At 62.6% G+C, this 57,671-nt stretch carries 45 protein-coding genes (2 of these 45 running past the window's edge); 20 read left to right on the top strand and 25 right to left on the bottom strand.

What is annotated here, in order from left to right; all coding sequences use genetic code 11:
- Together IB238_RS10425 and IB238_RS10420 are read right to left on the bottom strand one after the other, a co-directional pair.
- On the bottom strand, positions 1 to 751 hold the 5' portion of the coding sequence (locus IB238_RS10425; protein WP_192245943.1) for a GntR family transcriptional regulator. 14 nt of this gene lie to the left of the window's left edge; only the first 751 of its 765 coding nucleotides appear in the window; it begins with the start codon at positions 749 to 751; its stop codon lies beyond the left edge, outside the window.
- Positions 748 to 1,638, bottom strand: a complete 891-nt coding sequence (locus tag IB238_RS10420) for an N-acetylglucosamine kinase (protein ID WP_192245940.1) — start codon at positions 1,636 to 1,638, stop codon at positions 748 to 750. Before IB238_RS10420 ends, IB238_RS10425 begins: the two co-directional genes overlap by 4 nt.
- Before the next feature lie 198 nt (positions 1,639 to 1,836).
- On the opposite strand from IB238_RS10420, the gene IB238_RS10415 reads away from it, so the two are divergent.
- The 9 genes from IB238_RS10415 to IB238_RS10375 all read left to right on the top strand — a co-directional run bounded on the left by IB238_RS10415 (position 1,837) and on the right by IB238_RS10375 (position 13,630).
- Complete coding sequence (locus IB238_RS10415; protein WP_192245935.1) at positions 1,837 to 2,730, top strand: N-acetylmuramic acid 6-phosphate etherase; 894 nt, start codon at positions 1,837 to 1,839, stop codon at positions 2,728 to 2,730.
- Between the two features lie 40 nt (positions 2,731 to 2,770).
- Entirely contained in the window at positions 2,771 to 4,030 is a 1,260-nt protein-coding gene (locus tag IB238_RS10410) for an ABC transporter substrate-binding protein (protein WP_192245933.1), read from the top strand.
- 378 nt (positions 4,031 to 4,408) lie between these two features.
- On the top strand, positions 4,409 to 5,359 hold the full coding sequence (locus IB238_RS10405; RefSeq protein ID WP_192245931.1) for a sugar ABC transporter permease: 951 nt from the start codon (positions 4,409 to 4,411) through the stop codon (positions 5,357 to 5,359).
- Between the two features lie 12 nt (positions 5,360 to 5,371).
- Positions 5,372 to 6,211, top strand: coding sequence for a carbohydrate ABC transporter permease (locus IB238_RS10400; protein ID WP_192245929.1), 840 nt, complete (start codon positions 5,372 to 5,374; stop codon positions 6,209 to 6,211).
- Positions 6,208 to 7,272 carry a Gfo/Idh/MocA family oxidoreductase gene (locus tag IB238_RS10395; RefSeq protein ID WP_192245927.1) on the top strand — a complete coding sequence of 355 codons (1,065 nt, stop codon included), beginning with the start codon at positions 6,208 to 6,210 and terminating at the stop codon, positions 7,270 to 7,272. The genes IB238_RS10400 and IB238_RS10395 overlap by 4 nt, the downstream gene beginning before the upstream one ends.
- A 13-nt stretch (positions 7,273 to 7,285) precedes the next feature.
- On the top strand, positions 7,286 to 8,287 hold the full coding sequence (locus IB238_RS10390; protein ID WP_192245925.1) for an ABC transporter ATP-binding protein: 1,002 nt from the start codon (positions 7,286 to 7,288) through the stop codon (positions 8,285 to 8,287).
- Positions 8,288 to 8,480: 193 nt separating this feature from the next.
- Complete coding sequence (locus IB238_RS10385; protein WP_348648251.1) at positions 8,481 to 9,719, top strand: efflux RND transporter periplasmic adaptor subunit; 1,239 nt, start codon at positions 8,481 to 8,483, stop codon at positions 9,717 to 9,719.
- A gap of 11 nt (positions 9,720 to 9,730) precedes the next feature.
- On the top strand, positions 9,731 to 12,880 hold the full coding sequence (locus tag IB238_RS10380; RefSeq protein ID WP_192245921.1) for an efflux RND transporter permease subunit: 3,150 nt from the start codon (positions 9,731 to 9,733) through the stop codon (positions 12,878 to 12,880).
- Positions 12,881 to 13,006: 126 nt separating this feature from the next.
- Complete coding sequence (locus IB238_RS10375) at positions 13,007 to 13,630, top strand: TetR family transcriptional regulator (protein ID WP_192245919.1); 624 nt, start codon at positions 13,007 to 13,009, stop codon at positions 13,628 to 13,630.
- Positions 13,631 to 13,727: 97 nt separating this feature from the next.
- Here the strand turns inward: IB238_RS10375 and IB238_RS10370 are convergent, their stop codons facing one another.
- From IB238_RS10370 to IB238_RS10355, 4 genes are read right to left on the bottom strand one after another with little or no spacing between them, the layout of a single operon-like run.
- Positions 13,728 to 13,961: a hypothetical protein gene (locus IB238_RS10370; protein WP_246723524.1), complete on the bottom strand. Its 234-nt coding sequence runs from the start codon at positions 13,959 to 13,961 to the stop codon at positions 13,728 to 13,730.
- A 42-nt stretch (positions 13,962 to 14,003) separates the two neighbouring features.
- Complete coding sequence (locus IB238_RS10365; protein WP_192245916.1) at positions 14,004 to 15,242, bottom strand: aminomethyltransferase family protein; 1,239 nt, start codon at positions 15,240 to 15,242, stop codon at positions 14,004 to 14,006.
- Positions 15,239 to 16,831 carry an NAD(P)/FAD-dependent oxidoreductase gene (locus IB238_RS10360; protein ID WP_192245914.1) on the bottom strand — a complete coding sequence of 531 codons (1,593 nt, stop codon included), beginning with the start codon at positions 16,829 to 16,831 and terminating at the stop codon, positions 15,239 to 15,241. The genes IB238_RS10365 and IB238_RS10360 overlap by 4 nt, the downstream gene beginning before the upstream one ends.
- Positions 16,818 to 18,437 carry an NAD(P)/FAD-dependent oxidoreductase gene (locus IB238_RS10355; protein WP_192245912.1) on the bottom strand — a complete coding sequence of 540 codons (1,620 nt, stop codon included), beginning with the start codon at positions 18,435 to 18,437 and terminating at the stop codon, positions 16,818 to 16,820. Before IB238_RS10355 ends, IB238_RS10360 begins: the two co-directional genes overlap by 14 nt.
- Positions 18,438 to 18,599: 162 nt before the next feature.
- Here IB238_RS10355 and IB238_RS10350 point away from each other — a divergent pair, with 162 nt between their 5' ends.
- Genes IB238_RS10350 through IB238_RS10340 form a run of 3 tightly spaced genes read left to right on the top strand, consistent with a single transcriptional unit; the run spans position 18,600 to position 21,210 of the window.
- Complete coding sequence (locus tag IB238_RS10350) at positions 18,600 to 19,406, top strand: methyltransferase domain-containing protein (protein ID WP_348648225.1); 807 nt, start codon at positions 18,600 to 18,602, stop codon at positions 19,404 to 19,406.
- A 23-nt stretch (positions 19,407 to 19,429) separates the two neighbouring features.
- Positions 19,430 to 20,107, top strand: coding sequence for a TetR family transcriptional regulator C-terminal domain-containing protein (locus tag IB238_RS10345; protein ID WP_192245908.1), 678 nt, complete (start codon positions 19,430 to 19,432; stop codon positions 20,105 to 20,107).
- A gap of 20 nt (positions 20,108 to 20,127) precedes the next feature.
- Entirely contained in the window at positions 20,128 to 21,210 is a 1,083-nt protein-coding gene (locus tag IB238_RS10340) for an extracellular solute-binding protein (protein ID WP_192245906.1), read from the top strand.
- A 129-nt stretch (positions 21,211 to 21,339) separates the two neighbouring features.
- On the opposite strand, the gene IB238_RS10335 is transcribed toward IB238_RS10340, so the two are convergent.
- From IB238_RS10335 to IB238_RS10325, 3 genes are read right to left on the bottom strand one after another with little or no spacing between them, the layout of a single operon-like run.
- Positions 21,340 to 22,434 carry an ABC transporter ATP-binding protein gene (locus IB238_RS10335; RefSeq protein ID WP_192247651.1) on the bottom strand — a complete coding sequence of 365 codons (1,095 nt, stop codon included), beginning with the start codon at positions 22,432 to 22,434 and terminating at the stop codon, positions 21,340 to 21,342.
- A gap of 26 nt (positions 22,435 to 22,460) precedes the next feature.
- Positions 22,461 to 23,273 carry an ABC transporter permease gene (locus IB238_RS10330; RefSeq protein ID WP_192245904.1) on the bottom strand — a complete coding sequence of 271 codons (813 nt, stop codon included), beginning with the start codon at positions 23,271 to 23,273 and terminating at the stop codon, positions 22,461 to 22,463.
- Complete coding sequence (locus IB238_RS10325) at positions 23,273 to 24,097, bottom strand: ABC transporter permease (protein ID WP_246723523.1); 825 nt, start codon at positions 24,095 to 24,097, stop codon at positions 23,273 to 23,275. The genes IB238_RS10330 and IB238_RS10325 overlap by 1 nt, the downstream gene beginning before the upstream one ends.
- A gap of 323 nt (positions 24,098 to 24,420) precedes the next feature.
- On the opposite strand from IB238_RS10325, the gene IB238_RS10320 reads away from it, so the two are divergent.
- Positions 24,421 to 25,839 carry an aminotransferase gene (locus IB238_RS10320; protein ID WP_192245900.1) on the top strand — a complete coding sequence of 473 codons (1,419 nt, stop codon included), beginning with the start codon at positions 24,421 to 24,423 and terminating at the stop codon, positions 25,837 to 25,839.
- A gap of 280 nt (positions 25,840 to 26,119) precedes the next feature.
- Here the strand turns inward: IB238_RS10320 and IB238_RS10315 are convergent, their stop codons facing one another.
- The 8 genes from IB238_RS10315 to IB238_RS10280 all read right to left on the bottom strand — a co-directional run bounded on the left by IB238_RS10315 (position 26,120) and on the right by IB238_RS10280 (position 35,551).
- On the bottom strand, positions 26,120 to 27,310 hold the full coding sequence (locus IB238_RS10315; RefSeq protein ID WP_192245898.1) for an aromatic ring-hydroxylating dioxygenase subunit alpha: 1,191 nt from the start codon (positions 27,308 to 27,310) through the stop codon (positions 26,120 to 26,122).
- 209 nt (positions 27,311 to 27,519) lie between these two features.
- The gene (locus IB238_RS10310) at positions 27,520 to 28,314 is read right to left on the bottom strand and encodes a DUF1194 domain-containing protein (protein WP_192245896.1); all 795 of its coding nucleotides are present in this window, start codon (positions 28,312 to 28,314) and stop codon (positions 27,520 to 27,522) included.
- Positions 28,315 to 28,662: 348 nt separating this feature from the next.
- Complete coding sequence (locus IB238_RS10305; RefSeq protein ID WP_192245894.1) at positions 28,663 to 29,427, bottom strand: SDR family oxidoreductase; 765 nt, start codon at positions 29,425 to 29,427, stop codon at positions 28,663 to 28,665.
- Between the two features lie 72 nt (positions 29,428 to 29,499).
- Positions 29,500 to 30,060, bottom strand: coding sequence for an SRPBCC family protein (locus IB238_RS10300; RefSeq protein ID WP_192245892.1), 561 nt, complete (start codon positions 30,058 to 30,060; stop codon positions 29,500 to 29,502).
- On the bottom strand, positions 30,057 to 30,440 hold the full coding sequence (locus IB238_RS10295) for a metalloregulator ArsR/SmtB family transcription factor (RefSeq protein ID WP_192245890.1): 384 nt from the start codon (positions 30,438 to 30,440) through the stop codon (positions 30,057 to 30,059). The genes IB238_RS10300 and IB238_RS10295 overlap by 4 nt, the downstream gene beginning before the upstream one ends.
- A gap of 142 nt (positions 30,441 to 30,582) precedes the next feature.
- Positions 30,583 to 31,263 carry a redoxin family protein gene (locus tag IB238_RS10290; RefSeq protein WP_192245888.1) on the bottom strand — a complete coding sequence of 227 codons (681 nt, stop codon included), beginning with the start codon at positions 31,261 to 31,263 and terminating at the stop codon, positions 30,583 to 30,585.
- 16 nt (positions 31,264 to 31,279) lie between these two features.
- Entirely contained in the window at positions 31,280 to 34,564 is a 3,285-nt protein-coding gene (locus IB238_RS10285) for an adenylate/guanylate cyclase domain-containing protein (protein WP_192245886.1), read from the bottom strand.
- 138 nt (positions 34,565 to 34,702) lie between these two features.
- On the bottom strand, positions 34,703 to 35,551 hold the full coding sequence (locus tag IB238_RS10280; RefSeq protein WP_192245884.1) for a LysR family transcriptional regulator: 849 nt from the start codon (positions 35,549 to 35,551) through the stop codon (positions 34,703 to 34,705).
- 129 nt (positions 35,552 to 35,680) lie between these two features.
- Here IB238_RS10280 and IB238_RS10275 point away from each other — a divergent pair, with 129 nt between their 5' ends.
- The 4 genes from IB238_RS10275 to IB238_RS10260 are packed head-to-tail and all read left to right on the top strand — an operon-like array spanning position 35,681 to position 42,948.
- Entirely contained in the window at positions 35,681 to 38,131 is a 2,451-nt protein-coding gene (locus tag IB238_RS10275) for an FAD-dependent oxidoreductase (protein WP_192245882.1), read from the top strand.
- Positions 38,128 to 40,575: an FAD-dependent oxidoreductase gene (locus IB238_RS10270; RefSeq protein ID WP_192245880.1), complete on the top strand. Its 2,448-nt coding sequence runs from the start codon at positions 38,128 to 38,130 to the stop codon at positions 40,573 to 40,575. The genes IB238_RS10275 and IB238_RS10270 overlap by 4 nt, the downstream gene beginning before the upstream one ends.
- Positions 40,572 to 41,417 (top strand): isocitrate lyase/phosphoenolpyruvate mutase family protein, encoded by an 846-nt coding sequence (locus IB238_RS10265; RefSeq protein ID WP_192245877.1) that lies wholly within the window; start codon positions 40,572 to 40,574, stop codon positions 41,415 to 41,417. The genes IB238_RS10270 and IB238_RS10265 overlap by 4 nt, the downstream gene beginning before the upstream one ends.
- Positions 41,410 to 42,948 carry a trimethylamine methyltransferase family protein gene (locus IB238_RS10260; protein ID WP_192245876.1) on the top strand — a complete coding sequence of 513 codons (1,539 nt, stop codon included), beginning with the start codon at positions 41,410 to 41,412 and terminating at the stop codon, positions 42,946 to 42,948. Before IB238_RS10265 ends, IB238_RS10260 begins: the two co-directional genes overlap by 8 nt.
- A 51-nt stretch (positions 42,949 to 42,999) precedes the next feature.
- On the opposite strand, the gene IB238_RS10255 is transcribed toward IB238_RS10260, so the two are convergent.
- Positions 43,000 to 43,506: a hypothetical protein gene (locus IB238_RS10255; protein WP_192245874.1), complete on the bottom strand. Its 507-nt coding sequence runs from the start codon at positions 43,504 to 43,506 to the stop codon at positions 43,000 to 43,002.
- A gap of 326 nt (positions 43,507 to 43,832) precedes the next feature.
- Between IB238_RS10255 and IB238_RS10250 the strand changes: the two genes are divergently transcribed.
- Positions 43,833 to 44,540 (top strand): hypothetical protein, encoded by a 708-nt coding sequence (locus tag IB238_RS10250; RefSeq protein WP_192245872.1) that lies wholly within the window; start codon positions 43,833 to 43,835, stop codon positions 44,538 to 44,540.
- Positions 44,541 to 44,662: 122 nt separating this feature from the next.
- Here the strand turns inward: IB238_RS10250 and IB238_RS10245 are convergent, their stop codons facing one another.
- The 7 genes from IB238_RS10245 to IB238_RS10215 form a co-directional block, all read right to left on the bottom strand.
- Positions 44,663 to 46,090 carry a gamma-aminobutyraldehyde dehydrogenase gene (locus IB238_RS10245; RefSeq protein ID WP_192245870.1) on the bottom strand — a complete coding sequence of 476 codons (1,428 nt, stop codon included), beginning with the start codon at positions 46,088 to 46,090 and terminating at the stop codon, positions 44,663 to 44,665.
- A gap of 29 nt (positions 46,091 to 46,119) precedes the next feature.
- Positions 46,120 to 46,932, bottom strand: coding sequence for an ABC transporter permease (locus IB238_RS10240; RefSeq protein WP_192245868.1), 813 nt, complete (start codon positions 46,930 to 46,932; stop codon positions 46,120 to 46,122).
- Positions 46,922 to 47,872: an ABC transporter permease gene (locus tag IB238_RS10235; RefSeq protein ID WP_192245866.1), complete on the bottom strand. Its 951-nt coding sequence runs from the start codon at positions 47,870 to 47,872 to the stop codon at positions 46,922 to 46,924. Before IB238_RS10235 ends, IB238_RS10240 begins: the two co-directional genes overlap by 11 nt.
- On the bottom strand, positions 47,869 to 48,867 hold the full coding sequence (locus IB238_RS10230) for an ABC transporter ATP-binding protein (RefSeq protein WP_192245864.1): 999 nt from the start codon (positions 48,865 to 48,867) through the stop codon (positions 47,869 to 47,871). The genes IB238_RS10235 and IB238_RS10230 overlap by 4 nt, the downstream gene beginning before the upstream one ends.
- Before the next feature lie 327 nt (positions 48,868 to 49,194).
- The gene (locus tag IB238_RS10225) at positions 49,195 to 50,355 is read right to left on the bottom strand and encodes an ABC transporter substrate-binding protein (protein ID WP_192245862.1); all 1,161 of its coding nucleotides are present in this window, start codon (positions 50,353 to 50,355) and stop codon (positions 49,195 to 49,197) included.
- Positions 50,356 to 50,538: 183 nt separating this feature from the next.
- Positions 50,539 to 52,944: an arylsulfatase gene (locus tag IB238_RS10220; protein ID WP_192245860.1), complete on the bottom strand. Its 2,406-nt coding sequence runs from the start codon at positions 52,942 to 52,944 to the stop codon at positions 50,539 to 50,541.
- 180 nt (positions 52,945 to 53,124) lie between these two features.
- Entirely contained in the window at positions 53,125 to 54,033 is a 909-nt protein-coding gene (locus IB238_RS10215; protein WP_192245858.1) for a LysR family transcriptional regulator, read from the bottom strand.
- 147 nt (positions 54,034 to 54,180) lie between these two features.
- Here IB238_RS10215 and IB238_RS10210 point away from each other — a divergent pair, with 147 nt between their 5' ends.
- Both IB238_RS10210 and IB238_RS10205 read left to right on the top strand, forming a co-directional pair.
- Positions 54,181 to 56,790 carry an AMP-binding protein gene (locus tag IB238_RS10210; RefSeq protein ID WP_192245856.1) on the top strand — a complete coding sequence of 870 codons (2,610 nt, stop codon included), beginning with the start codon at positions 54,181 to 54,183 and terminating at the stop codon, positions 56,788 to 56,790.
- Between the two features lie 43 nt (positions 56,791 to 56,833).
- Positions 56,834 to 57,671, top strand: the 5' portion of a protein-coding gene (locus IB238_RS10205; protein WP_192245854.1) for an alpha/beta hydrolase. 107 nt of this gene lie beyond the right edge of the window; 838 of the gene's 945 nt are visible here — the first part of the coding sequence; the start codon lies at positions 56,834 to 56,836; the stop codon falls past the right edge of the window.

Raw genomic sequence — 57,671 nt, 5'->3', positions numbered from 1 at the left:
GCGTCAACTCCGCCACGAAATCGTAGGCATCGCCGCGGTAGAGCGAGCGGGTGAATTCGACCACCTTGCCCGAGGCAAGATAGGAAACGCGTTCGATCGACAGTCCTGCCACCCCAGCGGTCACGCCAAGCAATGCCGCGTCCGGTTCCTTGATATTGTAGGCTGAAATGCGCTGAACGGCACGTACTGGACGAAAGCCGCGCTGGTCGAGAGCAGCGTAGAGCGAGCCGGTCACCTGCGCAGGATCGGGCAGGAACTCGGACGAAATGCAGGCGCGCTCGATCGCGAGCGGCATGTCGTCGGCGATGCGCAGACGCCCAAGCCGGGCGACGAGCGCATCGGCGGGAAGCCCGAGGATCATCATCTCGTCGGGCGAAGGGTGGAACAGGCCGCGATCGAGCCACTGCGCGCGTGTCGTAAGACCGCGGCGTGCCATATCCTCGGTAAACGACGTAAGGCGCGACAGCGATTGCTGCACCTTGGAGACTGGCTTGACGACGAAGGTGCCCGAGCCGTGCCGGCGCACGAGCAGGCCGTCCTTGACGAGATCGTCGACGGCCTTGCGCACCGTCACCCGGCTGATGTTGGCATAGTCGGCCAGATCGCGCTCCGGCGGCAGTGCGTCGCCGTGATTGAGCTTGCCGGAGTTGATCGCCTCTTCCAGCGTCTGGCGGAGCTTGAGGTACAGCGGGCCGGAACCGCCGGCCTGCAGGCGCTCCGGCGACAGGATGGAGGCGAGAAGGCCGGTCATGCAGTCGCACCTCCGGTCCGATCGCGGTACCTGTTGGCGGCGAGCGCTACCGCACCTGTCAGCGCATCGGCCTGCGGTTCGACGAGGATCGCCCTGTGCCGCGGCTCGAGCCAGGCCGGGTAAAGCGGCGCCAGTCCGCCGAGCAGGCACAACCGCTCAGGGCCACCGATCTTTGTGATGGCGTCGAGTGCCTCGTTGACCGACTTGGCCGCCGTTTCAATCAATGCCAGCGCGCCCGGATCGTTCTGTTCGGCATATTGGAAGACCAGTGGCGCATAACGGCCAAAATCCCCGGGCTTGGAGAGGCGGGCGAATTCGACCATGGCGGTCGGGTCGTTCTTGAATTCGGTGAGAACGGCGTCCGTGACGGCGGAGCGCGGGTGGATGCCGTCATGCGCAAGCAGCGCCTCCTGCAGGAGCGCGTGGCCGAGCCGCGCGCCACCGCCGAGATCGCCGATCATGAACCCCCAGCCGCCGATATAATGGATCATGCCGGCCTTGCGGGCCATGAAGATGGTGCCGGTGCCGAGGATTGCCACCGAGCCTTCCGCATCGCCGATTGCGCCCTGCAGCGCAATGAGGCCATCGGAGTCGATGTCGGTGTGACGGAAGGGCAGGCGTTCGCGCACATACTGGGTGAGGTTGCCGACATTGGTTCCGGCCAGGCCGAGAAAGGCGGATGCGCTTGCGACTGCTTCCTTGGGAATGCCAGCATTGTGGAAAGCCGTCTCGGCAGCTTCCGTGATGCTGTTTATGGCGTTGTTCGGATCAGTCAGGATATTGGCGGCGCCGCTCTTTCCCCGACCCAGGATGCTGCCTTGCGGGTCCGCGACCGCTGCGCGGCAGCTTGTGCCGCCGCCATCTATGCCGATGATGAAGTCTGCCATGGGGAACCTCCGGGAAAGACAATACCAAAAAAATACCATTAACCAAGGGGGAAACTCACTGTTGTCCGATTTGAAATGTCAATTTATTGAAATTGATAGACAAATTTGTGTAGCGCGACTTTTCTGTCGTCAAAAGTTAATTTCCTATAGACAATTGGTATTTTTTTGGCATTAATTTGCCCCAAGGGAGAACAATCAATGGCAGCAGGCAGAACCGAAGCCAGGCATGAGCAGGCCGAAGGGCTGGACGAACGCAGTCCTGTCGAGGTGCTAGCGGTCCTGTCGTCCGCCCAGCAGGCCGCCGCGGCTGTCGTTGATGCGGCCATTCCCGATATTGCCGAGGCGGCGAAACTTGCGACCGATGCGCTGCGCTCTGGTGGTCGGCTGATCTATGTCGGCGCCGGCAGTTCCGGCCTCATGGCCATGGCGGACGCGCTCGAACTTCCCGGAACCTACGGCATCGCCCGTGACCGCATCGTGATCTTGCTTGCCGGCGGGGCGGCAAGCCTTGAGGATCTCGCAGGTGGCTACGAGGACGACGAAGCGCTTGCGGTTTCCGATGCGGAAATGGCCGGGATCGGCAAGGGCGACTGCGTGATCTGCGTGACCGCCAGCGGCTCGACGCCCTATGCCATCGCTATTGCCGACTACGCCCGCGAGCGCGAAGCCCAGGTGATCGCGCTCGCCAACAATCCGGGCGCCCCGCTTTTTGCCTATGCCGACATTTCGATCCTGCTGCAGACGCCGCCTGAGGTGATCGCCGGCTCCACCCGCATGGGTGCGGGCACAGCGCAGAAGATTGCCTTCAATATGCTGTCAACGCTTGTCGGTATTCAGCTTGGCCATGTGCATGACGGCTACATGGTCAATCTCAAGGCGGACAATATTAAACTCAGAGGGCGCGCCAGCCGCATCGTTGCCGGCATTTCGGGTGTCGACTTGGACGAGGCGGAGCGGCTGCTCGAGCAATCCGACGGCTCGGTCAAGGCGGCGGTTTTGATCGCAGCCGGTGCCGCGGATGCGTCCGCGGCAAAGGCCACACTTGACAATTCCGGGCAAAGCCTACGGCGTGCCCTGAAAAGTCTACGATAACGGGAACCGCGCCACCGTGCGCACAAAAGGGGAGAATGTTATGACTCGTAACGTAATCAAGGGATTGCTACTTGCCACGAGCATCCTCGGCGCCGCCGGGATCGCTCAGGCGCAGGACGTCACATTGACGATCGAAAGCTGGCGCAATGACGACCTGCCGATCTGGAAGGACAAGATCATCCCAGCCTTCGAGGCAAAGAACCCGGGCATCAAGGTAACCTTCGCGCCGACCGCGCCGACCGAATACAACGCCGCGCTGAACGCCAAGCTTGACGCCGGTTCTGCAGGCGATCTGATCACCTGCCGCCCGTTCGACGTCTCGCTCGAACAGTTCAACAAGGGCCACCTTGCCGACCTGACGGGACTTGCTGGCATGGAGAACTTCTCCGACGTTGCCAAGTCCGCCTGGACCACCGACGACGGCAAGGCCACTTTCTGCGTGCCGATGGCGTCGGTCATCCACGGCTTCATCTACAACAAGGACGCCTTCGACCAGCTCGGCATCTCCGTTCCTGCGACCGAAGCCGAATTCTTCGCCGCCCTCGACAAGATCAAGGCCGACGGCAACTACATCCCGATGGCGATGGGCACGAAGGACCTGTGGGAAGCCGCAACCATGGGCTACCAGAACATCGGCCCGAACTACTGGAAAGGCGAGGAAGGCCGCTTGGCGCTGATCAAGGGCGAGCAGAAGCTGACCGATCCGCAGTGGGTCGAGCCGTTCGCAACGCTTGCCAAGTGGAAGGACTATCTCGGCGACGGTTTCGAGGCCCAGACCTATCCGGACAGCCAGAACCTCTTCACGCTCGGCCGCGCCGCCATCTATCCGGCCGGCTCGTGGGAGATCGGTCTGTTCAACACGCAGGCCCAGTTCAAGATGGGCGCCTTCCCGCCGCCAGTTAAGAACGCCGGCGACACCTGCTACATCTCGGACCACAACGACATCGGGATTGGTCTGAATGCCAAGAGCGCGAATGCGGAAGCAGCGAAGAAGTTCCTCTCCTTCGTCGCCTCGCCGGAATTTGCCGACATGTACGCCAACTCGCTTCCGGGCTTCTTCAGCCTGAATTCGACGGCGGTGAAGATGACCGATCCGCTCGCGCAGGAGTTCGTCTCCTGGCGCGAGAAGTGCAAGCCGACGATCCGCTCGACCTACCAGATCCTGGCGCGCGGCACGCCCAGCCTTGAAAACGAGACCTGGACGGAATCGGCCAACGTCATCAACGGCACCGATACGCCGGAAGTGGCCGCCGAGAAGCTGCAGAAGGGTCTCGACAGCTGGTACAAGCCGGCGAAATAAGGCGCTTGCCCTCCCCTTGGGGGGGGAGGGTCGGCCCGAAGGGCCGGGGCGGGGTACTGCCGCGTTGCGACAGTGGTCACTCCCACCCGCGCGTTCCGCGCGACCTCCCCCTCAGGGGGGAGGTGGACCGGACGGTGAGCGGCGCGGCAAATCCCTTCTCCCCGCATGTGGGGAGAAGGTGCCGGCAGGCGGATGAGGGGCTCTTTGCGCCTCTGTTGATCGCGGTCCGAGGTCCGCGCCATCTCCTGAAATTCGTGTAAGCTGATCTTCATTTCGCCGGGGCAATCCGGCAGGCAATCATGCGGCGGGACCGGCCGTGTGACGCCTCCGTCACCGCGGAAAACAGTCGAACCATCGGTCGAACGAACGGGCAAGGCCATGACGGACGCCACATTATCTCGGGACGAATTGGAAGTCGTACGGCGCCCGCGGCGCTGGCACATCGGCGTGTTCCTGCTGCCGGCGCTGGTCGTCTATTCGGCCGTGATGATCCTGCCGCTGTTCGAGACGCTGCGGCTGTCCTTCTACAATACGATCGACGGCCAATACACCTTCGTCGGCCTCGACAACTTCCGCACACTGTTCGGCGATGCACGCTGGGCCTCCGACTTCTGGAACGCGCTCAAGAACAACTTCATCTTCTTCGCCATCCACATGCTCGTGCAGAACCCGATCGGGATTGCGCTTGCGGCGCTGCTGTCGCTGCCGAAGCTGCGCGGCGCAGCCTTCTATCGCACCGCCATCTTCCTGCCGACGCTCTTGTCCTTCGTGATCGTCGGCTTCATCTGGAAGCTGATCCTCTCGCCGATCTGGGGTGTCTCGCCCTACCTGATGGACCTCGTTGGACTGAAGTGGATGTTCGCACCCTGGCTCGGCAAGCCGGGCACGGCGCTGATCGCCGTATCTCTGATCTCGGTCTGGCAATATATCGGCATCCCGATGATGCTGATCTATGCCGCACTTCTGAACATCCCCGAAGAAGTGATCGAGGCAGCCGAATGCGACGGTATCACCGGCTGGGCGCAGTTCTTCAAGATCAAATTGCCGCTGATCTTGCCGGCGATCGGCATCATTTCGATCCTCACCTTCGTCGGTAACTTCAACGCCTTTGACCTGGTCTACACCGTGCAGGGCGCGCTTGCCGGGCCGGACGGATCGACGGACATCCTCGGCACACTGCTCTACCGCACCTTCTTCGGCTTCCAATTGCAGCTTGGCGACCGCTCGATGGGGGCGACGATCGCAACGGTGATGTTCCTGATCATCCTCGCCGGCGTCTCGCTCTACCTTTTCGTCATCCAGCGGCGCATCCGCCGCTACCAGTTCTGACCGGAGGCGACCATGTCCAAGGCACGCACCTCGTTCGGCCGCATCGCTCTCGTCCACATCGCGCTGATCTCATACACCGTGATCGCGATTTTTCCGGTGTTCCTGACGCTCATCAACTCGTTCAAGAACCGCAACGCGATCTTTCGCAACCCCATGCAGCTTCCGACCCCCGAGACGTTCGACCTCGTGGGCTATGCCACGGTGCTCGGGCAGGGGGATTTTGCGACCTATTTCCAGAACAGCCTGATTGTCACTGTCGTCTCGATCTTCCTGGTGCTGCTGTTCGGCGCGATGGCCGCATTTGCGCTGTCTGAGTATCGTTTTCGCGGCAATACGCTGATGGGGCTGTACCTGGCGCTCGGCATCATGATCCCGATCCGTCTCGGTACGGTGGCGATCCTGCAGGGGATGGTGGCGACCGGGCTCGTCAACACGCTGACGGCGCTGATCCTCGTCTACACCGCGCAGGGGCTGCCGCTTGCGGTGTTCATCCTGTCCGAGTTCATGCGTACGGTTTCCGACGACCTGAAGAATGCCGGGCGCATCGACGGCCTCTCGGAATACTCGATCTTTTTCCGGCTCGTCCTGCCGCTCGTGCGTCCCGCGATGGCGACGGTCGCCGTCTTCACAATGATCCCGATATGGAACGATCTGTGGTTCCCGCTGATCCTCGCGCCCAGCGAGGCGACGAAGACCGTCACGCTCGGCTCGCAGATTTTCATCGGCCAGTTCGTCACCAACTGGAATGCGGTGCTCGCGGCCCTTTCTCTGGCGATCCTGCCGGTTCTTGTCCTCTATCTTGCATTTTCGCGGCAGCTCATCCGCGGCATTACCTCAGGAGCAGTGAAATGACCTCTTCTTCCGCCCCGATCCGTGTTCTTTCCGCGGGCCTCGGCAACATGGGCCGCAGTCATGCGCTGGCCTACCACGAGAACCCGGGTTTCGAGATCGTCGGCCTCGTCAACCGCTCGAAGGTAGACCTGCCGGATGCGTTGAAGGGATATGAGATCCTGCCCTCTTTCACCGAAGCGCTGAAGGAGCTGAAGCCGGAACTCTGCTCGATCAACACCTATTCCGACAGCCACGCGGAATACGCGCTCGCGGCGATGGAGGCGGGCGCGCATGTTTTCGTCGAGAAGCCTCTGGCGACGACGGTTGCCGATGCCGAGCGCGTCGTTGCCTGCGCCAAGGCAAATGGCCGCAAACTGGTGATCGGCTACATCCTGCGTCACCATCCCTCCTGGATGCGTCTGATCGCCGAAGCCCGCAAGCTCGGGGGGCCCTACGTGTTCCGCATGAACCTGAACCAGCAATCGAGCGGGCCGACCTGGGCGACGCATAAGCAGCTCATGCAGACGACGCCGCCGATCGTCGATTGCGGCGTGCATTATGTTGACGTGATGTGCCAGATCACCGATGCCAAGCCGGTGGAGGTGCGCGGCATGGGGCTACGCCTCTCCGAGGAGATCGCATCGGACATGTACAACTACGGCCACCTGCAGGTGCTGTTCGACGACGGCTCGCTTGGGTGGTACGAGGCCGGCTGGGGACCGATGATTTCGGAAACTGCCTTTTTCGTGAAGGACGTCATGTCGCCCAAGGGCTCGGTCTCGATCGTCATGGACCCGAACGCAAAATCCGACGACATCGATACCCACACCAAGACCTCCGTTATCCGTCTGCATAATGCCGAGACAGGACCGAACGGACGGTTCCTAACGGCAGACGAGGATTTGAAGATGGCGGGTGAGCCCGGGCATCAGGAGCTCTGCGATTTCGAGCAGGCCTATGTGCTGAAGGCAATTCGTGAGGACATCGACCTGTCGCGTCACATGGAGGACGCAGTGCAGTCGCTGCGCATCTGCCTTGCCGCTGACGAAAGTGTGCGCACCGGCAAGCCGGTCAAGCTGTAAGAAGGAAACATCGATGGGTTCTCTGCAACTGAAATCCGTGCGCAAGTCCTTCGGCCCGGTCGACGTCCTCAAGGGCATCGACCTCGAGGTGAAGGACGGCGAGTTTGTCATTTTCGTCGGACCTTCGGGCTGTGGGAAATCCACGCTCCTGCGCATCATCGCGGGGCTTGAGGATTCGACCTCTGGCAACATCCTGATCGACGGCGCGGAAGTCAGCGCCGTGCCTCCGGCCAAGCGGGGTATCGCCATGGTTTTCCAGTCCTATGCGCTCTATCCGCACCTGACGGTCAAGGACAACATGGGGCTTGGCCTGAAGCAGGCCGGCGCACCGAAGACGCAGATCGAGGAACGCACCAAGAAGGCCTCCGCGATGCTCTCGCTCGATAAACTTCTTGAACGCCGCCCGGCCGAGCTTTCCGGCGGTCAGCGTCAGCGCGTGGCGATCGGACGCGCGATCGTGCGCGAGCCCAAGCTCTTCCTGTTCGACGAGCCGCTGTCGAACCTAGATGCGGCGCTGCGCGTCAATACCCGTCTTGAAATCGCCCGCCTGCACCGCGAGCTGAAGGCAACGATGATCTACGTCACCCACGACCAGGTCGAGGCGATGACGCTGGCGGACAAGATCGTCGTCCTCGACGCCGGCGTGATCCAGCAGGTCGGCTCGCCGATGGAACTCTACAACCGCCCCGCAAATCTATTCGTCGCCGGATTCATCGGCTCGCCGGCCACGAACTTTATCGACGCGGATCGGCTCGACCAGAAGGGCGCCAAGACGATCGGGATCCGTCCGGAGCACATCACACTTTCGCGAGAAGGCGGTGAATGGATGGGCAGAATCGTCCATGTCGAACACCTCGGCGCCGACACGATTGTCTATCTGGACAGCGAAAAAGCCGGTCTTCTGACAGCCCGGCTTTTCGGCGAACATCACTACGAACCCGACGATATTGTCTATGCGACGCCGAACGCTGATCAGCTGCATCGCTTCGATGCGGATGGCCGGGCGATACGGTGAGGCCCCTCATCACAATTCCGTGATTACGGTGGTTGTGCAGCGCAATAGTCCATTGCGCTTTCGCAAGACCTAACATACATGGCTGTTTGTATAAATGCGATGCGGGGAGCGAGCGGCTTTCCGCATTGAGTCTTTTCAAGGCCTTCCGGCCTGGACTTGCACCTTTTTCGGGGCCGCGGCCCCATTCTTGCTCGTGGAAAAACCGATGCGGATCATCAGACCGATAGCAATTGCGACAATGGGAAGCCTGTTCCTCCTGGCTGGTTGCCAGAAGGATGAGGAAAAGAACGCCGGTGCTCCGGCCATGCCTCCGGCGCAGGTGGCGGTCATCACCACGAAAACGGAAGAAGCGCCGATCACCAATGAATTGCCGGGCCGCATCGCTGCAACCCGCACGGCCGAAGTTCGTCCGCGCGTTTCCGGTATCGTCGTCGAGCGCGTGTTCCAGCAGGGCTCGATCGTGAAGGAAGGCGATGTGCTCTATCGGATCGACCCGATGCCATTCCAGGTGCTGGTCGACAGTGCCGAGGGCACGCTGCGCCGCGCAAAGGCCGTTCAGTTGCAGGCCAAGCAGGCGTCTGATCGCCAGGAGCAGTTGAAGAAATCGAACGTTGCTTCCGCCCAGCAGTTTGACGACGCCGTCGCACAGCTCGCGCAGGCAGATGCCGATGTGGCGATCGCGGAGGCAGGGCTGGCCACCGCCAAGCTCAATCTGCAGTACTCCAGCGTGACAGCGCCGATCACCGGCCGTATCGGCCGCGCCATGATCACCGAGGGTGCGCTTGTCAGCGCCAATGGTGCCGAGGCCTTGGCAACCATCCAGCAGCTTGACCCTGTCTATGCCGACTTCACCCAGTCGGCCACCGACCTTATCCGCCTGCGCAAGGCGCTCGAGGACGGCGACCTGATGAGCGACGAGAACTCCGCGGACGTGAAGCTTCTCTTCGATGACGGCACGGCCTACGCGCAGCCCGGCAAGCTCCTCTTCTCGGAAGCCGCCGTGGATGCGACCACTGGCCAGGTGACGTTGCGCGGGGAGTTCCCGAATCCGAACAACGACTTGCTGCCCGGTATGTATGTTCGAGTTGAAATCCAGCAGGGTATCGAGAAGAACGCCATCCTCGTTCCGCAGCAGGCGGTCCTGCGCGACGGTGCCGGCCTGGCGCAGGTCTATGTCGTCACCGCCGAGAACACGATCGAGCTTCGTCGCATCACGGTCGGTCGCGCCGTTGGCCAGCGGTGGGTCGTCACAAGCGGCCTTCAGACCGGCGAAAAGGTTGTCGTCGAGGGCTTCCAGAAGGCACGCCCCGGCAGCGCGGTCGCTCCGTCGGACTGGAAGCCGGCCGCAAATGCGCCGGCTTCGGCCGATGAAACGGCCAAGGCCGAGCCCGAAGGCGATGCGAAGGCCAAGCCGGCCGCCGCAGCGAATTGAGGTCCTGAACAATGCCACGTTTCTTTATCGACAGGCCGATCTTCGCCTGGGTCGTCGCCATTTTCATCATGATTGCGGGGTTGATCACGATTCCGATGCTGCCGGTTGCGCAGTATCCGAACGTGGCGCCACCGCAGATCTCCATCTCGACGAGCTACCCCGGCGCCTCGCCGGAAGACATGTATCAGAGCGTGACCCGACCGATCGAGGAAGAGCTGAACGGCGTTCCCGGGCTGCTCTACTTTGAATCCACTTCCGAATCCTCGGGTCGCATCTCGATCAACGTGACTTTTTCGCCGGGCACCGACATCGGCGAGGCGCAGGTTGAAGTGCAAAACCGCATTGCTCGCGTCGAGCCCCGCCTGCCGCGGTCGGTGACGCAGCAGGGCATGCGCGTAGAGCAGGCCGGCACCGGCTTCCTCATGGTGGTCGCGCTGAACTCCGACGATGGCAACACCGACGCCGTCGGTCTCGGCGACTATTTGAGCCGCAACGTGCTCGGCGAAATCCGGCGCGTGCCGGGCGTCGGCAGCGCCACGCTCTTCGCAACTCAGCGCTCGATGCGCATTTGGGTGGATCCGGACAAGATGGTCGGCCTGAACCTCACCGTCGACGATATCACCAACGCCATCTCCGCACAGAACGCCCAAGTTTCTGCCGGCAGCATCGGTGCACAGCCGAATCCGATCAACCAGCAGATCTCGGCAACCGTGCTCGTGCGCGGGCAGCTCGCTTCGACCGAACAGTTTGGCTCCATCGTCTTGCGTGCCAATCCGGACGGGTCGTCGGTGCGCCTGCGCGACGTCGCACGCATCGAGGTCGGCGGCGAAAGCTACAACTTCTCAACGCGCCTCAACGGCAAGCCGACCGCCGCCGTCGGCGTACAGCTCTCGCCGACGGGCAACGCCATGTCCACCTCGGAAGGCATCCGGGAGAAGATGGAGGAACTGTCAGAGTTCTTCCCGGCCGGTATCAGCTACGAGATCCCGTATGACACGACGCCCTTCGTCGAAGTGTCGATCGAGAAGGTTATCCATACGCTGATCGAAGCCATCGGCCTCGTCTTCCTGGTGATGTTCCTGTTCCTGCAGAACATTCGCTACACGATCATCCCGACACTGGTCGTTCCGGTGGCGCTGCTCGGCACCTGTGCGGTCATGTTTGCTGCGGGCTTCTCGATCAACGTGCTGACCATGTTCGCGATGGTGCTGGCGATCGGTATCCTCGTGGACGACGCGATTGTGGTCGTCGAGAACGTCGAGCGTATCATGGCTGAGGAGGGGCTTTCGCCGAAGGAGGCTACCCGCAAGGCCATGGGGCAGATTTCCGGTGCCATTATCGGTATCACGCTGGTGCTGACGGCCGTGTTCGTGCCTATGGCCTTCTTCCCCGGTGCGGTTGGTATCATCTATCAGCAGTTCAGTCTGACGATGGTGGTGTCGATCCTCTTCTCGGGTTTCCTCGCGCTTTCGTTGACGCCGGCGCTCTGCGCCACCTTCCTGAAGCCGATTGGGCATGGCCACCACCAGAAGCGGGGCTTCTTTGGCTGGTTCAACCGCACCTTCGACAGGACTGCGAACAGCTACTCGAACATGGTCGGCGGCGTCGTCAAGCGCTCCGGCCGAATGATGGTCGTCTACCTCGCGCTGCTGGTCGGTCTTGGATATGCCTATGTCCAGCTGCCGACGTCGTTCCTGCCGAATGAGGACCAGGGCTACCTGCTCGTCGACATGCAGGCGCCCGCCGAAGCGAGCGCAAGCCGCACTGCCGATGTCATCGAACAGGTCGAGCAGATTTTCATGAAGGAGAAAGCAGTGGAGCGCGTCGTTGCCATTTCCGGCTACAGTTTCTCCGGTTCCGGCCAGAATGCGGGCCTTGCTTTCGTGACCTTGAAGGACTGGTCCGAACGTGGGCCGGAAGATTCTGCGGAGGCGATTGCGCAAAGAGCCAACGGCCAGATTTTCGGCGGCATCAAGGATGCCATGGCATTCTCGCTCTCGCCGCCGCCGATCCAGGGGCTTGGTAACTCCAGCGGCTTCACCTTCCGCTTGCAGGATCGTGGCGGTGTCGGACAGGCGGCGCTTACCGCCGCGCGCGACCAGTTGATGGCCGCCGCCCAGCAAAGCCCTGTGGTAACCGGCCTACGCGTCGAAGGCATGCCCGACGCCGCGCAGGTCAACCTGATCATCGATCGTGAGAAGGCCAATACGTTTGGCGTGACCTTTGCCGACATCAATTCGACGATCTCGGCGAACCTTGGTTCGGCCTATGTCAACGACTTCCCAAATTCCGGCCGCATGCAGCGCGTGACGGTGCAGGCGGATGCGGAAAAGCGCATGCAGACAGCCGACCTTCTGAACCTCAACGTTCGCAATGCGAGCGGTGGCATGGTGCCGCTGTCCTCCTTCGCTTCGGTGGAGTGGATTCGCGGTCCGCAGCAGATCGTCGGCTACAACGGCTATCCGTCCGTCCGTATCACTGGACAGGCTGCGCCTGGATACTCGTCGGGTGACGCGATCGCCGAGATGGAACGGCTTGCGAAGGAACTGCCAAGTGGTTTCGGCTACGAATGGACCGGCCAGTCGCTACAGGAAATCCAGTCGGGCTCGCAGGCGCCGGCGCTGATCGCGCTCTCGATCCTGTTCGTCTTCCTGCTGCTGGCGGCGCTGTACGAAAGCTGGTCGATCCCGCTGTCGGTCATGCTCGTCGTGCCGCTGGGGGTGATCGGTTCGGTGCTCGCGGTGATGCTGCGCGGCATGGAGAACGACGTGTACTTCATGGTCGGCCTCATCGCGATCATCGGCCTGTCGGCCAAGAACGCCATCCTGATCATCGAGTTTGCCAAGGATCTTCGCGCCGAAGGCAAGCCGCTGTTCGAGGCGACGATCGAGGCTGCGCGCCTGCGCTTCCGCCCCATCCTGATGACCTCGCTGGCGTTCACTCTGGGCGTGCTGCCGATGGCGATTGCTTCCGGGGCAAGTGCGGCGAGCCAGAACGCAATCGGCACCGGTGTCATGGGGGGGATGATCTCGGCCACGCTGCTTGCGATCGTCTTCGTGCCGGCCTTCTTCGTGTCCATCATGAAGCTGTTCGGGCGGAAACAGAAGACGGTCGACCGGGCGGCGGACACCGCGCCGGCCGCCGCCGAGGCCGCCGAGTAAGTCACGAATGCCCGCCCCACATGGCGGGCATTCCTTTATTGCGTGCTCGATGCGTACGAGGGCGCAGCACGTTGATCTGCGCATGATCTTCTCCGAATATCGGGTCATGCGCTTGAGGGAATTGGAATGCGAAGGACTAAAGCCGAAGCGGAAGCAACGCGCAAACAGCTCCTATGCGCGGCCGAGCGGGTCTTTTTCGTCAAAGGCGTTTCCACGGCGACGATGGAAGAGGTGGCAAAAGCTGCCGGTGTGACTCGCGGCGCCATCTATTGGCACTTCGCCAACAAGACCGACCTGTTCATGGAGCTCTACAAGTCCGTGCCGCTGCCGCAGGAGGACATGGTCGCGGGCGAACTCGCAAGCGAGGACGCGGACGTTCTGTCCGTCGTGGAGCGGGTGGCCGGCGAGTGGCTGGACACGCTGGCCCGCGACGAACAGCGCCAGCGAATCCTGTCGATCCTGCTTCGCTGCGACTACATCGGCGAACTGGCGGCGGTGCTGGAGAAGCAGCAGCAGGTGGACGACGAGCATATGTTCTCACTCGAGAGCGCATTTGCACGCGCCGCTGGTAAGGGCCAGCTCAATCCCTGCTGGTCTCCTAAGACGGCCTCATCTGCGTTGCGCTGGATGATGAAGGGGCTCTGCAGCGAGTGGCTGCTCTTCGGTCGCCGCTTTGACCTCGCAAGGGAAGGTCGGGAGGGGTTGCGGCGCATGATCGAGAGCCTCAGGCCGGCCAAGGGTGCTCCTTAAGGAGTGAAATCAGACAAGTCCGCCGAGGGCTGCCGCAAATTGGTGCGGGCGAGGAGGCATCGCAAACGTCTGGTATCTGCCAACGCCTATCCTGCGGCTAGTCCGCTTTCATCCGGGCAATCCACTCTGCGCCTATTTTCCAACGCCTTAGCACGGAAAGTGAATCTTCTGAATCAAGCCTGGAGCAGATGCGGTAGACCTCCAGCACCTCTGCACCCATCTCGCCTTTCTGAAAGAAGAACATTGCCGCCGCGTAGCGGGTGCGGCCCGACCATTCGATGCCGGTCGGGGTTCGGATCAAGTTCCAGTTGTGCCGGGTCGCCTCGTCCATGCGCATTCTCAAGTGTCTGTTTTTACCGGTGCGTAAGCGGACTCAGCGTCGCGCTGGAGGCGTTTCGGTGCGGCGCGCCAGCTTGACGAACGGGCGGGGGACGATCTTCGCGCGCTTCATCATTTTCTGGTAACGCAACTCCCGCATGGCATAGATCTCCACCCAGAGATCGTTGACGAATTTCGTCCCATAGGGGCGGTCGAGGCTGGCGATGGCGATGTTGCGCTTGGCCGTCGGCGACCAGATCGCGGCTGTGACAAGGCCTGCCTCGTGCTTTTTTCGATGATAGACGATCGCGTGTTCGGCGGGAATATTCCCTTCGATTTCAAGGCCTACCAGGACTTGTTTCAGAGTTTGATTCCGTCGAGCCTCCAGGATCGCCTTGCGCCCGGTAAAATGCGGCTTCTCCGGATCGACCAGCCAGTCGAGGCCAATCTCGTCGGGCATGCGGACGCGGTCGGAGCGCAAGGCTGTTTCGGCGGTCGTAAAGTCGGCATTGGCGACGATGAAGCCCGCTTCGATGCGCGTGCGGTTGAGGGCGGCATAGCCGATGGCGCGGATGCCGTGCTCGGTGCCGGCACGCCAGAGCCGATCCCAAAGCGACAGGGCGGCGGCACGCGGCACGAACAGTTCGTAACCGAGGTCCCCGGTGAAGCCTGTTCGTGAAATGATCACGGTTCCGGCGTCATGGGCGAAGGTTCCGATATCGAACGGCTTGAGTCTTTCCACGCCGGCGAAGCCGGCTTCCGCCAGGATCGCATAGCTGGTCGGGCCCTGCAGTGCGACCCCAGCGACCTCTTCGGTTTCCTCGCAGATTTCGACGGAAAAGCCGATCGCGCTGTCGAGCAGCCAGGGCAGGTGGCGCTCCTGGCAACAGAGGCGGAATTCCTGCTCGCCGAGCCGGAACAGCGTGCCGTCGTCCAGCACATGACCATGGTCGTCACACCAGGCGGTGTAGTGGACCCGATTGACACCCAGCTTGCGTACGTCACGCAGAGTCAGGCGATTGACGTAGCGTTCGGTGTCTGGGCCGGCGATGCGGTATTTCACCATGGGCGAGATATCAAAGAGCGCCGCCGTGGAACGGATTGCGAAGTACTCGAGTTCCTCGTCGAAAAGTGAATGCGGGGCCTTGTAGCCCGCCCAGTTGTACCAGTCGTTCACCTCGTCTAGCGCGGCCAGCCGCGGATGGAACGGCGTTTCCAGGCGTGGTGTGAGGATGTGCCTGCGTGCGGCCTGGCGCGCTTCGGCGACATTCAGGGGCTGGGTCAGGGCGTTCATCGTCTGGCTCCTGAAAGAATGTGACGCGCGGCGTTCCATCCGGCAAGTCCGGAGATTCCGCCACCGGGGTGGGCGCCGGCGCTGGCCAGATACAGGCCGTCAATCGGCGTTGTGTAGCCGGAGGCAGCACTTGTCGGGCGGTTGATCAGCAGTTGGTCGGCCTGCAGTTCGCCATGGTGCCAATGCCCTCCCGGCATATGGTACTCGGCCTCGATATCGGCGGGTGTGCTCAGTTCGGCAGCAACGATCGTCTGGCCGATGCCTGGCGCGTGGCGTTCGAGAACATCGAGAACGATCTTCAGAAATACGGGCTTGCCTGCGTCCCAACCCATTTTCAGCTTGTACGGCGCGTACTGGATCAGTGCAGAAAGTGTGCAGGCGCCTTCGGGTGCCAGCGTTTGGTTGGCAAGGCTCGGCAGCACGATCTCCATGACCGGATCCGGCGAGAACTCACCGTATTTTGCCGGATTGAAGGCCGTTTCCACGTGCTCCATGGAGCGCGCGATGACGATGCGGCCATGATGGTCGCGGCCGGTGAGGCCGGTGAAACTCGGCATGCGCTCGAGCGCAAGATCGAGCTTTGCGACGTTGCCGGCCGTGCGGATATGGCTGATCGAGCGGACGAAGCCGGCATCGCTTTCCGCGGGGTCGACCAGTTGGAGAAACGTCGTTTTCGGATGAATGGCAGAGACGACGATGCGTGCTGTGATCTCTGCACCATCTTCCAGCACCACGCCGCATGCCCTGCCGCGATCGGCGAGAATGCGGCCGACGCGCGTGCGGCATCGGACGGTGACGCCTGCACTCTCCGCCGCTTTCAGGAAGGCTGGGGCGACGGCTGGCATGCCGCCTTCGGGAATGAACTGGCCGCCGGCCTTGCCGTTCACTTCTCCGGTCAGGCGATAATACAGGCCGAGCAGCGAAGTCGGCGAACGCGGGCCGAGCTGAATGCCGAGCGTGGCGTCGAAGGCGAGCACACCCTTCAGCCGATCGTCTTCAAGATATTCGTCGGCGACGTCGGCGACGTTCATCAGGAGCATGCGGAGAAAATCGCGGCCCTCGGCGCGCCCCTTGCGCATCAGGCCGAAACCGGCCGCGGCAAGTGTCGAGATGTCGCCCATGCCGATCGCACCGAACTGTGGCGGCGGTCGGCGCAGGAAACGCTTGAGAATGCCGGCCTGGAAAACAAGTTTGTCTCGCAACCTGCCGAAGGCTTCGGCGTCCGCTGGTGACACTCCGTCGATCGTCTCACCATAGACGCCGCGGAGCACCGCCGGCTCGTCTGCACCATCGAGAACGGCCGTCGGCATGGCCGGCCCAGATTTCGCTGCGAGTGACAGGCCGAGGTCGCGCGCGACCTCGGGATCCAGCCGATTGACCAGATGCGCGAGGCCGGCGGAGCGGAACCCGGGTGCGAACTCGCGGCCGCGCAGCGATCCGCCCGGGGCGTTGGCGGCCTCCAGTACAAGGACCTTGTGTCCGCTCTTGCCGAGCTTGGCCGCCGCAGCGAGCCCATTGTGGCCGGCGCCGATGACGATCGCGTCGAAGTCGTAAGCGGCGATCTTTGCGGGCGCATCAAATGACGTCATGGGCCTTGCTCATCTGTTCGGGGCTGCGCTTCAGGTCGCGAAGGATTTCTATGGCGGCGTTGCGTCCCGGTGCCCCCATGACGCCACCACCGGGATGGGTGGAGGAGCCGCACATGTAGAGCCCGGCGATCGGGCTGCGGTACTGGGCATAGCCGGGCACCGGCCGATTGAAGAGCAATTGATCGAACGTCAGTTCGCCTTGGAAGATGTTGCCCTCGGTGAGTCCCACTTCGTTTTCCAGTTCCCGCGGGGTGCGGACCTCCATGTGGACGATGCGGTCGCGGAAGCCGGGAGAATAGTCGGCGATCTGGCTGACAACGGTTTCGGCGAAGGCATCGCGGTCGGCGTCGGTCCACTCCCGCCTTTCGATCTTCGGCGGGCAGTACTGCACGAAGCAACTCATGAAGTGCTTGCCCGGCGAGGTCATCGTCGGGTCGAGCGTCGTCGGGATCATCGTGTCCAGCATGGGGTCTGCCGACCACCGCCCGGCCTTCCAGTCGTCATAGGCGCGTTCCATTCGCTCGATCGAGTCTGTGAAGTGCAGGTCGCCGCGGATGCACGAGGAGCCGTTCGGTAGCGCCGGGAACTCCGGCAGGCTGTCGAGCGCAATGTTCACCTTGCCGGAGGAACCCCGTATCTTGAAATGCTTCACACGGTGGACGAAACGTTCCGGCAAATCCGCCTCGTCGACGAGCTTGAGGAACGTGCGCTTCACGTCGGCATTCGAGACGACGAGATTTGCGCGAACCTCTTCGCCGCACGCCAGAACGACCCCGGTGGTCCTGCCGCCGCGGCTCAGAATTTTCGCTACTTCCGCATCGGTGCGGATCGTGCCGCCGGCCGCGGCGAACGAGCGCGACAGCGCCTGTGTCACAGCACCCATGCCGCCGCGTGCATAACCCCATGCGCCGACCGACCCGTCGACCTCTCCCATATAGTGGTGCAGGAGCACATAGGCCGTGCCGGGCGACATCGGCCCCAGCGCCGTGCCGATGATACCGGAGATCGCCAGATAGGCTTTGATTACGTCGGTCTCGAAATATTCGTCGAGGAAATCCGATATCGACATGGTCCAGAAGCGTAGCGTCTCGGCCATCTCTCTCGGGGTGAATTCGCCAAACTTCTTCGCCAGATAGAGCAACTCTGACAGGTCGCGCGGGCGGAAGCCGAAGGGATCTGGCGCAGTGCGCATCAGCAGCGGCTGGATGAAGCGGCACTGCCGGGTGACGTCGCGGCTGTAGCGGTCATAGGCTTCGGCATCGCGCTTCGAATAACGGGCAAACTCGCGACGGTGGCTGTCGTGGTCGCGGTAGGAGGCGAGATAGTCTCCGTCGCGGGTGAAGACCGCACCGCCCTCATACGCCACGACCTGGAGACCATGCTTCGGCAATTCGAGGTCGCGCATGATTTCCGGGCGAAACAGCGAGCAGACGTAGGAGCAGTTGGAATAGAGAAAGCCGGGGGACAGTTCGCGGCTGGTGGCGGCGCCGCCAATCCAGCCGTTCTTCTCCAGGACGGCGACCTTCAAGCCGGCGCGCTGCAGGTAGCATGCCGTCACCAGTCCGTTGTGGCCGCCGCCGACGATCAGGACATCGAATTTTTGCATTCCACGTTCTCCCTCGGTGCCTGAAAGGCTGCATCAAACGCAAAAACTTGTCCAGATATTTTGAATGATCATTCAGCAAGTGAGTTGCAATCGCCTGATAATCCGCTAGAATTTCTTGTCAGTGAAGGTTTGAGTATGCGGGCAGTCAGGCGGGAGGGCCTCGTGACGGCGGCAGGACTGGAACACGAACCGGAGTATGACGAGGCGGCGATCCGTTTCCTCGAGGTCGTATGGGGTGAGGGGTTCCTGTCGCCAGGCGGAACGGACGAGGTGGATCGCGTTCTGGCGGGACTTGACCTTGCCGGAAAGTCCGTCCTCGATTTCGGCTGCGGCGCTGGCGGCATTTCGCTGCACATCGCCAGAAAATACGGCCCCGCCGAGGTGGTCGGCTACGACGTGGAGCAGCCGGTCATCGATCATGCGCGGGCGGCGGCGGTGCGCGAGGGGCTGTCGTCGCGCGTCCGCTTCATCGCAAGCCCGCCGGGGCGTCTGCCCTTCGACGACGGCGAGTTCGACATTGTCTTTTCCAAGGATGCGATGGTCCACGTGCAGGACAAGGAATGGCTCTTTGGCGAGCTGTTTAGGGTCTTGAAGCCGGATGGGCGGTTTGCTGCCTCCGATTGGCTGATCTCGCATGACGGGGAACCGTCCCGGGACATGAAGGACTATATTGCCGCGGAGGGCTTGAGCTTCGGCATGGCCTCGCCGCAGCGCTACCTGACGGCGATGACGGCGGCGGGATTCGCCGACGTGTCGGCGGAGAGCCGCAATGCCTGGTATCGCGAGACTGCACGCAGCGAGCTCGATCGCCTGCAAGGATCCCTTCATGCCGAGGCGGCGGCCGCGGTGGGCGAGGAATACGTCGCAAAGAACATCCGCACCTGGATTGCCATGCAGAAGGTGCTTGACACTGGCGAGCATTGTCCCACTCATCTTCGCGGCAGCAAGCCGGCCGGAGTCTCTCCGTGAACGAGGCGCTGCGAGACCCCAAAATGAGAACGGCGGTGAAGATGCGGGCTGGCGCAGCGCAGAAGGACGTAACAGAAATCGAGAAGAAGGGCCGCAAGGCCTCCAAGGAGACAAGGCGACAGCAGCTGATCGAGGCGACGATCGATTCGCTAGCCAAGCGCGGCTATGCCGAGACGACGCTTGCGGACGTCGCTGACGGGGCAGGCCTTTCGCGCGGGATCGTCAATTTCCATTTCGAGAGCAAGGAAAACCTGCTCATCGCGACGCTGCAATACATGGCGGACGAGTACGCCAACCACTGGAGTTCGGCGCTGGAAAAGGCTGGCGATCGCACGGCCGACCGGCTCTGGGCGCTCGTTGCGGCCGACTTCGATCGCAAAATCTGTACCAAGCGCAAGCTTGCCGCCTGGTGCGCCTTCTGGGGGGAGGCGAAGTCCCGGCCGACCTATCAGGCACTCTGCGGCGCGCGCGACGTGAAATACCAGGAAACCGTCATCTCGCTTTGTGCTGCCCTCAAGCAAGAGGGTGGCTACGAGTATGTGCCCGAAACGATGGCGCTTGCCGTCTGCGCGACGCTCGAGGGCCTCTGGCTTCGCCTGATGATGGGCGACGGAACGACGCGCGAAAACGCGCTTGCGGCCGCCATCGAGGCGATCGTTGCGATTTTCCCGAAGCACATTGCGCGCAACGGACCCAAATAACCAAATAGAGGGGAGTAAGCATGAGCACTTCGAACAGCGCCAGAAACCTGGTCACCGCGGCCTTCGCCGCAGTCCTTGCACTCTCCACCGCCATGCCGGCGATTGCCGGCGATAGCCTTACAGTCTTCGATTGGTCGGGCTACGAGGATCCGGCATTCCGCCCGGCCTATTCGGAGAAACATAGCACCGAGCCCGACTACAGCTTCTTCGGTGACGAGGAGGAGGCGTTCCAGAAGCTGCGTTCCGGCTTCAAGGCGGATATCAGCCATCCCTGTTCGCAGAGTGTCGTGAAATGGCGCGAGGCGGGCCTTCTGCAGCCGCTGGACACCTCGAAGCTCAAATACTGGAACGACGTTCTGCCGGGTTTCAAGACGATGAAGGACCTGATGACCTCGGCTGACGGGACGGCCTGGCTGCTGCCGTTCGAATGGGGCAATACGGTGGTCACCTATCGTACGGACACGATCAAGCCGGAGGAGATCGAGTCTCTCAGAGCCTTCGCTGATCCGAAATTCAAGGACCGGGTTTCCATCGGCGACAATGTCGATGATGCCTATGCGCTTGCCAGTCTCGCAATCGGTGTGAAGGACTGGACAAAGATGACCGACGAGCAGTTCAAGGAGGCATCCGACTTCCTGCGGCAGGTGCATCAGAATGTCCGTCTTTACTGGACCGACAACACCGAGCTCAGTCAGGCGATGGCGAGCGGCGAGGTCGATCTCGCCTGGGCGTGGAACGAGACCGCCACGACGCTCCAGGCCGACAGTGTCCCGGTCGCGATCAAGAGGGATACGAAGGAGGGGCTTTCGACCTGGGTTTGCGGCTTCGTTCACCTGAAGGGCGGCGAGGGCAATGATGAGAACGTCTATGACTACCTCAACGCCGTTACCGACCCCGCCGTCGCGAAATACATGGTGGAGGCGTGGGGTTACGGTCACTCCAACGCAAAGGGCATGGCAGCGGTCGACCCTGCAATGCTGCAGGAGAAGGGCTACGGCGACACCGACAAGTTCGTGGCCAACACGTTGTTCCAGTCGCCGATGCCAACGGAGCTGCGGCAGAAGATGATTGCGGAGTTCGAGAAGATCAAGTCGGGCTATTGATGCCGATGTGCCGACGGGGGACGGCTTCGCCGGCCCCCGCCGCTGACTGGATGCCGTTAGCGGCAAAGTCTCGTCCGGCAACCGCAACTTCCTCGTACCGACCGCTACAGTCCCGCGCGGACAGCGGCGTCATATCCGCGAAACAGCCTGATCCTCCGCCAGCAGCACGAACGCGTCTGGATCGTATGCCAACCGGATCTCGGCGCCGATCGGCAGGTCGTCGGCGCCATAGTTGTTCGTCTCGACCATGGACAGCGGCTGTTCCAGCCCGTCGACACCGATCGTCAGATAGGTCACCTCGCCGAAGTAGGCGCGGTTTTCCACGCGCCCGGTCAGTTCGTGCGAGGCCCGCTCATCGTCCCAGAGAAGACGCAGGCGCTCCGGCCTGATGCCGACCGTGACATGGCCATTGGCCACTGCAAAACCCTGCGGCTTGGCGAGGTTCACGGTGCCGAACCGGGATGTGTCAACCGAAATGCTTCCCGCGCGGTCATCAAGCAGCTTTACCTGAAGAAAATTCATGCCGCCGAGGAAGTCGGCAACCTTGCGGGTCCGGGGATGCTGATAAATCTCCTTCGGCGTATCGATCTGCGCGATCTTGCCGCCGAACATGACGGCGATGCGATCGGAAAGGGCGAGTGCCTCGTACTGGTCATGCGTCACGAGAATGAAGGTGATGCCGACGGCCTTCTGCAGGCTGCGCAATTCCACCTGCATCTGTTCGCGCAGCTTTTTGTCGAGCGCGGAGAGTGGTTCGTCCAGCAGAAGCACCTTCGGGCGCATGACGAGTGCGCGTGCCAGTGCCACGCGCTGGCGCTGACCGCCGGAAAGCTCGTTGGCTTTGCGCTTGTCGAGGCCGGAAAGGCGCACCTGATCGAGGGCGTCGGACACGCGCTTGCGCTCTTCCACAGCACTCAGCCGCAGGCGCTTCAGGCCGTAGGCGACGTTCTCGCCCACATCGAGATGGGGGAAGATCGCATAGTTCTGGAAGACCATGTTCGTCGGGCGCTTGTTCGCCGGGAGTAAGGTGCTGGGAACGCCGTCTATGCGGATTTCACCGCTGGTCGGCACGTCGAAACCGGCAATCGAGCGAAGCAGCGTGGTCTTGCCGCAGCCGGAGGGGCCGAGCAGCGAGAAAAACTCGCCTTCGCCGATCGTAAGCGATACGTCGTCCAGCGCCTTGTAGATCCCGTAGTACTTGGAGACATTTTCGATGGAGATCATCGGACGGTCGGGCATGGTGGCTCCTGTCAATGTCCAAGTGCTGCTTGCGTGCGGTGTTCCGCGCGCCGGCGCAAGACTTCGGCGGTGGTCAACAGCAGCACGGAGGCGACGATCATGAGGCTGCCGAGCGCAAGAACGGACGGCAGCTTTGCGGCGAAGCGTAGCTGCCCCCAGATGTAGACGGGCAGTGTCGGTTCGGTGCCGGAGAGGAAGAAGGCGAGGATGAACTCGTCGAGCGAAATGGTGAAGGTGACGAGCAGGCTCGAGACGATGGCCGGGGCAACGACCGGCAGCGTTACGCGTCGGAAGGTGCCGAAGGCGGTTTCGCCGAGATCGTAGGAGGCCTCCTCCAGGCTGCGGTCAAAGCCTTCGAAACCGGAAACGAGAACCGACATCGAATAGGGGACGCAGAACACGACCTGCCCGAGGATCACGGTGACGAGTGACAGTTCAAGCCCGAGCTGCAGCACGATCATCAGGAGCGAAACGGCAACGATGATCTCCGGCAGGAACAGTGGCGCCATGATCAGGGCGGTGGCCGGACGCTGGCCGCGAAAACGGTAGCGTGTGATGGCCCGCGCGGCGCAGATGCCGAGGATGGTGCTGAGCAGGGAAACGCAGACGCCGACGAAAAGGCTGTTGCGGGCGGCCTGCAGGAGGACGGTGTTGCCCCAGAGGGACGCGTACCACTTGGTGGTGAAGCCCGCGAGCGGGAATGTCGTCGTCGCCGCATCGTTGAACGAGAAGATCGGCAAAAGCAGGATCGGCAGGTACAGGAACAGGAAGTACACCGCCACATAGACCGGCAGGAAGGGCAGGAGGCGTATCCTTTGCAGCATCAGCGGATCCTCCGTACGGCAAAGCGCAGCGACAGCACGGCGGCCGCCGCGACCAGCGAGACCAGCACCATCGTCGTCACCGAGAGAGCGGCGCCCAGCGGCCAGTTGGCGCCCTTGCCGAACTGCGCCTGGATGGCGGTCGCAATCATCACGCCGTCCTTGCCGCCGACGAGTTTCGGCGTGACGTAGTCGCCGACTGTCGGGATCATCACGATCAGGAAAGCGGAGATGACGCCCGGCATCGACAGCGGCAGGGTGACGCGCAGGAAGGCGCGCAAGGGGCTGTCGCCCAGATCCCGCGCCGCCTCGATCAGCGACCGGTCGATCTTTTGCAGAGAGACGTAGATCGGCAGGATCGCGAACGCCGCCCAGCTGTGCACCAGCGTGATGACGACGGCATTGGCGTTGTAGAGCAGCGAAGTTATCGGCTGGTCGATGATGCCGGCGGACATGAGGCCGGTATTCAATACGCCGCCATAGCCGAGGATCACCTTCCAGGACATCACGCGCAGGAGGTAGCTCGTCCAGCACGGGATGGTGACGAGGAACAGCCAGAGGTTCTTGTGCACGCCGCCGTGGAAGGAGATGTACAAGGCGATGGGGTAGGAAAAACCGACCGTGATGGCGCTGGTCAACAGCGAGATCCACAGGGAGCGGATGAACAGGTCGCGGTAGATCGGTTCCGTCAGTGCCTGGCGGTAGTTCTCGAAGGTGAAGGTCCGGTCGATTTCGAGGTAGTTCTGCGTCCAGAAGCTATAAGCGATAACGAGCAGCACCGGCACGAGCAGAAGCGTAAGCGCGTAGAGCAGGGTCGGTGAGATCATAGTGAGGCCGCGGGCCTCTTCACTTCGCAGCCAGCGGCTGCGGGCGGAAGTAGGTGGCGTCTCTGACGCGGTGCTCGCCGCCGCGGTCATCGTTGCGCTCGTCCATCGGGGCAGAGCCCGCTTTCATGGAGTGCCGAGTTCATAGCGCCCGCCTTTCCGGCTGTTTGCTGTTCCCTGATTGAAGATGAGCGCAAACCGGCATTGAAATCAAGCGTTATTTCTGCGATATTGATTGAACGGGCATTCAATAAGATGTAAAAATAAAAAGCGTTTTCATCTATTTGTGTTGTTCGATTTGTTGCGATATTTTGTGGGAGAACGAAATGGCTGCGATACCGAAGACGACCAATGCGGACGTTGAGGCGCCAGCATCCGACGAATTGACGCTCTTTGCCGAGCGCCACTTGGTGCAGCCGTGGCCTGTGTCCGGATCCATCGGCGCCGAGGCGCGCGGGCGGCTGGAGTCCGGCGAGGGGATCTATGTCACCGACGCGGCCGGACGGCAACTGATCGACGGTCCTGCCGGCATGTGGTGCGTCAACGCCGGCCACCGGCGCAAGGAACTGGCCGATGTCATGGCCGAGCAGGCCATGGAGCTGTCGTATAACTCGCCCTGGTATACGACGAACGCGCCGTCTGCAGTCCTCTCGAAGCGACTGGCCGATCACGCGCCGGTCGGCGTTGATCACGTCTTCTACACCACCGGTGGATCGTCTGCGGTGGAGACGGCCCTTCGTTTCATGCAGTTTGCCAACAACGTGAAGGGGCGCCCGGAGAAGAAGCTGATCGTCTCGCGCCAGGGAGGCTATCACGGATCCACCTATCTCTCTGCCTCGTTAAACGGCCGTCCGCGTGATCACGACTGGATGGACAGTGCCGTCGAGCAGGTCATCAAGCTGACCTGTCCCAATCCCTTCCGTCGGCCCGAGGGTGGGGGAGAGGCGGAGTTTTGCGACGTACTCGTGGCCGAGTTCCGTGATGTGATCGAAAAGGTGGGCGCCGAGCGTATCGGAGCGTTCATTGCCGAGCCGATCATGGCATCGGGCGGCGTGATCATCCCGCCAGAGGGCTACCTTGCCCGTATGCGCGAGCTCTGCCGGGAGAACGACATTCTCTTCATCGCCGATGAGGTGGTGACGGCCTTCGGCCGGCTCGGCCATGTCTTTGCGTCGAAGGACGTCTTCGGGCTCGATCCTGATATGATCACGTTCGCCAAGGGCGTGACATCCGGCTACTTCCCGCTCGGCGGCGTCATGATCGCGGGCCGGCTGTTCGAGGAACTGCGCCAATCAAATCATTCTGACGCCATGTTCGCGCATGGCCTGACCTATTCCAGCCATCCGGTCGGGTGCGCGGTCGCGCTGAAGAACCTCGACATCCTTGAAGGCGGTCTGCTCGATCACGCGCGCGCCGTATCGGATCACTTCCAGTCGAGTCTCAAGGCGCTGGAAGACCTGCCGCTGGTCGGCGAGGTGCGGGGGCTTGGGTTGATGGCCTGCGTCGAATGCGTCGCCGACCGCGCCAGCAACAATCCGCTGACGCTCGACCTGGAAGTCGGAAAACGCATCGACAACCATTGCCAGGAACTGGGACTGCTGGTGCGGCCGCTCATCAACATGTGCGTCATGTCTCCGCCGCTGACGATCACAAAGAGCCAGATCGACCGCATGGCCACAATCCTGCGCCGCGGCATCGAATTGACCATGGACGACCTGGTGCGCGAGGGCCTGTGGCGCGGATGACGGCCGCAATGATGTGAATGCCAGGGCTGCACACCTGGTTATGGCGATTTTGGCCCGCGAAAGCGGGCCGAGGCCGCTAACAAACCTCAATGGTCGTAACAACCTTCCTTCCGTCACCCCGGACTTTGATCCGGGGTCCAGCCATGCCGCGTCTGCGGCGCGGTAGAGTCTTCTGCACCCAGGGACTTGAGCGCGCTGGATGCCGGATCAAGTCCGGCATGACGGACAGGTTGAATGCTGCTTGCTCCAGCTTGGGAATGCGGCAACTGCATGCCGGAAACTAGATCATCCCCACGTTCACCGTCGCCATCTCGGCCTCCGTCGGGGCATCCTTCAGCGTCATGACCGGGAGCACCTTGCGCAGGTGGTCATGATGGGTACGCACACCGTACTCAAGATCGGAGAGGTAGAAGCCGGCGAAGGCGCCAGAGGTCATCGCTTCGTTCGACCAGATTGTCAGTTGAACGTCTTCGGTCTGGGTGTCGCGGTCGATGCGTGCAGCGAGATAGCGGGCGGCCGCTTGTTCACGGGTCTCAAGTTCATAGCGATAGACGCCGCCGCGCAGCAGCGTCCTGCTGACTGACAACGGAAACTCCTGATAAAATTGTACCGTTTCCGGTGTGACGGCGAGCACGGTATTCGGAAATAGGCCATAGTAGATCCACGCCTTGCGCAGATGTTCCGGGAGCCGGGCGTTTTCCGGGGCGATCTTCACATAGCGGCCGACGCTCCAGCGGCGTCCGGCGTGCGGGTTATAGGTGGCGAAGGAGCGGCTGATGCCGTTGACGAACGGCTCGTCATAATAGGTCGAGCCGTAAAGGTCCTGCAGGGCCGGGTGCGCCATCGCCACATGGTAGCCCTCGTTGTCGACGTCGCGAACCGATTTCCAGTTGACCGGCGTCTCCTGTGTGTGGATGCCGCCGGCCGGCACCATCTCGGAGGGCCGGTAGCTCGATAGTTCCTGCTCGAATGGCCTCATCAGCTCTGCGACCGAGGACTGCGGGCCGGGGGCGAAACGGATGAAGACGAAGCCTTGCCAGACCTCGCTCTCGATTGTCTTCAAGGCGAACTCGTTCTTGTCCATCGGCGGAAAGGAGCGGGGGCGAGCCGCTCCGCGCAGCGTGCCATCGAGATTGTAGACCCAGCCGTGGAACGGGCAGACAAGCGCGTTGCGACAGGTGCCTTTCTGGTCGGCAACGAGCCTTGAGCCGCGGTGGCGGCAGATGTTGTGGAGCGCTTTGATCTCACCGCTCTGGTCGCGCAGGACCAGAGCACGCTCACCGACGATGTCGAGGGTAATGTAGTCGCCCGGTTTGGCGATGTCGGAGACATGGCAGGCTATCTGCCAGTGCTCCCGGAAGACATGCTGCTTCTCCAGTTCTAGCAGGGCGGCGCTGTGATAGCACCAGCCCGGCAGGCCGCTGCGGTCCCAGTCGTTCGGGATGGTGATGTCACGGACAACTTCGTTCATGACGGCCCCTTCTTTGCTGAACATTCATTCAAGTAAAGCATATTTTTATAAGAGAAGGAATAGGTTGAGAGCGAATGTGCTCCGGCGTCGTGAAATGTCTTTGGGTGCAGAATTCGGATTCGAGCGAGAATTACCAATGCCCGAGGACACTTGGCCAACTCGCCGACAGTCTGTTGCCTGACCTTAAATCGCGGATGCCCGCGGCACCTTTACCGGTTCAATTCGGGATATCGCTCGAATCCGGGGCGGAGCTTTTCGCCGATCATGCAGTCGGTGCCGTTCGCCACAGGAACGAAGTGGGCAGGGGGCTGGCGCCCGCTGACCTCAAGGACGAGCTTGCGGCGAATGGCCATGGCAAAGTCTTCGGGCTCTTGCACCGAGACAACGAAAGCGCCGGGGCCGCCGATCACGCAATCGGCATAGTAGCGGTCCAGTGGGCCGTAGGCTGAAGAAGGGCGAACCATGATGGCAAGCCCGTTGACGATGATGCCGAGTGCGTTGGCCGCATCGCGGGCGGGTACCACCGGGGCACCGTAGTTGTTCGGTCCGTCGCCGGATATGTCTATCACCCGCCGCACGCCGGAAAAGCCATTGCTGTCGAACAATTTGGAACCATAGGCGATCGCCGTGGAGAGCGAAGTGCCGCGCAGGGATGCGAACGGGCGCTTCTTGATCAACTGGGCAAACCGTGCCGCGTCATCGGCTGTCGCAATGAGCGACCACGGCATTAGCGAGTTCTGTCCGATCGTGCCGCCCCATTCGAAATAGCTGATGGCGATGCGGCCGTTGAAACCCTCGCGAATAGCCGCGAGAAATTCCGGATGCGTCAGGGCGGAAACATAGCCCTCCCGCTGGATCTGTGCCTCCTCGAGATCCATCGAGCCGGAAATATCGACGGCGAGAACGAGTTCAAGGTCGACGACTGCGCCAGATTCGGCGGCGGCATTCCTTGCTTCACCGATGGCTGTGAGGCTGAGAAGCATGGCGAGTGCGGCAAGTAACATCCTGCACCTCCTTGTCTCTGGACCAGTCTCCGCCGCGCCTCGGGCGGGCAGGAGCATTCACGCAGATGCGATAACGAAGCATGCTGGCGGCATCGGCTCACGGGGCCTACCCGGGCTCTACGCGCCACCGGCAACCTGTTCGATTGGGCAGGTGTCGGGCCAGGTGTACGCGGGCCCTTCACCTAATCAGACTCTAGCATATCGGTCTGCTTCGACCGATCCGGCTGGGCGTTCAACTCTCAGTGATGTGAAGCCTCTTGCGGGGGGCGTCGCTCCAATCGCAGTCCGCGACGGAGCAATTTGTGGCCGCTTGTGGCCATCTTCCCGGCTGCCTAAGCGAGGGCGGTGTCAGTCGACGCTGCAGCCGGCGGTTAGGTTCGCCACCGTGCCGGTGATGGCACTGGCGCGATCGGAGGCCAGGAAAACCGCGGTATCTGCGACATCCTCAAGTGTCGGCAGACGCTTGAGCAACGTCATGTTCTCAAGAAAGGCGCGGAAGTCCGCCATGCCCATCGGCAGGTCAGGATGCTCGGCGATCGTCTCGAGAATGCGATGCGGCCGCAGGCAGACCACGCGCACACCATGCGGGGAAAGCTCTGCGGCGAGTGTCCGCGACAGGCCCTCGATCGCCGCGCAGGCGACGCCGAAACCACCGGTCATGGCGATTGCGAGGCGCGCGGGGGAGGCCGACAGCATCAGCACGCAGCCGCGGCGGTTGGGAACCATGTGCCGGGCGGCAGCGCGGGCGGTCAGAAACTGCGTCTTGGTCCAGTCCGCGATCGGGCGGGCGAAGTCGTCGTAGGCGATGTCGGCCAGTGATGTGCCCTGCACCGGATCGATGCCCACTGCATTGAATACGATGTCGATACCTCCGTGCCGGTCGGCGACCCATGCCGCGTTTCTTTCCACAGCCTGCTCGTCGAATGCGTTGAGTTCGGCCACTTCACTCCTGCCGCCTGCTGCCAGTATCTCGGCGGCAACGTCTTCAAGCTTGGATTTGGTGCGTCCGCAGAGGTAGACGATTGCGCCCTCATGGGCAAAGGCCTTGGCGGTGGCGGCGCCGATCGCGCCGGCGGCGCCGTGGACGATGGCGATCCTGTTTTCGAGCAGCATGATATCCTCCGTAGTTCGACGGTGATTGCGGGTCGGCAATTTGCGTGGGTATCGGGGCGAGGCCCCAGGACGTCAGAAGTCCGGTATGCGCTGTTCGTATTCGGCTTCCAGCCGCGTGTGCTTCGGCCAGAAGACAGGCGGCTCCCGCCCTTCCAGCCGATCGCGCAGAATGTCGAGATGGGTGTGCCAGCCGGCGGAGAAGCTCATCATCGCACCGCGCGACGAGATCCGGCTGTGGGTAACGGTGAGCAGCACTTTGTCGCCCTGAGGTTCCAGGTCGAAGCGAACTTCAGAGGGAGTGCCGCTTTCCTCGTTCCAGCTATAGGAGAGGAGTGTGGGAGCTTCGCAGGCGATCACATGGCCGACGCTCGTCACCTCGCCGGCATAACCGGCATATTTCGGTGGCGGCCTGTCGTCCCTTTCCGTCAGGCGGGAGTTGTCGAAGACATGACGGACAGTACCGCCGGGAGCAAGTTCGATCGCGCCGGCAGCCATCCACTGGCGTCGCTTGTCCTCTTGCGTGAGGTAGGACCAGACGCGCTCGATCGGGCCGGGCAGGAGGCGTGTTATCCGCACGCTCTCGCGTGCGATTGCAGTGCCATAGTCTTCTGCCGGCAATTCGGACGCTTTCATCGCTCGTCTTCCTTGTTCTCCAGTTGCGTTCCGGTTTGAGGGGCGGTCGCCCGGTCTTCCGCCTCGAGCAGGGCGGCGAGTGTGCCGAGCCTATCCTGCCAGAACTGCTCGTAGTGGCGTATCCATTCCATGCCAGCGTGCATCGGCGCTGCATCCAGCCGGCAGACATGTGTGCGTCCGCGAACCTCGCGCCGCACAAGCCCTGCATTCTCCAGTACCCTTATGTGCTTCGACGCCGCTGCCAGCGACATATCGAAAGGCGCGGCAAGCTCGCCGACGTTGCGTTCTCCCTGCCGCAACTCGTCCAGGATCGCCCGCCGGGTGGGATCGGCCAGGGCATGAAATACGGCGTTCAAAGCGTCAATTGATAATTCAACCATATGGTTTAGTATCGCGACGCGCGAGGATTGTCAACCATTTGGTTTAAGATCGCGAGATGAAAGGCGTCAAACAGCGGCAAGGACGGTGTCGTCGCAACCTTGCCGCCGGGCTCTTAGTTGTTGATTTCCCGGTGACGTAACGTCAATGGGCAAGCCGAGAGGCGACCGACATCACCTCATCCGCCTTGGGGATCGCAAACATGTTGCTGCCGCCGCCCTCGGCCTCGGTGAACGACCAGCGCACGATACCGTCGCGGTCGAGCAGAAATTCGCCGACAAGTTGGCCGCCATATTTTTCATCCGTCTGCTGGTCGGCCGGCGTCATCTCGTAGCCGTCCTTGTTGTTCAGGAAGGCCGCGGCGTCCAGGCAGCCCATCGGTTCGGGCAATTCCCCGGGCATGTCGATGCGCATCGCCATCACCGTCGGCATGGAGACCTTGTATGGCCAGTCGTCGTCGTTCTCGGTGAACTGGAGATTCGGCAAGCCAAACGCCCGGTGCGCGATGTTCTCCGGATCCGAGGCGGTGATGATCCCTGGCATGGGGTGATATCGGAAATAGAGGCGTGCCCGCTCGATCGGAGTGTTGACGACCGTGAGGCTGTCGATGCCCTTTTCGCGCAACGCCGAGGAAAGCAGGGCAGACGCTGCGATATGGCGGCGACAGAAGGGGCATTGCAGCCCTCGATAGAGGCCGACCAGGACGGGCGTTTGGCCGCGAAAGTCGTCGATTGCCACCTTGCCGCCGTGGTTGATCGCATCGAGCACGACGTTCGGGGCGCGATCTCCCGGTTGCAGCGGTCGTTCCATTGCATGCTCTGCCATTGGGTTGCTCCTCAGGCTAGTCGAGAAACGGCAGGACTATGAGCGCTTCGGGGTCGAGACCGTGTTTGGCGCAGACCCCCTGCGCCAGTTCGAAGTATCGCTCTGCCTCGTCCAGTTCATTCAGGTCGAGGCACAGCGTTGCTAGGCCATCATAGCACGGAAAGAGCAATTGTGCCTCCGCGCTGTCGCGAACGAGCTCGAGCGCTTCGAGGTAATTTTCGCGCGCCGCCTTCGACGCGCCATGGCATTGCCGGATCTGTCCGAGCACAAGCAGAGGGACCGGCAGGTGGTCGCGCTGGCCGAGCGCCCGGTCGATTGTAATTGCTTCCTCCACCGCCGGCAGCCCTTCCTGCATGCACCTGTCGGTGAAGGTGCAGTAGGCAACGGCGAGATTTGTCAGCAGGCGGGCCTGTTGCCCGAGATCGCCGATCCGCTTTGCCATCTCGTAGCCCCGCTTGCAGACATCGATTGCAAGAGCCGGGTCGATCGTCGTGTAAAGCACACCCAGATTGGTGTAGCCGCGACAGGCGGTGTTCAGGTGATTTGCCGCAAGCGCGACCTCCACGCTGCGTTCCACCATCTGGACGGCTTCGCCGGTCCGATGCAGCCGTGCCAGCGCCACGCCCTTGGTGTTGAATGCCCGGGCGACGGCGAGGGCGATCTGCGCCTTGCCTGCGGCATCTGTCCCTGTCGGAAGATGGTTTGCGCATTCCAGCGCACGCTCGGCCCACCGCACCGCCGTCTCCCAGTCGCCGGTGCGGAAGGCCAGATGACCCTGCCGCTGCATCAGGTGGGCGAGTTCGATCGGCGCATCGATGCCTTCCAGCAGCGCGGCAGCTTGGGTGAAGCAGGCCGTCGCCCTGTCCCGATCCCCGGAATCGAAGGCAAGCTGACCCAGCTTTCGCAGGATGCGCGCAGCGCCGGAGATGTCATCCGCATCCCTGTAGGCCCCATAGAGACCGTCATAACGGTTGCGTGCTTCTTCAACGTGCCCTGTCAGGTAACCCAGATCCGCGTATCTCTCGCTGGGAGCACGCCAGGCATCGCCACCCGCTGCTTCGGCGGCGGAAAGCGCGCGGGCGTAGAGGCGCAACGCGTCCTCATTGGCGTAGGCCTTGCGCGCCAGATCTCCTGCCGTTGTCAGGTATCGGGCGCCTCTGGCCTTGTCGGACGAAGCAGCGAAATGGTGACCGAGTTCGATCAACTGTTCGAGATGCTCCGGCGTGTTTCCGTATCGGTGTTCGAGTGCTTCGCCGACCGCACCGTGCAGTTCCGTGCGGCGGCGCAACAGCAGATTGTCGTAGACGACTTCGTGAAGAAGTTTTTGGCGAAAGGCGTATCGCGGCGCTTGCGTGCGCATGTCCGCCAGTTCCTCGATGATGTCAGCCTCGCAGAGGCGCAAAAGACTGTCATCGATGTCCACGACACCCAACGGCAGGGCTTTCAACAGGGTACTGTCAAAGCGATGGCCAATGACGGATGCAACCTGGGCGAGTCGCCGCGCATCCTGCGGCAGTCGATCGATGCGCGCGAGCATCATGGCCTGGATGCCGAGGGGCGTTTCAGCGTCCGCGGCACCCGAGGACGCCTCCCAGTGATCTCCCTCATGTCGAAGCGCACCGGTCTCGATCAATGTGCGCAGGATCTCCTCCAGGAAAAATGGGTTGCCTTCGGCGCGCGCAATAATGGTGTCCTGAAGGCCGGCGGGGAGCACGTTTGGACCGAACGTGCGGGATAGTATCGCCTCTGCGTCCCCATCCGACAGCAGATCCAGGCGTAGCGTCGTCTGGCTGGCGCGCGCGGAACTCAGCATTTCCGTCTCGAAGCCTGGCCTGTGGGTGACAAGCAGCATTAGCCGGCGGCGTTCCATCCGGTCCATGATGAAGCGGAGTGCTTCGAGGGAGACGCCATCGGCCCAATGAAGATCTTCGATCACTAGAAGCAGGGGCGACTGTTCCATGCGGCGATCGAACAGGGTACGAACCGCGTGAAAGATCTGGCGGCGCAGCTGGTCCGGTTCCAAATGTTTGAGTGCGCTGTCTGGATCGCCGAAACCGAGGACGAACACGAAGAAGGGTTCCAGCCGTTCGATTGTGTCCTCAGTCAAGCCCAGATTTGTCAGCCCCGAGCGCAACAGGGAGCGGGAACGCTCCAGACTGTCCATGCTGTCGATCTGGTAGGCACACCGCAACATGGCTGCAAGCGTGCCGTAGGACGGCTCTCCCAGCGAGGAGCAGGCCGTCTCACGGATCGTGATGCCGGCGAGGTCCGGATCCGCCCGAACGCGGTCGAGGAATGCTTCGACGAGGCGTGTCTTTCCGATCCCGGCATCACCCACGACACGGACCAGCTGGGTGGCGCCCTCACGAATGGCATCGAGGCACCGCAACAGGCTCGCCATTTCGCCGTCGCGGCCGATCATCGGTATCTCGATTCCAAAGGCGTCGAGCCCACGCGCCGTTGGCGGCGCGGCGACCGGTGCCTCGAGCCTGTATACCGGCGTTTCCCCGGCTTTGCCGCGGAGCGGCATAGTGCCTAGGGACGCAAAGGAGAAGGCGTGCTGTGTCAGCCGGCGGGTGAGGGCTCCAACCAGTATCTCACCGGACCCCGCCATTGCTTGCAGACGCTGTGCGGTGTTCACCGTATCCCCGGTAACGGAGTAGGATTTACTGCCGCCTGCGCCGACCGTGCCCGTGACGACAGGGCCGGTATTCACACCGATGTGGATGGTCAGCGGTTGGCCTAGGCTGGCTCGCCAGTGCTCTTCGATCCTTGCCATTCGCTGTTGCATGTCGAGGGCCGCGCAAAGGGCGCGCTCGGGATCCTTCTCGTGGGCCACAGGTGCTCCGAAAAGCGCCAGCAGCGCGTCGCCGATGAACTTGTCGACGTAGCCTCCATGGGTGGCAACGGTCGCGCTGAGCTCCTCGAAGATCTCGTTTTGCAGTGCCAGCAGCATCTCTGGGTCGATGCGCTCGCCGAGCGTCGTGTAGCCGCAGAGATCGGCGAAAAGTACGGTGACGATGCGCCGGTCTGCTTCCGCTTCGGGACGAGGTTCAGGCGATAGCTTGGTGAACGCGACCGAAGCCGGCTGCGGACGACCAGAGCCCTGGTCTGTCGGGATTTGTTTTCGTGTCGTTGAACCGGCGGATCCTGTCAGGCCGGCTCCGCATTTTGGGCAGAAGGCGAAGTCGGGCGGGCAGAAATAGCCGCATGAGCCACAAGCTCTCGGCTGCGGCGTTCCGCACTTCGGACAGAAGGCGAAGCCGCTCTCAACCTCGAAACCGCAGGCGGTGCAGTTCATTCGACATACGCCTCACGAACCCTCTGGATGCGGCTATGTCAAGCGCCGCAACCGGCAGATGGCGGATCATGCGCCCGAAGCCGCGCCATGGCAAATGCGGCATTGCGAACGCGGCCTCTGGAACGGGGGATGCGAGCTTCAGCCGTTCAGAAGCATCTGCATCAGTCCGATGATGCGCCGGTGCTGATGGGCATGGCGGGTGCGTACGTTGACTGCGGCATAGACTGATTGGGAGATTGGATCTGTCCCCGATACACGGTTGACCGCACCGGTGCGCAACAGTCGCCGCGCGTCCGGCTCCATCACAAATGCGGAACCGCCGAGCTTGGTCATGAGGGCGATAATTGCGGTCGTTTCGCCGCTGGCGATCGGCGCTGTGGAAAGGTGCTGGTATGCCTGCCGGTGCAAACGGTCGAACGCGGGGGAATAGACGGCCTGGATATAGTCCTCCGGCCGGACGTCCTCGATCCGCTTCGCCCTGTTGCTCACCATCTCGTAATGCACCTCGCCGATGTGCTCGTAGTGGAGGTCCGGCAGGTAATGCGGCGTAAAGAGGATGGCGAGGTCGAGGTCGCCGGCACCGAGGTCGCGGTTCATCTGGTTGGAGTAGTCGACCTCCAGATAGATCGAGGTGGCCGGCAGTTCCTTACGCACCGCCGCCAGCCAGTCGCCGGCATAGTGGGCGGCAAGGTCGTGCTGCAGGCCGATGCGCATGGAACGCTCGTAGGCGCCGGCCGTCTCTACGGCTCGCGTCGCCTCATGCCATTGATGTTGCAGGGCCTTTGCATGGTCGACGAAGCGCAGGCCGGCGGCCGTCGGCTGCGTGCCGCCTTTGTTGCGCGCGAACAGCTTTCGCGCGAACAGCGCCTCCAGCGCGTTGATGCGGTGGGTGACCGTCGATTGCGTGATGTTCAGCCGCTCCGCCGTACGGTTGAAGTTACGGGTTTCCATGAGATCCAGGAATGTCTCAATCAGGACAATTTGCATGAATGCGCCGTATTTTCTCAATGTTTGCCGAAAGTGTAATCGATAGTGTCGATTAATAAAGCGAATTCCGTCCGCTTGCCGCCCGGCGCTTTGGTTGCCAAAAATCCGGGTCAAAGAAGGGGAGCGAGAATGTCCGGACTGCCAAGCCATACCCGTGTCGTCATCATCGGAGGGGGTGCCGTCGGCGCGTCCGCACTCTATCATCTGGCCAGGGCCGGATGGACGGACTGTGTGCTTCTGGAGAAGAACGAGCTGACGGCCGGCTCGACCTGGCACGCGGCCGGCAACGTGCCGACCTTCTCCTCCTCCTGGTCGATCATGAACATGCAGCGCTACTCGGCCTCGCTCTACCGCGAGCTTGGTGCGCTGGTCGACTATCCCATGAACTACCACGTGACCGGCTCGATCCGCCTCGGACATTCCAAGGAGCGCCTGCAGGAGTTCAAGCGCGTTGTCGGCATGGGACGTTACCAGGGCATGGACCTCGATATCCTGACGCCCGACCAGATCAGGTCGCGCTATCCTTTCGTCGAGGCGCACGATCTGACCGGCGCGCTCTACGACCCCAATGACGGCGACATCGATCCGGCGCAGTTGACGCAGGCGCTGGCGAAGGGCGCGCGCGACATGGGCGCGAGAATCTTCCGTTTCTGTCCGGCGACGGGCGCAAGGCGGGAGAACGAGGAGTGGGTGATCTCGACGCCGCAGGGCGAAATCCGCTGCGAATACGTCGTCAACGCCGCCGGTTACTACGCCCGCGAGGTCGGCAAATGGTTCGGCCGCGACGTGCCGATGATGGTGATGAGCCACCAGTACGTCCTCTTCGAGGAAATCCCGGAACTCGCCGCCTGGTCGAAGGAGGTCGGCCACAAGCTGCCGCTGCTGCGCGACGTCGACAGCTCGTACTACCTGCGCCAGGAAAAGAACGGCATGAACCTCGGGCCGTACGAGAGGAACTGCAAGGCGCATTGGACGACGCCGGACGATCCGATGCCGGACGATTTCTCCTTCCAGCTCTACCCGGACGACCTGGAGCGGCTGGAATGGTACCTGAACGATGCCTGCGAACGCGTGCCGATCCTCGGCACCGCCGGGCTGTCGCGCGTGATCAATGGGCCGATCCCTTATGCACCGGACGGCAATCCGCTGCTCGGGCCGATGCCGGGCGTGCCGAACGCGTTCGAGGCCTGCGTCTTCACCTTCGGCATCTGCCAGGCCGGCGGCGCCGGCAAGGTGCTTGCCGAATGGATTACCGAGGGCGAGACGGAGTGGGACATGTGGTCCTGCGATCCGCGCCGCTATACCAGCTTCGCCGCCGACCAGGACTACTGCATCGCCAAGGGCATGGAGATCTACGGCCACGAATATGCGATGCATTTCCCGAAGCACGCCTGGCCGGCCGGCCGCAACCGCAAGCTTTCGCCGATCCATGACCGCATCAAGGCGCTCGGCGCGCAATTCAAGCCGTATAACGGCTGGGAACGGGCCAACTGGTACGCCAAGCCCGGCGACGACACGTCCGAACAGGCGACGCAGACCTGGAACCGCGAAGGCCCGTGGCGGCCGCGCATCGAGGAGGAATGCCGCGCCGTGCACGAGGCCGCCGGCATCCTCGATCTTCCCGGCTTCTCGCGCTTCCGGGTGAAGGGCGAGGGGGTGACGGCGTGGCTGTCGTCGCTCACCACCGGAAAGCTGCCGAAGCCGGGACGCATCGGTCTTGCCTATTTCGCCGACGACAAGGGCCGGATCGTCACCGAGATGTCGGTGATGATGCTGGACGAGGACTTCTTCTTCCTGATCACCGCGGCGACGGCGCAATGGCACGATTTCGAGTGGCTGAACAAGCACCTGCCTGATGATGCCGCCTTCACGATCGACGACGTCACCGAGAATTTTTCTTGCCAGATCCTGTCCGGTCCCAATTCCCGGGCGATCCTCGCCGAGGTGTCCGACGCCGACCTTTCCAAGGGCTGGCTGACGCACCAGAGTTGCCAGATCGCCGGCCGCTGGTGCCAGCTGGTGCGCGTCTCCTTCGCCGGCGAGCTCGGCTGGGAGATACACACCAAGGTCGAGGACACCGCGGCGATCTTCGATGCCGTCTGGGCGGCCGGCCAGGCGCACGGGCTGAAGCCGTTCGGCATGGAGGCGCTCGACAGCCTGCGCATCGAGAAGGGCTATCGCGCCTGGAAGGGCGACCTTTCGACCGACTACACGATCCTGCAGGGCGGCCTCGAACGCTTCGTCGACTGGGGCAAGGCGGCCTTCAAGGGCAAGGCGGCGCTGGAGCGCGAGAAGCAGCAGGGTGTTTCCAAGCGCTTCGTGCTGCTCACCGTCGAGGCCGGCGACTGCGACGCGCCCTACATGTCGACGCTCTGGCACGGCGGCAAGGTGGTCGGCGAGACCACCTCCGGCAACTGGGGCTACCGCACCGGGAAATCTATCGCGCTCGGGATGCTGCGCGCCGATCTCGCCGAGCCGGGCACCGAAATAGAGGTCGAGATCTACGGCGACCGCTACAAGGCCACCGTCCAGCCGGACGGTCCACTTTACGATCCCAACAATGAAAGACTGCGTGCATGAGTAAGACCATTCCCTCCAAGGCGAGAGCCGTGATCATCGGCGGCGGCGTTTCCGGCTGCTCGGTCGCCTATCACCTGGCAAAACTCGGCTGGACCGACGTGGTGCTGCTCGAACGCAAGCAGTTGACCTGCGGCACAACCTGGCACGCGGCGGGGCTAATCGGCCAGTTGCGCGCCTCGCAGAACATGACGCGGCTGGCGAAGTACTCGGCCGACCTCTACGTGAGGCTCGAGGCCGAGACCGGCATCGGCACCGGTATGCGCCAGAACGGCTCGATGACGGTGGCGCTGACTGACGAGCGCAAGGAGGAAATCTACCGCCAGGCCTCGCTCGCGCGCGCCTTCGACGTCGACGTGCGCGAGATTTCCGTCGACGAGGTGAAGGCGATGTACCCGCACCTCAACACGGCCGACGTCAAGGCCGCCGTACACCTGCCGCTCGACGGCCAGTGCGACCCGGCGAACATCGCGATGGCCTTGGCGAAGGGCGCGCGGCAGAACGGCGCGACGGTTATCGAAGGCGTCAAGGTTACCTCGGTGCTGACGAAGGACGGCCGGGTGACCGGCGTCACCTGCGAGCAGAACGGCGAAACCTTCACCATCGAGACCGAAAACGTCGTCAACGCCGCCGGCATGTGGGGGCGGACGCTCGCCGACATGTCGGGCGTGACGCTGCCGCTGCATGCCTGCGAGCATTTCTACATCGTCACCGAGCCGATCAATGGCCTGAAGCAACTCCCCGTCCTGCGCGTGCCGGACGAATGCACCTACTACAAGGAAGACGCCGGCAAGATGCTGATCGGCGCCTTCGAACTGAAGGCCAAGCCCTGGGGCATGGACGGCATCCGCGACGATTTCTGCTTCGACCAGCTGCCGGAGGATTTCGACCACTTCCAGCCGATCCTGGAGATGGCGATCAACCGCATGCCGATGCTGGAAACGGCCGGCATCCATACCTTCTTCAACGGCCCCGAGAGCTTCACGCCGGATGACCGCTACTACCTCGGCGAGGCCCCGGAACTGAAGGGCTACTGGGTCGCCGCCGGCTACAATTCCATCGGCATCGTCTCCTCCGGCGGCGCCGGCATGGCGCTCGCGCAGTGGATGAACGACGGCGAGCCGCCGTTCGACCTCTGGGAGGTGGATATCCGCCGCGCCCAGCCGTTCCAGAAGAACCGCGCCTATCTGCAGGATCGCGTCTCCGAGACGCTCGGCCTGCTCTACGCCGATCACTACCCCTATCGTCAGATGGCGACGGCCCGCGGCGTGCGCCGTTCGCCGATCCATGAACATCTGAAAGCCCGCGGCGCCGTCTTCGGCGAGGTCGCCGGCTGGGAGCGCGCCAACTGGTTTGCCAGGGAAGGGCAGGAGCGGGAATACCGCTATAGCTGGAAGCGGCAGAACTGGTTCGAGAACCAGAAGGATGAGCATCTGGCGGTGCGCAATGGCGTCGGCCTGTTCGACATGACCTCCTTCGGCAAGATCCGCGTGGAGGGCCGCGACGCGCTCGCCTTCCTGCAAAGGCTCTGCGCCAACCAGATGGACGTCGCCCCCGGCCGCATCGTCTACACCCAGATGCTCAACGAGCGCGGCGGCATCGAGAGCGACCTGACGGTGACGCGCCTTTCGGAGACCGCCTTCTTCCTCGTCGTGCCGGGCGCGACGCTGCAGCGCGACCTTGCCTGGCTTCGAAAACACCTCAAGGGCGAGTTCGTCGTCATCACCGATGTGACGGCGGCCGAGAGCGTGCTCTGCGTCATGGGGCCGAAGGCGCGCCAGCTGATGCAGAAGGTGAGCCCGAACGACTTCTCGAACGCCCACCACCCCTTTGCCACGGCGCGCGAGATCGAGATCGGCATGGGCCTCGCCCGCGCCCACCGCGTCACCTATGTCGGCGAGCTCGGCTGGGAACTCTACGTCTCCACCGACCAGACGGCGCATGTCTTCGAGACACTGGAGGCGGCGGGGGCGGGTGTGGGCCTCAAACTCTGCGGCCTGCATACGCTCGACAGCTGTCGCATCGAGAAGGCTTTTCGCCATTTCGGCCACGACATCACCGACGAGGACCATGTGCTGGAAGCCGGCCTCGGCTTTGCCGTGCGGACGAAGAAGGGCGACTTCATCGGCCGCGAGGCGGTGCTGCGCAAGGAAGATCAGGGCCTGAAACGTCGCATGGTGCAGTTCAGGCTCACCGATCCCGAGCCGCTGCTCTTTCACAACGAGGCGCTGGTGCGCGACGGCAAGATCGTCTCGACCATCACCTCGGGCAATTACGGCCACCATCTCGGCGGTGCGATCGGCATGGGCTATGTGCCATGCGCCGGCGAAAGCGAGGCGGATGTGCTGGCCTCGAACTACGAGATCGAGATCGCCGGTGTGCGGGTGAAGGCGGAAGCTTCGCTCGCGCCCATGTACGATCCGAAGGCGGAGAGGGTACGGGCATGACCAGCCTTGCAGAACGCCACCAGCGCTTCTTCGACCTGCACCAGTCGGGCTGCTTCGTCATCCCGAATCCGTGGGACATGGGATCGGCCCGAATGATGGCAGCGTCGGGCGCCGTGGCGCTCGCCACCACCTCCGCCGGCTTCGCCTTCACGCTCGGCCGGCCCGACATGGGACGGGTGACGCGCGAGGAATCGCTGAAACACGCCGAAGACATCGTGCGTGCGACGTCGCTCCCGGTTTCGGGCGATTTCGAGAACGGTTTTGCCGACGCGCCCGATGAGGTCGCCGAAACGATCCGCCTTGCCGCGGAAGTCGGCCTATCCGGCTGCTCGATCGAAGACATGCAGATGGTCGATGGCAACCCGGCCTATGCGTTCGACCTTTCGGTGGAGCGCATAGGCGCCGCCGCCGATGCTGCCCGCTCGCTTGGCCGTCCGTTCATTCTCTGCGCCCGCGCCGATGGCGTGATGAACGGCGTCTATGACCTCGACGAGGCGATCCACCGCATCCAGGCCTTCGAGAAGGCCGGCGCCGACCTCGTTTATGTGCCGGTGCCGCCCGGTGAGGCGGAACTGAAGCGCGTCGTGCAGTCGGTCGCAAAGCCGGTGAATGCGCTTGCCGCAGGGCCGCTGCGCCAGCTCACGGTGGCTGAGTTTGCCCGGATCGGCGTGCGTCGCATCTCGCTCGGTTCGATGATCGCCCGCGTTACCCATGCGGCGATCGCCGAGCAGATGGAGGCCATCGTCAAGGATGGCAGTTTTGCAAAATTGTCCGCCGCTGCGTCGGGGGACCGGATCAATGACATGCTTGCCGCCGGTGCGGGGGAGACGGATCATGAGTGAACAGGCAGTTTTGTCCCGGCGTTCCGGTGGCCGCGCCGCCCGCGTTGCCATGCGGGCCGCACCCTTGGCGGAAAACATCCGCCCGATCCGGCCTGGCCTGCCGGGCGGCCAGTACAAGCCGCTGACGGAGGCAGGCGTCCGCCGCATCCACGAGGCGGCGCTCGACGCGCTCGAGAATATCGGCCTCGCCAATGCGCCTAAATCCGGCATCGAGATCATGACCGGCGCCGGCGCGATCCTTGGCGAGGACGGCCGTATCCGCTTCCCACGGGCGTTGGTGGAGGACATGCTGGCGATCGCCGCGCGCGGCATTACACTCTATGGGCGTGACCCGAAGTACGACTTGGAACTGTCCGGCACCCGCGTCTACTACGGCACGGCGGGCGCCGCCGTTCACATCGTCGACGTGGAGAAGCGCGACTATCGCGAATCGACGGCGAAGGACCTCTTCAATGCCGCCCAACTCGTCCACCACCTCGATAACATCCATTTCTTCCAGCGGGCGATGGTCTGCCGCGACGTGGCTGACAACTTCCTGATGGACATCAACACGCTCTATGGCTGCTGCGCCGGTACGTCGAAACACGTTGGCACCAGCTTCTCCGATCCTTCGCATGTGGACGGCTGCTTCGATCTTATCCACATGATGGCGGGCGGTGAGGACAAGTGGCGGGCGCGGCCCTTCGTGTCGAACTCCAACTGCTTCGTCGTGCCGCCGATGAAATTCGCCGAGGAAAGCTGCATCACCATGGAGGCCTGCATCCGGGCCGGCATGCCGATCCTGCTGCTTTCGGCAGGGCAGGCCGGTGCAACCGCGCCGGCGCCGCTGGCGACCGCGATCGTGCAGGCGGTCGCGGAGTGCCTGGCGGGCGTCGTCTATGTCAACGCCATGGCGCCCGGCCACCCCGCGATCTTCGGCACCTGGCCGTTCGTTTCGGACCTCAGAACGGGCGCCATGTCCGGCGGTTCGGGCGAACAGGCGCTGCTGACCGCCGGCTGCGCGCAGATGCACCAGTTCTATCGCCTGCCGGGCGGGGCCGCCGCCGGCATTGCCGACTCCAAGCTGCCGGACATGCAGGCCGGCTGGGAGCAGGCGATCTCCAACGTCATGGCCGGGCTTTCCGGCCTCAACATGGTCTACGAGGCTGTTGGCATGCACGCCTCGCTGCTCGGCTTCTGCCTGGAAAGCCTCGTGCTCGGCGATGACCTTTTGGGGCAGGTACAGCGCTGTGTGCGCGGCATCGACGTGACGGAGGATTCCGTATCGCTAGAGACGATGCGCTCTGTCTGCATGGGCGGCCCCGGCCATTATCTCGGCGACCCGCAGACGTTGTCGTTGATGCAGACGGAGTACATCTACCCGGCAGTCGCCGACCGCACGAGCCCGAAGGAATGGGCTGAGATCGGCAAGCCCGACCTTATCGCCAAGGCGATCGAGCGGAAGAACCGGATTCTATCCGAGGCCGGTGGGCCGCTGTTCGACCGGGAGATCGACAAGGCCGTGCGCGAGAAGTTCAAGATCTACTTCTGACGGTGCCGGGCGCGCTCCCCGGCGCGCTCGTACGACGACAGTCCGAACAATCTATCGACTGGCCGCGCGCACCTCGCTCACAGACCATGACCACTGTGGATCCGTGAGTGGCCTCAGGTCGCTCCGAGGGAACACTGCAAAGGTGGAAAACGGTTCGGATTGCCCGGGCAGGACGCGCATGATGATCAATGCGGTGTCAGCGCCGACAGGTGCGCAGACGCCATTGGGGCAGTTTGCGAGATCGACAGTCAACCGAAACGACTGGATTGTGATCTCGGCATTGTTGGTTATGACGCCGGTCACCCGATAGCTTGTGACCGGCTGGCCGGCAGCGAACTGCATCTGCGAGAGCGTGACGTCTTCCGGAGTAAGGGGGGAATTCGGTTGCGTCGGCTCAGGCACCGCGGTGCGGCTGTCAGTGAGCCAAAGCAGAAGCGCGACCGCAAAACCGATCGCCACGACAATGGTGAGGACGGGCTCCACCCAGCTTTCAAAACGCTTATAGCGCAAGGCGAGATAGAGTATGGCGACTGCAACGACAGCAAATGCCCAGATCATCAGGGTCCTCCTGATGTCCATATAGCGCATAACCTTTTGAAGCGGAATCGATTTGAGGAAGGATTGCGCGCAAATTCAAAGCGTTACAGCGCGCTTGCTGGAGCATTGACCAGTCGGCTTAGCGGTCAGCGGTCGTCCGCCGGCAGGGCCGTCATGGGTGGAAACGGCAGGACCTCGAGAGGAGGGAAAGCTGCCGGCCGTTGCTGCCAAGTCTTCATCCGTGTCTCCTGGTTGCATTTTGGTGTGAGTACATCTAATGGTTTTAGATGTATCCCTCCTGCAATGCACGGTGGGGAGAGATGACGGGCGCGACCAGAATTTTCTGCTTGTCTGTGATCGTGTGCGGCCTGTCCGGCTGCGGGGAAACGGCGGCCGGCTGGCAGCATCGCTACGGCCCGCAGCCAATGCTGTCGGAAACCGCGATCAGCAGCTCGGTGAACAGTCAACAGGTGATCATGAACAAACTGCGCGAGATCGCGTTCGAAGGTGCCGGCGCGACACCGATGGACAACCCGTACTATCTGACGATGCTCGCGGGTTTCAACTACATCGACGAGCAGTGCGACGCGTATCTGCGCGAACTTTTCGTCCTAGATCAGGAACGCGACCGCCTCAAGAAGGGTATCGACTCGGCAGGATTGCTCACCAATCTCGGGCTGGCGGCCTCGAGCGTTTCGAAAAACACGATGGCAATCGCCACACAGGCCTTCGGCCTGACGAGCCAGTATGCCGACACCGTAGCCAACAGCTATCTCTATGGTGCGGATTCCGGCACTATCTTCGGCGTCGTTAGCAAGTTGCAGGCTGCCTATCGTGATCAGGCCGAGGCGGACAAACTACGGATAAACTCGACCCCGATCGCCTATGCCCGCATTCGTGGCTATCTGCAACTATGCATGCCGCCCACCATCGAAAGCAAGATCGATGAGGCGTTGGCGTCGGGTAAAGGCGTTGCCGGAGCGGAGGCGACGGGGGAGAAGGGCGGCTCGGGCACGGCCATGCAGACAAGGCTGATCCCGGGTGCGGGTCTTTAGAGCGCGTCCGAAACGCGCGGGCCACGCAAAAAGCGTCGCCAAGCGATTGCAGGACGCGAAATGAACAGGCCCCGCTTCCGGCGAACGGAAACGGGGCCTACGTTCTCTCAACACCCAGGCGATCAGCCGTGGTTGATCATGACGTGGCGGACGACGGTGTAGTCTTCCAGCGCATAGATCGACATGTCCTTGCCGTAGCCGGACTGCTTGACGCCGCCGTGTGGCATCTCGTTACAGAGCATGAAGTGGGTGTTGATCCAGGTGCAGCCGTACTGCAGGCGGGTAGCCGCCCGCATCGCCTTGGAGATGTCTTTGGTCCAGACGGAGGAGGCGAGGCCGTAGTCGCTGTCGTTTGCCCAGGCCAGCACTTGCTCCTCACCCGAGAAGGGGGTGACGGAGACGACCGGGCCGAACACCTCGCGCCGGACGATCTCGTCGTTCTGGGTGGCACCCGCGACGACGGTGGGCTGGAAGAAGAAGCCCTGATCGCTGCCGGGACGGCCGCCGGTAGTGATTTCGATGTGCTTCACGTCGGCCGCGCGCTCGACGAAGCTTGCGACGCGATCGCGCTGGCGCTTGGAGATCAGCGGACCGATTTCGTTCTCGGCGTCGTCGGCCTGGTTGAAGCGGATCGTCGAGACGGCGGATGAAAGGTCGGCGACGAATTTCTCGTAGATGCCTTTCTCCGCATAGATGCGGCAGGCTGCTGTGCAGTCCTGCCCGGCGTTGTAGTAGCCGAAGGCGCGGATGCCGTTGACGACGGCCTCGAGGTCGGCGTCGTTGTAGACGATGACGGGGGCCTTTCCGCCAAGTTCCAGGTGCGTGCGCTTCACCGTCTTTGAGGCAGCGGCGAGTACCTTCTTGCCGGTTGCGACGTCACCGGTGATCGAAACCATGTTGATCTTCGGATGATTGATCAGCGCGTTTCCGACGGTCTCGCCACGGCCGAGCACGATGTTGACGACGCCCTCCGGCAGGATGTCGGACAATAGCTTTGCCATCTTCAACGCCGTCAGCGGCGTCTGCTCGGATGGCTTGAAGACGACGGTGTTGCCACCGGCAATCGCCGGCGCCAGCTTCCACGCCATCATCATCAGTGGGTAGTTCCACGGCGCGATCGAGCCGACGATGCCGACCGGATCGCGGCGGATCATCGAGGTGTGGCCCGGCAGGTATTCGCCCGCGACGGTCGCGTGCATCGAGCGAACGGCGCCGGCGAAGAAGCGCCAGCAATCGACGATTGCCGGAATCTCGTCATTGCGAACGGCGTTGATCGGCTTGCCGCAGTTCAGCGCTTCCAGGGCAGCGAAGCCGTCCGCATCGCGCTCGATCGCATCGGCAATCTTCAGCAGGTAGCCGGAACGCTCGCCGGGCGTCGTCATCGACCAGGATACGAAGGCTTTTTCCGCTGCGTCGACGGCGGCGTCGATCTGCGCATGCGAGGCTTCCGGCAGGTCGATCACGGTTGCGCCAGTCTTGGGGTTGAGGATGTGCTCTTCGATTTCGGTGCCGGTCTCGAAGCGCGAGCCGATCAGCATCTGTGTGTCCATCACATGGTCTCCCATTGTCTGTCGTTGTTCTATTTGCCGGCACCGGCGATCTGGTCGCCTTCGCGGGTGAGGTAGTAGGCGGCGAGGATCGGCAGGAAGGTGACGAGCACCACCACCATGGCGACGACGTTGGTCACCGGCCGCTGGCGCGGGCGCACCAGTTCTTCCAGCATCCAGATCGGTAGCGTCTGCTGCTGGCCGGCGGTAAACGTCGTCACGATCACCTCATCGAAGGAAAGGGCGAAGGCGAGCATCCCGCCTGCCAGAAGTGCGGTGCCGATATTGGGCAGGATCACGTAGCGGAACGTCTGGAAGCCGTCGGCGCCGAGGTCCATCGAGGCCTCGATCAGCGACCCGGAGATGCGGCGGAAGCGAGCCACCGCATTATTGTAGACGACGACGACGCAGAAGGTCGCGTGGCCGAGCACGATCGTCCAGAACGAGAAGGGAATGTCGGCAAACGAGAAGGCGGAGCGCAGCGCGATGCCGGTGATGATGCCGGGAAGCGCAATCGGCAGGATGACGAGAAGCGAGATCGTCTCACGGCCGAAGAAGCGGGTCTGGCTGACGGCTGCGGCACAGAGCGTGCCGAGCACCAGCGCGACAGCCGTGGCAATCGCGGCCACCCGAACAGAGAGCCCCAGTGCTTGCCAGACATCCGGCCGGTTCCAGGCTACGGCGAACCAGTCGAGCGTCAGGCCCGGCGGCGGGAACTGGTAGCTCTTTTCCTCGGTCGTGAAGGCGTAGAGGAAGATCAGCAGGATCGGGACATGCATGAACAGGAGGCCTGCTGCTGCAGCGATCTTAAGGCTCAGGGGAGCGGAGGAACGGTCAGAGCGCATCGAAGGCTCCCTGTTTCTTGGCCATCCAGAGATAGAGGCCCATGATGACGATCGGAACGACGGTGAAGGCGGCGGCGAGCGGAATGTTGCCGGCCGTGCCCTGCTGGGCATAGACCGCCTGACCGATGAAGAGGCGCGACGAGCCGATGATCTGCGGGATGATGTAGTCGCCGAGCGTCAACGAGAAGGTGAAGATCGAGCCGGCGATGATGCCAGGCAGCGCCAGCGGGAACAGCACGTAACGGAACGTCTGCGCCGGATTGCCACCGAGATCGGCCGAGGCCTCGATCAGGTTGCCGGGTACGCGCTCCAGTGCTGCCTGGATCGGCAGGATCATGAACGGCATCCAGACGTAGATGAAGACGATGAAGGTGCCGGTATAGCTGATCGACAGCGAATTGCCGCCGACGATCGGCAGCGCCAGCCAGGCATCGAGCAGCCAGGTCAGGTGCAGCTTGGCGAAGAGCCAGTTGAGGATGCCTTCCTTGGCGAGGATCAGCTTCCAGGCGTAGACCTTGACGAGATAGCTCGACCAGAGCGGCAGCATGACGCCGAGGTAGAACAGCGCCTTCCATTTGCCGCGCGCATAGCGGGCGGCATAGTAGGCGATCGGAAAAGCGATCAGAGCCGATGCGAGTGTCACCATTGCTGCCATGGTGATGGTACGCAGGATGATGTCGAAGTTCGCCGGGATCAGCAGTTGCCGGTAGGTGTCGAGTGTGAACTCGTAGTTGATCAGCCCGGAGAACTCGTCGATCGAGAAGAAACTCTGTAGGAGCAGGGCGAACAGTGAGCCGAGATAGATGATGCCGAGCCACAGAAGCGGTGGCGCGAGCATCACAAAGAGCAGGATCTTCGGATTGCGCCAGAAGAAATCCGACAGACGCCCGAATGTGCTCGTTCGGCGGGCAAGGATAGTGGATTCGGCGATCGCGCTCATGCTGCGTCGTCCATCAGGTGCAGGTCTTCGGCGGCGAAGGACAGCGTGACGCCGGATCCGTGTGAGGGAACGTCGATCGAGGCGGGGATCATCGCGGCAACGCGGCTGCCCGCTGCATCGACGGTGATGCGGTTCGCGGCGCCGAGGAAGCTGGTGGCAACGACGGTGCCGGCAAAATGCTTGTGGTCCGTAGTACCATTGCCGAGCGTCAGCGCCTCCGGGCGAAGGCTGGCGTAGCGGGCGGGATAGCCGAGGCTCTGTACGAAATCCGGCGCCAGCACGTTCGACGAACCTACGAAATCGGCGACAAAGCGGGTCTGCGGGCGCTTGTAGACGTCTTCCGGCGTGCCGAGCTGCTGGATCTTGCCGTCGTTGAAAACGGCGATACGGTCGGCCATCGACAGCGCTTCGCCCTGGTCGTGCGTGACGAAGACGAAGGTGATACCAAGCGATTTTTGCAGCACCTTCAACTCTTCCTGCATCTGTTCGCGAAGCTTCAGATCGAGCGCACCGAGCGGCTCGTCGAGGAGCAGAACGCGCGGGCGGTTAACCAGCGCGCGGGCGAGCGCGACGCGCTGGCGCTGGCCGCCTGAAAGCTGGCCGGGCCGGCGTGTGCCGTAGCCGGGCAGCTTGACCATGGCGAGCGCGTTTTCCGCCGCCTTGAGCCGTTCCTCCTTGGAAACACCCTTGACCATCAGGCCGTAGGCGACGTTCTCGAGGATCGAAAGGTGCGGGAAGAGCGCATAATCCTGAAAGACGGTGTTGACGTTGCGCCGATAGGGCGGAACGCCCTCGGCCGTTTCCCCGAAGATCTCGATATGGCCTCCGGTCGGCTGCTCGAAGCCGGCCATCAGCCGCAGGCAGGTGGTCTTGCCAGAGCCCGAAGGGCCGAGCATGGCGAAGAATTCGCCCTCGGCGATTGCGAGGTCCAAGCTGTCGACGGCGCGCACGGCACCGAAATAGCGGGAGACATTCTCGAACAGGACGGCGGTCATGGGAACTCCAGTCTTTCGTTACTTGCCGGTGGGCCGCTTGCTCGTCGCTCCTCATCCGGCCTGCCGGCCACATTCTCCCCGCAAGCGGGGCGAAGGAGGGTGCCGTGCTCTCTCGTTCCCTCGCCCCGCTTGCGGGGAGAGGGCTAGGGTGAGGGGTAATTCTCGTTGTTCAGCGAGGGAAACCCCTCGGGGCGCTCCATACCCTCCCCTTGAGGGGGAGGGTCGGACCACAGGTCCGGGGTGGGGTAATCCCACGAAGCGTGTGCGACGTTTCACCCCCACCCGCCGCTTCGCGGCGACCTCCCCCCTCAAGGGGGAGGTAGTGAGTCAGCGTCCGCCGATCACGCCGATATAGTCGGAAACCCAGCGGTGATAGGGCACGCACTCGCCCTGGGTTTCGCACCGCGAGGTCGGCGTCTTCCAGAAACTGATCTTGTCGAAGTTCTCGAAGCCATTCGTCTTGCAGCCTTCGTCGGTCAGCAGAGCATTGCCCTTGCAGGCTGCAGGGACCGACGGCACGGCGCCGAACCAGGCAGCGGCGTCACCCTGCACTTTCGGCGAGAGCGAATGCTCCATCCACATGTAGGCGCAGTTCGGATGCTCGCTGTCGGCATGCAGCATCGTGGTATCCGACCAGCCCGTTACCCCTTCCTCCGGGAAGGTGGAGGCGATCGGCTGCTTTTCCGCCTGCATCAGGTTGACCTGGAATGGCCAGGATCCAGAGGCGACGACGCCTTCGTTCTTGAAGTCGTCGATCTGGATCATGGCGTCGTGCCAGTAGCGGCCGACGAGCGTGCGCTGGACGCGCAGCAGGTCGAGCGCTGCCTTGTACTGCTCTTCGTTGAGTTCGTAGGGATCCTTGATGCCGAGATCGGGCTTGTGGGCCATCAGATACAGGGCGGCGTCGGCGACGTGGATCGGGCCGTCATAGGCCTGCACGCGGCCCTTGTTCGACTTGCTGTCCGGCAGCGTCATTTCCTCGAACACGACATTCCAGCTCTTCGGCGCTTCGCCCTTGAAGGCTTCGGTGTTGTACATCAGTACGTTAGGGCCCCAGAGATAAGGCGTGCCGTAGTGAACGCCCTTGGCCGTGTTCCACGGCGCGCTCTGCAGGCGCTCATCGACGGTCTTCCAGCTCGGGATCAGGTCAGTATTGATCGGCTGGACGCGTTTGCCGGCAATCAGACGAAGCGAGGCGTCGCCCGAGGCGGTGACGAGGTCGAAGCCGCCCTCGTTCATCAATGCCACCATTTCGTCAGAGGTGGCGGCGGTTTTGACGGAAACCTTGCAGCCGGTCTTCTTCTCGAATTCGGTGACCCAGTCGTAGTTCTTGTCAGTCTCGCCGCGCTCGATATAGCCGGCCCAGGCAACGATCGAGACTTCGCCTTCACCTGCGCCGAGTTCCTTCAGCGGCTCCTGGGCGACGGCTGCGGTCGTGAAGGCAAAGGAAAGGGTCAACGCGGTGCAGCAATGCAGAAAGCGCTTCATATTAGTCTCCCGGTTTGTCCGCTTGATGTGCGGTATTGTTCCCAAGAGTAAGGTGCCCCCTTTTTGCCGCTTTCGCAAATTCATTAAACAGAAAGTTGTTATCGGAAATTCCGAATTCACGGCCCGTAATTCGGGTAGGGACGCGCTCCGCTCCGCCATGTGCGGACATTGCCGCGCATCAACTTAGGACTTCAGCTCAACCGTTACTTTATTGACGGTCCCGTTGAACTTGAACGGTACCTTGTAGTCGGCGTCATCGACGCCGGTGCGTGTATCGATGCCAACATCAAACGTCTCATCCCACGGCATGAGGAACGGGATGGTGTGCGCGATTTTCTGCTCGGCAACCTCCTTGCCATCCACCTTCAGCACGCCCGTACCGCCTTTGCCAAACCCGCCTCCATCGGACACGAAGTCGAAGGTGAGGGTGTGCTTGCCTGCAGCGAGTGCATCCTTCCCCTCCCAACGATGCCGTTCAAGGTCGAGGACGTTGTAGAGGAATACCGGCTTGCCCTTGAGCACATACAGCCCGAAGCCGCCGAACTTGCCGCCTTCCGTGACGAGCATGCCGTCGCTGCCCTCTGCGACCTCAATGTCCGCCGTGATCGTCCACGACTTGTTGAGGATGTTGGGCGCGTCGCTGGTCGGGATTCCCTGGATCACGCCCGCGTATGTGAAGAGGCTGCGCCCGGCCGTGGCGCTCGGCCGCGCGGCCAGGGTTCGCCCAAGCACATCGTTGTCCAGCGGGAACACCTGGTATTTGGCAGCCTCGACCAGGAACAATTCCTGCAGCTCGCGCAGCTTGTCCGGGTTGTCCTTGGCAACATCGTTGGCCTGCGAGTAATCCTTGGCCAGGTCGTACAGCTCCCAATTGTAGCCGTTGACGACGTCCGGCATCTTTTCGAGACCCATCAGCCAGGGCGCGGCCGGCGGCGTGGTACAGGCATACCAGCCGTCATGGTAGATGCCGCGGTTTCCGAACATCTCGAAATACTGGGTCCTGCGTGTCGAGGGCGCGTTGGCATTGGCCTTGTCCCAGGTATACGACATGCTTACGCCTTCGATCGGCTTCTGCGCCACACCATTCACCATCTCCGGCGCAGGAATTCCCGTCGCTTCGAGAATGGTCGGCACGATGTCGATCATGTGGTGGAACTGGCTACGGATACCGCCCGCATCCTTGATCCGCGCCGGCCAGGCCATGGCCATGCCCTGGCGCGTGCCGCCGAAATGCGAGGCAACCTGCTTGGTCCATTTGAACGGCGTGTCGAATGCCCATGACCAGGCCACCGACATGTGCGGGTAGGTCTGGTCCGACCCCCAGGCATCATAGAATTTGAGTTGGTCCTTCACCGGCACGGTGAGGCCCTGGATAGAGATCAGCTCGCTGGGCGTCCCGAGCGTGCTGCCCTCTGCGCTCGTGCCGTTGTCGCCCTCGATGTAGATGATCAAGGTGTTGTCGAGCTTGCCCATGTCTTCCACGGCCTGGATGACACGCCCGATCTCGTAATCAGAATAGGCGACGTAGGCGGCGAAGATTTCGGCCTGATGGGCGAACAGCTTCTTGCTGTCGGCATCGAGCGTGTCCCACTTGGGCAGGCTGTCTGGCCAAGGGGTAAGCTGGGTGTCCTGCGGGATCACGCCGAGCTGCTTCTGGTTGGTGAAGATCTGGTCGCGCATCGCGTTCCAGCCCATGTCGAACTTGCCCTTGAACTTCTCGATCCATTCGGGCGTGGGGTGGTGCGGCGCATGCGTTGCGCCGGGCACGTAATAGACGAAGAACGGCTTGTCCGGTGCGGTTGCGTTGAGCTGCCTGATGTGGTCGATCGCCTTGTCGGCCTCGTCGGTGATCAGGTTGTAGTCCGGCTTTCCCACCCAAGGGAAAATCTGCGACGTGTTTTCGAACAGGAAGGGCTGCCACTGGTTGGTGTCGCCGCCCATGAAACCATAGAAGTAGTCGAAGCCCATGCCGGACGGCCATTGGCTGAACGGTCCCGCCGCGCTGTATTGGAAGGCGGGGGTATTGTGGTTCTTGCCGAACCAGGACGTGGCGTAGCCGTTCTGCTTCAAGATCTCACCAATGGTGGCGTTCTCGATACCCATGATGGAATCGTACCCCGGAAAGCCGGTGGCCTGCTCCGAGACCACGCCGAAGCCGGTGGAGTGGTGATTGCGCCCGGTGATTAGCGCGGCGCGCGACGGCGAGCAGAGCGCGGTGGAGTGAAACTGCGTATAGCGGAGCCCCATCTGCGCGACTCTCTCCAGAGCCGGTGTCGGGATGACGCCGCCAAAGGTGCCGGAAACGCCGTAGCCTGCATCGTCGGTCATGATCAGAAGAATATTGGGTGCCCCCTTGGGCGGCACGATCTGTGGCGGCCAAAAGGTCTTGGAATCCTTGGCGTCGAGACCGATCTGACCGCCGAAGGCGGGCGGCGGATTGGGCAAGAATCGACCGTCGACCGTCGTCGTGGCGCTCGGCGACCCTGGAGTGCCGGTGGTCTGCTGAGCGGGCGCCGCAGCTACGCTGGACAGAAAGGCTGTGACGGAAAAGGCTGCCAAACGAGCAAGTATCGAACAAACGCGATGCATGACCTCACCTCGCTCTGGTGTGCCGGCCGCGCCTGTCAACCGGTCGGTCCGGGTTGCATGCTGAGGATCGCAATCATCTGATGTGTTAGCGTCACGTGCAAGCGCTTTCGCTCGATTCTCGCGTAAAGCGGTTGCCGGCACACCACGTCGGGCCGGCGGCCATCAGCGGCGCATCATCCGCTACCGTCCCCTTCCGCTTCTCAGCGCCTCTGCCACGCCGACGAAGTCGCGGGCCGATTGCGGCAGGCTGGAGCCCTTGCGCCAGACCATGCCGACCTGCACCACCGGCAGGGCGCCGGAGACGTCGCGGCTTTCGATGCGGTCACCTTCCAGCGACCAGGGGCGGTAGACGAGATCGGGCAGGAGAGCGATGCCTGCGCCGGTCGCGACGAGGCTGCGCACGGCTTCCACCGAGCGAGTGCGGAAGGCGACGTGCGGACGGGCGCCGAGGGCCGACAGCAACTTTCCGGTGTTCTCCTCGATTTCGTCCACCGTCAGCATGATCAGCGGCTCCCTGGCGATGTCGCTGATCGAGATTATCTCGGCCGAGACGAGCGGGTGGCCGAGCGGCAGCCAGAGGCGGTAGGGGGAGGTTTCGATGATCTCCGCCTGTAGGGCCATGCGGTCGCGCAGGTTCGAGATGACCATGACGGCAACGTCCAGTTCGCCGCCGATCAGCAGGTGTTCGAGATAGGAGCCGTTGTCCTCGATGGCGCTGACCTCAACGCCGGGGAAGGCGCGGCGATAGCGCGCGAGCAGGTCGGACAGCACGTAGCCTGCGACGAGCGAGGTGACGCCGAGGTTGAGCTGGCCCTTTTCCGTTGTCCGGTTGTCGGAGAAGGAGCGGCGGGCATCCGAGACCCCCGCCAGGATCTTCGTCGCGTGGCGCAGGAACTGGTGGCCGTTGTGCGTTGTGGTCAGTCCGCGCGGGTGACGCTCGAAAAGCTCGACGCCCAGATCATTCTCCAGCTCCTTCACGGCTTCGGTGATCGAGGATTGCGAGATGGAAAGGATCTGCGCCGCCCGTGTGACGGACCCCTGTTCGGCGACGGCGACGAAATACTGCAACTGTCTGAGTGTAAAGGCCATGGTGGCAGTAAATATGCGTGCAAGGAGAGACGCAAGCCGCCTTGGTCAACACCCGCGACGGCTGGCCGCATGAGAATATTCTTGATTATTTATCTCATGATATGCATAGGAGCGGTAGACGTTCCACATTCTTGCAAGCTGTTGCCGATGTTTCAAAAGTTCGTTCCGGCTTTTGCCGCGCGCGGTGCCGCGCCGGCGCTCATCTTCCCGGGGCGGCCCGCTATCACCTATACAGAATTGGCGAATGCAATCGCGCTCCGGATGCGGCAGTTCGGGGCGGACAAGAAGGTGATCGCGATCGAGGCGGAGCATTCCGAGCACGCCATCGTCTCCTATCTTGCCGCACTCGAAATGGGGCATGCCGTCGCCATGCTTCCCCCGGCCACCTGCAGCCTCAGTGAAGAATTCAGCCTCGCATTCGAGCCCGACCTTTGCTGCCGCCGGGTCGGCGAGCGCTGGACGGTCGTCGAGGCTTTGCCGCAACCACGCGTTGCGCACCGCGAATTGCATCCGGATCTCGCGTTGCTTCTCCTAACCTCCGGCAGCACCGGCGGTGCGAAGGCAGTGCGGCTGTCGCGGGCCAACATCGATGCCAATGCGGCCTCTATCGCGCAGTATCTCGGACTCTCCAGCACCGATCGTGCCTGCCTCGTCCTGCCGTTGCACTATTCCTACGGTCTGTCGGTCCTGCACTCGCATCTTGCTGTCGGCGCCAGCCTCTATTTCCCTCAGCGCTCGATCCTGAGCGAGGGGTTTCTCGACGAGCTTGCTGTGCAGGAATGCACCAATTTTCCCGGCGTTCCCTATTCCTATGAACTCCTGGAAAGCGTCGGCTTTCGGGAGCGCAGCTTCCCCAAGCTGCGCCTTATGACCGTCGCCGGCGGGCGCCTGCCGCCTGATACCGTTCGCCTCTACAACCGGTATATGCGCGCGCAGGACGGTGTTTTCTTCGTCATGTACGGACAGACCGAGGCTACGGCGCGCATCGCCTATGTGCCGCCGGCGCTGCTTGAGGGTAACGAGGACTGTATCGGGATCGCGGTCCCGGATGGCTCGCTTTCGCTCGAAAATGCCGAGGGCGAAGAGATTCGCCAACCGGGAAAGGTGGGCGAACTGGTCTATCGCGGCCCGAACGTGATGTTGGGCTATGCTGCCGGACGCGAGGATTTGGCCGAAGGGGCGACGGTCGGCGCGCTTAGGACCGGGGACCTTGCAGCGATCGATGAGAGCGGCCTCTTCCGCATTGTCGGCAGGACGAAGCGGATCTCCAAAGTCGCGGGCCGGCGCATCGGCCACGACCGGCTGGAAGAGGCGCTTGAACGGCGCGGTATCCGGGCGGCGGTCGTCGGCGATGACGAAGCGGTGCATGCCTTCTATTGCGGAGGACAGGCAGAGGGCGAGGTTCGCGAGGTGCTTGCGGTTGTCGCGGGCCTGACGCTCTTGCAGGTTGGGGTGACTCGGATCGAAGCATTACCGCGATTGACGTCGGGTAAGATCGACTATGCCGGTCTGCAAGCGCGCTTCAAAGCCGGCCAGAAGAAAGTCGACAGACGGGCTGTGGGCGTGCGCGAAGCGTTCGACCAGGTGTTTTATCCGAAAACGGCTGGCGTGCGAGACAGCTTCGTCACGCTTGGTGGCGACTCGCTCCGTTTCGTGCAGCTCTCGCTGGCGCTGGAACGGATTGTCGGCGAATTGCCTGCGGAGTGGGAAACGAAGACCGTGGCCCAACTCTCCGATCTCAAGCCGGCCGCGCAAGTGAAGCCGGTAACCGGTGTCGATCTGCTGATCCGGGCGCTCGCCATTCTGTTGGTCGTCGTCCAGCACCAGACGCTTTGGCCAATACCGGGCGGGTCGGCAGCCATGATCGTTCTGATCGGGTTCGGGCTTGCGCGCTTTCAGTCCGGCGCGCTGATGGCGGGTGACGTCATGCGCGTCTTGCGGCCGGCGCTGCAGGTGTTGATTCCCTATTACCTCATTGTCGCCGCTTACACTGTTGCCTGGGAGGAGGTGCCCTGGGCCTCGCTCCTGCTTCTCGGCAATTTCGGCTTCGCCGATCCGGCGAGGCACAGCATGGTGCCCTATCTCTACTGGTTCATCGAAGCCTATTGCCAGATGCTGCTGGTGGTGGCTGGTCTGTTCTGCCTGCCCGCCGTACGTCGCTTCGCGGAGCCTGATCCGTTCGTCGCAGGTCTCTCGTTTCTGGCACTGGCGCTCTGCGCGAGGATCGTTATCCCGCCGCTTCTCGACATGGGTAACCGCCAGATCTTCACCCTGCCGTGGATCTTCTACCTGGCGGCGCTCGGCTGGTCGGCTGCTTTTGCGAGCACGACCGCACGGAAGCTGTTGCTGCTGACGATCGGCACCGCCGTACTCGTCTTCTTTGCGTTCTACGAAAGCGTGTGGATCGGCACCCGGGTCAAATACCTGCTGCAGATCGCTGTCTTGTCCGGTCTGCTGTTCTGCCCGAGGGTGCCAATGCCGTTCCGATTGAAGGCGATCGTGCTGCCGCTTTCAGCCGCAAGCTTCCACATCTACATCCTGCACCGGTTCGTTCCGGAACTGCTGATGGCACCGCTCGGCGCCGTTCTTCCGGCTGGTCTCTTTTCGCTTCTCGCGACTGCCGGCGGCGTCGCACTCGGTGTTGTCGTCTGGTGGCTGCAGGGAAGGCTGCTTTCGTTTCTCGCGCGCAAAAAAGGCGATGGGATTCTGCCGGTCCTTCAGACATATATTGGGGTTCGCGGCCAACGGTCGACCTGAGGGGGGTGTCGTTCCGCGGAGTAACGGAAAATCGGGAGCACGCATGACGACCACATCGCTGAAGCCTTCGCCGACAGAACCGGGCATCCTCGCCTTCCACAAGCGTTGCGAAGAGTTCTATCCGGCGGATGCGGTCGATGCCCCGATCGAGCAGCAGCGTAAGTGGTACGATGCGCTGTGCGCACAATTCGATGCACCGGCGCCAGTCGGGATGGCGAAGGACGATGCGCTGGTGCTCGGACGGATCCCGATCCGGCGCTATCACCCGGCCAGGGTGCTCACGGAAACGCTGCTTTTCTACATTCACGGCGGCGGGTTCGTCGTCGGGTCGCTGTCCAGCCATGATGCGATCTGCGCCGAGATCGCAGAAGCGGCAGGGGCGGAACTCGTATCGGTCGACTACCGGCTCGCCCCGGAACATGTCTGGCCGGCTGCCTTCGAGGATTGCTCGGATGTGCTCGGCCACCTCCTGAATGAGAGGCGACCAGTCGTCGTCATCGGCGACAGCGCCGGCGGCAACCTTGCCGCAGGGATCGTTCTCAAGGCCCGCGACGAGCGGCTGGAAGGCATTGTCGGTCAGGCATTGATCTATCCAGGTCTCGGCGGCGACGTCTCGGCAGGGTCGTACGTCGAGATGGCCGAGGCGCCCGGGCTATCGACGACAGACGTTCTCTACTATCGCGACATTTACAAAGCCCCGGCCACCAACCCCTATGCCCTTCCGCTGGCAAGCGCGGATTTTTCCGGCTTGCCGCCTGTTTTCATCACCGCGGCGCATTTCGATCCCTTGCGGGACGATGCCCGGCGCTATGCTGCGCGCCTTGCCCGGGCAGGCGTGGAAGTCTGGTTCCGCGAGGAGCCGCAAATGATCCATGCCTGGC

This window comes from Rhizobium sp. ARZ01 (assembly GCF_014851675.1).
GTDB lineage: Bacteria > Pseudomonadota > Alphaproteobacteria > Rhizobiales > Rhizobiaceae > Mycoplana.
The sequence above is the reverse complement of the archived record's forward strand: the minus strand, read 5'-3'. Positions and strand labels throughout refer to the sequence as shown.

Excerpts from the sequence above, each read along its gene's own strand:
- IB238_RS10420 (WP_192245940.1), bottom strand. The coding sequence starts at position 1,638 with ATGGCAGACTTCATCATCGGCATAGATGGCGGCGGCACAAGCTGCCGC.
- IB238_RS10415 (WP_192245935.1), top strand. The coding sequence starts at position 1,837 with ATGGCAGCAGGCAGAACCGAAGCCAGGCATGAGCAGGCCGAAGGGCTG.
- IB238_RS10410 (WP_192245933.1), top strand. The coding sequence starts at position 2,771 with ATGACTCGTAACGTAATCAAGGGATTGCTACTTGCCACGAGCATCCTC.
- IB238_RS10405 (WP_192245931.1), top strand. The coding sequence starts at position 4,409 with ATGACGGACGCCACATTATCTCGGGACGAATTGGAAGTCGTACGGCGC.
- IB238_RS10400 (WP_192245929.1), top strand. The coding sequence starts at position 5,372 with ATGTCCAAGGCACGCACCTCGTTCGGCCGCATCGCTCTCGTCCACATC.
- IB238_RS10395 (WP_192245927.1), top strand. The coding sequence starts at position 6,208 with ATGACCTCTTCTTCCGCCCCGATCCGTGTTCTTTCCGCGGGCCTCGGC.
- IB238_RS10390 (WP_192245925.1), top strand. The coding sequence starts at position 7,286 with ATGGGTTCTCTGCAACTGAAATCCGTGCGCAAGTCCTTCGGCCCGGTC.
- IB238_RS10380 (WP_192245921.1), top strand. The coding sequence starts at position 9,731 with ATGCCACGTTTCTTTATCGACAGGCCGATCTTCGCCTGGGTCGTCGCC.
- IB238_RS10375 (WP_192245919.1), top strand. The coding sequence starts at position 13,007 with ATGCGAAGGACTAAAGCCGAAGCGGAAGCAACGCGCAAACAGCTCCTA.
- IB238_RS10370 (WP_246723524.1), bottom strand. The coding sequence starts at position 13,961 with ATGGACGAGGCGACCCGGCACAACTGGAACTTGATCCGAACCCCGACC.
- IB238_RS10365 (WP_192245916.1), bottom strand. The coding sequence starts at position 15,242 with ATGAACGCCCTGACCCAGCCCCTGAATGTCGCCGAAGCGCGCCAGGCC.
- IB238_RS10360 (WP_192245914.1), bottom strand. The coding sequence starts at position 16,831 with ATGACGTCATTTGATGCGCCCGCAAAGATCGCCGCTTACGACTTCGAC.
- IB238_RS10355 (WP_192245912.1), bottom strand. The coding sequence starts at position 18,437 with ATGCAAAAATTCGATGTCCTGATCGTCGGCGGCGGCCACAACGGACTG.
- IB238_RS10345 (WP_192245908.1), top strand. The coding sequence starts at position 19,430 with ATGAGAACGGCGGTGAAGATGCGGGCTGGCGCAGCGCAGAAGGACGTA.
- IB238_RS10340 (WP_192245906.1), top strand. The coding sequence starts at position 20,128 with ATGAGCACTTCGAACAGCGCCAGAAACCTGGTCACCGCGGCCTTCGCC.
- IB238_RS10335 (WP_192247651.1), bottom strand. The coding sequence starts at position 22,434 with ATGATCTCCATCGAAAATGTCTCCAAGTACTACGGGATCTACAAGGCG.
- IB238_RS10330 (WP_192245904.1), bottom strand. The coding sequence starts at position 23,273 with ATGCTGCAAAGGATACGCCTCCTGCCCTTCCTGCCGGTCTATGTGGCG.
- IB238_RS10325 (WP_246723523.1), bottom strand. The coding sequence starts at position 24,097 with ATGATCTCACCGACCCTGCTCTACGCGCTTACGCTTCTGCTCGTGCCG.
- IB238_RS10320 (WP_192245900.1), top strand. The coding sequence starts at position 24,421 with ATGGCTGCGATACCGAAGACGACCAATGCGGACGTTGAGGCGCCAGCA.
- IB238_RS10315 (WP_192245898.1), bottom strand. The coding sequence starts at position 27,310 with ATGAACGAAGTTGTCCGTGACATCACCATCCCGAACGACTGGGACCGC.
- IB238_RS10310 (WP_192245896.1), bottom strand. The coding sequence starts at position 28,314 with ATGTTACTTGCCGCACTCGCCATGCTTCTCAGCCTCACAGCCATCGGT.
- IB238_RS10305 (WP_192245894.1), bottom strand. The coding sequence starts at position 29,427 with ATGCTGCTCGAAAACAGGATCGCCATCGTCCACGGCGCCGCCGGCGCG.
- IB238_RS10300 (WP_192245892.1), bottom strand. The coding sequence starts at position 30,060 with ATGAAAGCGTCCGAATTGCCGGCAGAAGACTATGGCACTGCAATCGCA.
- IB238_RS10295 (WP_192245890.1), bottom strand. The coding sequence starts at position 30,440 with ATGGTTGAATTATCAATTGACGCTTTGAACGCCGTATTTCATGCCCTG.
- IB238_RS10290 (WP_192245888.1), bottom strand. The coding sequence starts at position 31,263 with ATGGCAGAGCATGCAATGGAACGACCGCTGCAACCGGGAGATCGCGCC.
- IB238_RS10285 (WP_192245886.1), bottom strand. The coding sequence starts at position 34,564 with ATGAACTGCACCGCCTGCGGTTTCGAGGTTGAGAGCGGCTTCGCCTTC.
- IB238_RS10280 (WP_192245884.1), bottom strand. The coding sequence starts at position 35,551 with ATGCAAATTGTCCTGATTGAGACATTCCTGGATCTCATGGAAACCCGT.
- IB238_RS10275 (WP_192245882.1), top strand. The coding sequence starts at position 35,681 with ATGTCCGGACTGCCAAGCCATACCCGTGTCGTCATCATCGGAGGGGGT.
- IB238_RS10270 (WP_192245880.1), top strand. The coding sequence starts at position 38,128 with ATGAGTAAGACCATTCCCTCCAAGGCGAGAGCCGTGATCATCGGCGGC.
- IB238_RS10265 (WP_192245877.1), top strand. The coding sequence starts at position 40,572 with ATGACCAGCCTTGCAGAACGCCACCAGCGCTTCTTCGACCTGCACCAG.
- IB238_RS10260 (WP_192245876.1), top strand. The coding sequence starts at position 41,410 with ATGAGTGAACAGGCAGTTTTGTCCCGGCGTTCCGGTGGCCGCGCCGCC.
- IB238_RS10255 (WP_192245874.1), bottom strand. The coding sequence starts at position 43,506 with ATGATCTGGGCATTTGCTGTCGTTGCAGTCGCCATACTCTATCTCGCC.
- IB238_RS10245 (WP_192245870.1), bottom strand. The coding sequence starts at position 46,090 with ATGGACACACAGATGCTGATCGGCTCGCGCTTCGAGACCGGCACCGAA.
- IB238_RS10240 (WP_192245868.1), bottom strand. The coding sequence starts at position 46,932 with ATGCGCTCTGACCGTTCCTCCGCTCCCCTGAGCCTTAAGATCGCTGCA.
- IB238_RS10235 (WP_192245866.1), bottom strand. The coding sequence starts at position 47,872 with ATGAGCGCGATCGCCGAATCCACTATCCTTGCCCGCCGAACGAGCACA.
- IB238_RS10230 (WP_192245864.1), bottom strand. The coding sequence starts at position 48,867 with ATGACCGCCGTCCTGTTCGAGAATGTCTCCCGCTATTTCGGTGCCGTG.
- IB238_RS10225 (WP_192245862.1), bottom strand. The coding sequence starts at position 50,355 with ATGAAGCGCTTTCTGCATTGCTGCACCGCGTTGACCCTTTCCTTTGCC.
- IB238_RS10220 (WP_192245860.1), bottom strand. The coding sequence starts at position 52,944 with ATGCATCGCGTTTGTTCGATACTTGCTCGTTTGGCAGCCTTTTCCGTC.
- IB238_RS10215 (WP_192245858.1), bottom strand. The coding sequence starts at position 54,033 with ATGGCCTTTACACTCAGACAGTTGCAGTATTTCGTCGCCGTCGCCGAA.
- IB238_RS10210 (WP_192245856.1), top strand. The coding sequence starts at position 54,181 with ATGTTTCAAAAGTTCGTTCCGGCTTTTGCCGCGCGCGGTGCCGCGCCG.